The sequence below is a fragment of the Burkholderia sp. ABCPW 11 genome (assembly GCF_001523445.1).
In the GTDB taxonomy this organism is placed as follows: Bacteria; Pseudomonadota; Gammaproteobacteria; order Burkholderiales; family Burkholderiaceae; genus Burkholderia.
In genome coordinates this window covers 1-57,671 of record NZ_LOVM01000025.1, presented here as the reverse complement: position 1 = coordinate 57,671, position 57,671 = coordinate 1, and the positions used below count along the sequence as shown (strand labels likewise).

Here is a 57,671-nt window from a genome sequence, read left to right as displayed (position 1 = left end):
CACGACCGGCGCCTGCCCGTCGAACCGGAACGCGAGATTCGTCGGCGATGTACCTGCCCCGAGGTTCCAGTTCGTCAGCACCTGAATATCGCCGCCGTTGATCGCCGGGCTCGGGTTATCGAGCTCGATCCCCGGCACGATGCGCGTATTCGCGATGTTCCTGCCGGCAAACGGATCGACCAGCGTATCGAGCCCGTGCTGTACAAACCCCATCAGCGTGCCCGGCGCCGCCGTCGACGCATCGCCGTTCTGATATCCGTAGAAGGTCTGGTGATCCGTGTTCGCGCCGCCGCTCGCGGGCGCGAAGTACATGTTGTTCAGCCCGCCGAAACCGATGTCTTTATCGCCGCCTTGAAGCTGCACCTGCGTAACGGTCGACGATACACCCGTCGCCTGGTTCGTCAGCGTGCCGCCGCCCGAGCCGTCCGGTGCGAACGCGAACGTCGCCGGCGTGCCGGACGTCCCTTGTGCCGTGAACGTGCCGGCCAGCAGATGCCCGCTCTTGTCATACCAACCCGCCGGGTCGATGACGCCGTCGAAGTGCTGCGCGCCCGTCGTCGCGTCCGTCGTGCTCCACACCGCATACGCCTCGAGCGTCGTCGCGCGCGAGCCGACGATGCCCTTGCCGTCGTTGAACGTATCCGGCAGGTTGAGCTTCACGCCGTTGTCGGCCAATAGCGGCGCGCGGAAATTCACCGTGCCGCCGGACAACCCGCCGGCCGTCCCGCCCGACACGTCGATCAGCGCGTTCGCGCCGAGCGTGATCGCGCCCGCGTTCGCACGCAGGATGTTCTCGTAACCATAGGTTGCGTTGTACGCGACCGAGTTGCCGTTTGCATCGACGATCGTCGGATCGAACATTGCGGTCGTGCCGATATTCACCTTGCCGCCGCGCTGGTTCGGATCGGAGCCGCGCGCCAGCAGCGAACCTTCGATGTCCACACCGTTGCGGCCGTACAGGTCGATCTCGCCGCCCGCCTTGCCGGACGCGTCGATCGTCCCGAGCACGTTCACGTTGCCGTTCGCCGTATCGGTCGAGCTTCCCGATCCGCCGTCGGCCGTCAGCAGCACCGAGTGCGCGGTCAGCGTGTTGCCCTGCGACAGCGTCAGGTTGCCTGTCTTCGTGTGGACGGTGATCGCCTCGTTCACGCCGCTCGATGCAAGCGTCTTCGACAGCGCATCGAGATCGGCCGCGCCGCCCGTATTGAGCGAGAACGACCCGCCCGCATAGCCGCTGGCCGCGCCGCCCTTGATCGCGCCGTTCAGGTTCACGACCTGTTGCGGCGCCAACAGCGAAAGGCTGCCAGCCGCGCCACCGCCAGTGGCCCCGGAGAAATCGAGCGTCGAGCCGGACTGCACGTCGACGGTACCGGCATCGGCCGTCAGCGCAATCGAACCGGCCGGCGCGTAGCGCGTCACGTCGAAGAACTGCTTCGACACACCTGCCGAACTGACGGTCGATCCGCCGCCGATCGTCAGATTGCCGGTCGTCGCTTCGAGCGTCACGTTGCCGGCCGGCGCGCTGATCGTCGCACCGTTGTCGACGACGGTACCGCCGATGAGGGTCCATGCGCCGCCGACCGCATCGCGCTTCAATGCCGTGCCCGACGCCCCGTTCAGCGTCAGTGCGCCCGTGGTTTTCACGGTGGCGGCCGAGCTCGTATCGGCAAGGTAGACCGGTGCATTGAGCGTCACCGGCAATGCGCCGAAATCGAACGTGCCCGTGCCCTGCCCGACGATGCCGCCCGTCGCGTTCATCACCGCCGAGCCGAAGCCGCTAACCGCCTTCGTGCCCGTGCCGAAGTCGATCTCTTTCGCGTTGACCGTCAGCGTGCCGTTTCCGGCCGTCGTCGTGCCCGGCGCCGCGCCCATCTCGTTCGTGAACGCGACCTGCTGCGCATTTAGCGTGACGTGACCGCCATCGCTCGTGAACGTGCCGGCGCTCAGATCGACGCTGTTGCCGAACGTCGCGTTCACGTCGCCGACGAAGCCGATCGCTCCGTAGCTGCGCAGCGTCACCTGCTGTGCGTTCGCGAACTGCGCGAGGCCGGCCGGATCGACGACGAAGCCCGGCAGAGCCGCCGCCGACGCACCGCTCGCGTTGGTGAACGTAATCGCGGACCCGTCCGCGGTGATCGCCTTGGCCGACAGCACGGCGGACGGATCGACCTTCAGATCGCCGGACGAATCGAGCAGCAGCGCCTGGCCGCCCGTGAGCGTCGCTCCTGCACCGACCGACATCAGGCCCGTGCCCGTGCCGCCGGTGCGCGACAGCGGCGCCATCGCGCCGTTCGACACGCGCAGCAATGCGCCGTCGCCAACGATCGCGATCGGTTGATCCTTGGCGGCCGGGTAATCGCCCTGCGCGGTAATCGATGCACCGGCATCGACGCGCAGGCCGTTCGCCGCGTTCGGATCGGTGCCGCTGCCGTCGGTCTTCGTGACGAGCAGGATCTCGGGGCCCTTCAGCGCCGTGTTGCCGTCGTTGGACACGACGACGCTGTTCGCGATCGGCGTGATCGTGACGCCGCTCGTCGTCGCCGCGCGCGTGCCGCCGATCAGCAGGCTGCCCGCGTTCAGCGAATCGAGCGCGTCGCTGCCGATCTGCAGATAGCCGGGCAGCGCCGCGCTGCCATTACCGGTGATCTGGATCTCCTGCGACGCGAGGTCGACCTGGGCCGGCGCGCCGCCCGCGCCGGCGGCCGCATTCAGCGTCGCGCCCAGCGTCAGCGCCTTCGTCGCCGCCAGCACCAGCTGACCGCCGTCCACCGGCAGCGGCAGCGTCACGTTGCCCTTCGTCGCGGCGAGTTTCGTGAAATAGGCGTTCGCGCCCGTCAGCGTGTATTGCGAGTACTGCTGCCACACGCTGTTCGACTGCACGTTGAACAGCGTCGGCGTCGCGCTTCGGCTGCCCGTCAACGCGTCGGCGAAATAGCCTGCCGTCACGACCGTGCCGTCCTGCAGCACCTGGCTCGCGCCCGGCACGAGATTGCCGGCCGTGTTCGACACCGTGACGCGATACGCGCCCGGCAACGTCGCGTACTTGCCCGGCAGCAGCGTGTAGTAGCCGGGCGCCAGCCCCGGCACGCCCGACAGATACACGGCCTTGCCGACCGGATCGGTCAGGCTCGCCTGCCCGACGCCCATCGTCGCCGTCGCGGTCGTTGCCGTGCCGTTTGCGTTGGTGGAAGGCTGTGTCGTCTGCGCGAGGATCGGGTCATACACCGCGACCGGTGACTGCTTGCCCGGCACGATCGCATAAACGTTGCCGGCTCCGACATTGACCGGCACGGCCGTGCCGCCCTTGCCGCTTGCATAGCTCACGTTGTATTGCGACAGCACGTCGCGCGTGCCGCCGGTGCCCGGCACCCATTCGGCGGCTTGCAGGTCGCCGCCGCCGGACAGGTCGATCGTCGCGCCCTTGTCGAGCGCGACATTGCTGCCGTTCACGCCCACGTATTTCGCGGGTGGCGCGCTGAGGTCGGGCACCGTGTTGCCGGCAAGCGGATTGAACTGCCACTCGACGCCGTCGATCGTCGTGCCGTACGGAATCACCAAGCCGCCGTTCGAGACCGACGTCACGCTCCCGCTCGCCAATTTCACCGAATCCGTCGCGACCAGCAGCAACCCGCCAAACTGGGCCTGCGTCGCCGCATTCGACGGATCGCCCACGCCGAACACGATCGTGCCGGACGGCGCGCGCACCGTGCCGCCCTGCACGATGTTCGTCGCGTCCACGAGTAGCGCGCCGCCCGCCGACAACGGCGTGTCCGATACGCCGTTCGACGCGAAGGTAACCGTCGTCGGCGCCGGTTGGCCCGTAGCCGAATCGGTCGGGCCGACCGCGTCGACAATGAAGGTGCTGCCGGTCGCCGGATACAAGTCCGCCGCCTTGAACGTCAGGTTGCCCGGCGTATAAAGTATCCCCGACCCGGAGGTCGCCTGGGACTGGTCCGCGTTCGTCGAGCTCAGGCGTATATCGCCGCTGCTCGTGAAGTTCGCATGAGCGAAATTGTTGAGCTGAACCTGGTTCTTCAGATCGATGAACGATGCGTTCACGTTCAGCGTCGCATCGGACACGGCCGCGACCGGTTTGAACTGGGGCGACTGTGACAGGATGCGCGGCCCCGACAACGCGAAGTACGGCGCATCGATCTCGACGGTCGTGCCCAACGACGGCTGCGGTTGCGCGAGCAAGCCGTCGACGGCGGCCGAGAGCGTCCCGTCGGCCTTGCGCGCGGGCGTCGACAACAGCGACGACAGTTGCCCCCTGCCGATGGCGGCGACGCGCTCCGTGTTCAATGTCACGGATTCCGGCAACGACAGCGTGACGTTGCCGGCAAACAGGATCGGCGTTGCCTGCGCACCGTTGGGCGGCGTGCCGCTGCCCAATACCAGATTCGCGATGCCGGATCCGTCGAGCCGATCGGCCGCGAACTGAATGACGCCGTTCGACTGCCCGATCGGCAAGCCGGTGGTCGAGTCGATCGCCGACGAGAAACTCTGCCCGGGCATCAGGCCTGCGGGCACGAATGTCCCGTCTTGCCGCACGACGAGCGCGGTGGCGGTCGAGCCGTTACTCCGCGGGTCCGCCTGGCTCGGCAGGATCGTCAGCGTGCCGCCCCGCGCTTGCGCGGCGCCCGGACGCCCGGCCAGCGTCGCATCCGCGAACAGGCCGTTCGCCGCCGACAGCGTGATCGAGCCGGCGTCGCTCCACGCCGGCTGCGACGCGTATGTGCCATTGGGCTGCAGTTGGTCGAATGTCGCCGATGTGCCCGACACGTCGATCTTCGAGCCCGACTGCGCCACCACGTAACCCGTATCGCTCGACATCGTGACGGAGCCGCCCGCCAGCACCTTGCCCGTGTTCGGCACGACCGTCGTCGCGCCGATCTTGACCGGCGCCGCAAGCGGATTGGCCAATGCCGTGCCCGACACGTCGAGCGAAGCCTCCGCGCCGAGCCAGACCGACTGGCTCGCGCTCATGAAACCGGTGCTGAACTGCCCGGCCTGCGCATTCGTGCCGCTCCCGTCCGCGCTCAGCGTGATCGACCCGCCCGGCGCGACGATGGAGCCGAGTACCGTGACCTGCGCCGGCGACCCGATGCCGATGCTCGCACCGGCATCCGCGTGAATCGATGCGCCTTCCGACAGCGTGACCGCACCGGTGACGCCCGGATACGACGGCGTGGTGGCAAGCTGGCCCTGCCGCCACGACGTATCGTTGCCGGCCGTCAAGACGAGATTCGTTGCCTGCCGGTGATAGGCGTCGAGCTGGCCGATCGTGGTCAGGCCGCCCGCCGCCAGATTCGCGCCTGTGGCCGCCTGCTGAAGCGCGACCATGTCCGGAATGCGATTCAATTGCGTGACGGCAACCGACGCGCCGGGCGCAACCGTCGTGTCGTAGAACGCATTCAGCACATACTTGCCGAAGCCCTGCCGTGCAAAGAAGCTTTCCGGGAGATAGACGTCCCACGGCGACGCGGCGGCTTCGGCGCCGCCGATCCGGAATCCGAGCGCCTGCAGCGTCAGCGTGCCGCCGCCCGAAAACCCTTCGCTCAGGATCGTGCCGCCCAGAGCGATCGTGCCGGCCGTCGGCTGTACGCTGGGCAAGGCCGACCCGCTGTCCGACCCGCCGAACTGCTTCAGCGGTGTCGCGGAATACGTCTGCAACGTCACGTTTCCGCCGCGCCCGGCAGGCACGCCGTTCTGCATCAGCAGTTGGCCGTTGGACAGCATTTCGCCGCCGCCCGATACGTCCAGTACGCTACCTGGCTGCAGCAGCACCGAACCCGTGGTGTCGCCGACCAGCGCGCCGCCGATGACGTTCGATCCGAGCAACGCGGAGAGCGTGATGCTGCCGCCGTTGATGAACTGGCTGTTCCCAGGCGTCGTACCCGGTGCCGCCTGCACGTCGTTGTTTACCCACTGCCCCGCGGCACTGATCGCACCCTGCGGGCCGACGGTCACGTTACCGCCGCTCGTGATCGAAATCACCCCTGACGGCACGGACAGGCGGCCGGCCACGTTGACGTCGGTACCGGTCACCGGGCTGTTGATGGTGATGGAGCCGCCTGGCTGCAAGTTCAGTTGCGTGCCTTGCGGCACCACGACACCCTTGCCGCCCGCCTTGTCCTCGGTCACGTTCAGGTTCGCGAAGCCGCCGTTGTTCAACGTCGCGACCGGCACCACGGTGGTCGTGAGCACGTTGCGCGGATCCGTCGCGGGCAACGCCTGCAGTGCCGTCTGGTCGAGCGGCGTGTCGATCGAGAAACCCGGCGCGATGTCGGCGAGTTGCGGCGCCTTGTCCTGCAGCACGACCAGGCCCGCGGTGCCCGACGCAACCTCCTTGTTGTTCGACGTCAGGTACACCAGTGCGGCGCCGTCGAGTTTCGGATCGGCGCCGAGGTTGAACGTCCCGCCGCTCGGCAGGCTGTTGCCCTGCATCTGCTTCGCGCCGCCGAACGCCTGCGCGCTGATGTCGCCGTCCAGCACCGTGGACTGCAGCCCGTAGATATCGAGCGTGCCCGCGTTGCCGCCGACGATGTAGTCGCCCTGATACGTGCCCGCCGTCTGCAGCGGGTTGTACCAGGACTTCGTCACGCCCCAGCGCGGATGAGTTTCGGTGAACTGGCCCGCGACGCCGACGTAGGTGTCGTACGGGCTCGCCTTGTCGATCGGCACGATTGCACCGTTGGCGTCGACCAGCCGCGTCGTGTTGACGATTCCGCCGTCGACGTGCACGTAGCCGCCGTTCAGGTTCATCGACGAACCGGTCGCGGTCATCACCTCGTTGCCCGACAACGTGATCGAACCGCCGTTGGTCAGTAACTGGTCGACGGTACGCGGAATCAGGTTCACATAGCCCGACAGGTTCAGGATCGGGCTGCCGACCCAGGACACGCCGTCGCTGCGCGTGCCCGTCAGCGTGCTGTCGAACATGAGATTCTTGTACCCGAACAGAAACCCGTTGCGCAGCAGCGGCGAATCGGCGAGTTCGTTCTGGCCGATGCGATCGACCGTCACGAGCGTCTGCGCGATCGGCACCTCGACGTTCGCGAGACCCGACACGTCGATCGTCGCGCCGCTGTCGACATAGATCCGGCCCTGCACGGCAGTCTGGCCGGCCGGCGCCTGAGCACCCGATGCCGATGCCGACGGCGTCAGCGCCCCGACCGATACCTTCGAACCGGGCGCCTCGATCAGCGAGCCGCCCTGGAACCACACCGAGCCGGCCGTCATCCCGATGCTGCCCGGCGTGAAGGTCGCGCCGGGTGTCGACGGCGTCGTCTGGCCGTTGCCGTCCGGCATCACGGCCGTCACCGAATCGGGGCCGAAGCTCAGCAGGCCGGCGCGATTCGTGGTGCTGCCGGTGCTTTGCGGGCTCGTCGTCACGATCCCCTGCCCGAGATACCCGGCACCGGTCGGATTGTTGGACTGGTATTCGTCGACCGTGGAAATCGTGATCGTGCCCGGCGAGTTGACGCTCGTCGTCACGCCCACCACGCCGTTCTGCGCGACGCGGCTACCGAGCAGGTTCACGTTGCCGCGCGCGGCCTCGACGATGCCGGTATTGGTCAGCGTGCCGGCCGGCGTGATGTCGGTCGTCTGGCCGTTCGGGCCGAGCAGCGCGATCTTTCCGCTGAGTTCCGGCAGCAGCACCTGCGGATTGATCTGCGGGCCGCCGGCAGGCCGCAGGCTCACCCCCACACCGGCCGCGAGCACCACCTGGCCGTCCGTCGCCTTGATGTGCCCCGCGTTCGTCACGTTCGGCGCCGCGATCATCACGAAGCCGCCATCGCTCACATTGCCGTTCGCGTGCGTGGTAATCGAGGCGCCCTGCTCGATGGTGACGTCGCCCCACGGCTGATACTGGCTGGCCGACGTGAGGTTGACCTGGTTGCCCAGCCCGAGCACTTCGTTCGGCACCGCGCCGTTGCCGTTCACCCCGGCCGAACTGCCCGACTCCGCATACGCGAGCCCGCCCGTCGTCCCGGCCGGCAAACTCAGGAACTGCTTGTTGCTCGCGACGATCCCCGCAGCATCCTGCGCAAGACTGCTGTCCGTCACAACCGGCACCCTGTTCTGCATGGCCTGGTTGTAATTGTTCATGTTCAACACATCGAGCGACGACGCCACCAGCGAATGCACATTCACCTGCGACCCGGCGCCGAACAGCACGCCATTCCGGTTGATCACGTACACCGCCCCCTGCGCGGTGATGTTCCCCAGAATCTGGCTCGGCCGCCCGCTCGGATCGTTGACCCGGTTCAACACCGCCCAGTTGTTCGCCCCGTTCGTCTGCGTGCCGCCCGACTGATCGAAATTCAGCGTCGTCTGTCGCCCGACGTTCATCGTCTCCCACGTCAGCACCGCGTTCTGCCCGGTCTGCTTCACGTCCACGTTCACGTGGCCGTTCGCGTCGGTACTCTGCGTCGGCGCGTTCGCGTTGAACCACAGCACCGGATTGTTCGTGTCGCCCGACGCGCCCGCCGCCACCTGCAGCCCGCCCGGCGCCAGCCCGTTCGGCACGGTCGACGGCAGCTTCGCCGCGGCCGCCGCCGCATTCTGCTGCGCGGCGATCTGCGCGGCGATCGCGTGCGCCGCATAACCGAGGTTGCGGATCGACGGCTGGCTCGCCTGCAGCGCCTGCTGCGGCGACACGCCGAGATTCGGCACGCCCGGCATGCCGCTGGCACCGCCCGCGCCGCCACCCGCCGCGCGCGCGGTGGCCTGCCCGAGGTTCATGATGCCCGCCCCGTGCGCATGCGCCGACACGCCCGCCGCGAGCATCAGCACGACCGCCCGGTACAGCGGGCTCAGTTCCGATTTCAGGACCGACCGCGAGGCCGTTGCGCGAGGTTGCCGTTCCGTACGTGCGCGTGCTGCCATTCTTTCCACCCCGATGCTAGGAATTTGCATGCGGCGCCGGTCGGGCGCCGCACATGTCGTTGCGCCTGAAACAGGCCGCTGGAATCCGAAGACCATACGAAGCGCGAATGGCAGCGACATGGCGACTGTTACGGACCATTCCGGCCGCCGTGAAAAGGTCCGTAGCTTTTGTCATGGAAGGCCGGTCACGCCGGTTGGGCGCGCGTGCGAGCCGCCTCGCCGAGCGCGGCAGCCACCCGCTCGACCACCGCCGGCCAGTCGCCGGGCCTCGCCTGCCGGAACAACCTCGCGGACGGATACCACGGGCAGTCGTCGCGTTCGAGCAGCCAGCGCCAGTCCGGCACGCGCGGCAGCAGCACCCAGACGGGCCGCCCGAGCACGCCGGCCAGATGCGCGACCGACGTGTCGACGCTGATCACCAGATCCAGCGTGTCGACCAGCGCCGCCGTTTCGGAGAAATCCGTAAGCGCGTCCGCGAACGACAGCACGCCGCTTGAGGCGAACGCATCGGCGTCCCGAGCCCGCACCTGCGGCTGCAGGCTCACGAACGTCACGTCGAGCGCACCGCACTCGACGAGCGGTGCGAGCGCGGTGAACGGTATCGAGCGGTTTTCGTCGTTCGCATGGCGCGGATTGCCGGACCACGCCAGTCCGACGCGCAATCGGCCCTGCGGCACAAGTGCATCGAGCCGCTGCACCCACGCAGCGCGCCGTCGCGCATCGGCGCGCAGGTACGGCACGTCGGCCGGCACCGTATCGAGCGTCGTGCGGAACGCGTACGGCAGGCTCATCAGCGGACACTGCAGGTCGAACGCCGGCATCGGCTGCCCTTCGGTGACGACCCGGCTCACGCCGCGCAGCGTGCCGAGCAGTTCGCCGAGCGCAGCAGGCGCCTCGACGATCACGGTCGCGCCAAGGTCATGTGCGAGGCTTGCGTAGCGGCAGAACTGCAGCGTGTCGCCGTACCCTTGCTCGGCATGCAGCAGCAGCGTGCGGCCTGCGAGCGGTTCGTCGCCGGTCCACAGCGGCCGGCCCGCATGACGCCGGTGCAGCATCACGTCGGCCGCCTCCCAGCGCGCCTCGTGCTGCCGCCAGCCCGCGTCGAAATCGCCCGTGAGCAGTTGGCAGAACGCCAGCGAGCGACGAGCGGCCCCGTGATTTGGATCGCGTCGGCATGCGTGCGCATAGTCGGTCAGCGCCGCGGCGTCGTCGCCGATGTGCTGGCGCGCCAGCGCACGCGTGAACAAGGCCTGCGCCGTGTCCGCAGGCGCGCCGGCCGCCGCCGCATGGCTCGCGAGCGCGTCGTCGTAGCGACCGAGCTGCTGCAGCGCGAGTGCGCGGTTGTAATGCAGCTCCGCATGCGGGCCCGTCAGCACCAGCGCGGCATCGTATTCGGCGAGTGCGTCGTCGAACCGGCCGAGCGCACGCAGCGCGGCCGCGCGGTTGCGGCGCGCGTCGATATCGTCGGGATTGCGTGCCAGCGCTTCCGCATATGCTTCGGCGGCTTCCGCATGACGCTCGAGACCGAGCAGCGCGTTGCCGCGCCCGACCCACGCCGCAACGTGGCCGCGATTCAGCGCGAGCAGCCGGTCGCAGCGCTTCAGCAATTCGTCGCGGGCGTGCAGCAGATCCAGCGCGACGCAACTCGCGTACAGCAACTGCTCGTCCTTCGGCAGCCGCGCGAGCCCTTCGTCGAGACACGCGAGCGCGTCGGCCGGGCGGCCGAGTTCGGTCATCACGACACCGCATGCGTAGACGAGTTCGGGCGTCTTGCCGCGCACGACCATCGCGAGCTGATAGCTGTGCAGCGCCTGCTCGCGATGGCCGAGCGCGCGCAGCGCATGCCCGCGCTCGATGTTCGCGGCCGCATCGTTCGGGTCGATCCGCAATGCGCGCTCGATGCTGATCAGCGCATCAGCGGGCCGTTCGAGCCGCCGCAGCGTCTCGCCGCGCTTGCGCCACGCGGTTGCGTGCGCCGGTTCGCGCACGAGCGCCCGATCGTAGGCCGCGAGCGCCGCATCGTATTGCCCGAGCCCGAGCAGCGCATCGCCGCGTGCCGCATGCGACGGTGCATGGTCCGGATCGGTCGCGAGCGCGCGATCGGCGAGCGCGAGCGCGTCGCGATGACGGCCGACACCGGTCAGCGCCGCCGCGTGGTTCGCCAGGTTCCACGGCTGGTTCAATCCGAACTTCATCGAGCGCGCGATCAGCGGCTCCGCCCGTGCGGGATCGCCGAGCTGCAGATGCACGAGGCCGAGCAGGTGCAGCGCCTCGACATGATCCGGCGCCATCGTCAGCACGCCTTCGTAGAGCCGTCCGGCCCCCGCGAAGTCGCGCTGTTCGAGACGCATGCGCGCATTGCGCAACGCGTCGGCGAGCACCGCATGCAGCGGCACGGCCACGGCGCCCGGTATGGCGCCGGCCATCGGCGCTGCCTCGCGGCGCACACTCATCGCTCGCCTCCGTCGACGAGCGCCGGCAACTCGGCCGCGATCCGCTCGACGACGGGCGCCCACTGCCCGCCCTCGGGCTGGCGAAACAGCCGCGCCGACGGATACCACGGGCTGTCGTCACGATCGAGCAGCCAGCGGAAATCGGGCGTATGCGGAATCATCAGCGCGAGCGGCCGGCCGAGTGCGCCGGCAAGGTGCGCGACGGACGTATCGACGCTGACGATGCCGTCCATCAGCGCGGTCAGCGCCGCCGTATCGGCGAAGTCCTGGAGTGCGTCGCCGACGAAGCGCACCGCGCTCGCGTCGAGCACCGGCCGATCGTCGTCGCGGACCACCTTCTGCAGGCTGATCCACTCGTAACGGTCGTCGAACAGCGGCAGCAGATCCGCGAGCGTCATCGAGCGGTTGCGGTCGTTCAGGTGCAGCGGGTTGCCGGACCACACGACGCCGATGCGCGGCCGCGTCGCTGCGCCGAGCCGTTCGCGCCACTGCGCGACACGCACGGGGTCGGCGGCCAGATACGGTATGCCGGCCGGAATCGACGCGAGGTCCGTGCGAAATTCGAGCGGCAGGCTCAGCAGCGGGCAATGCAGGTCGAACGGCGGCAGCGGCTCGCCGCGCGCGACGAGCGTGTCGACGCCGTCGAGCGTCGCGAACAGCGTCTTCAGTTCGACCGGCGCTTCGAGCACGACGCGCGCGCCGAGCGCCTTCACGAGCGGGACGTAGCGACAGAACTGCAGCGTGTCGCCGAGCCCCTGTTCCGGGTACAGCAGGATCGTCTTGCCGTCGAGCGGCATCCCGTGCGTCCAGCGCGGCTGCGCGAAGGTGCGCCGGCTCGCGTCGAGCTGCGTGTCGCGCCAGCGCCATTCGTACTCGGCCCAGCCGGCTTCGAAATCGCCGATCGACAAACACAGGAACGCACGCATGCAATGCGCGAGCACGTAGTCGGGATCGATGTCGATCGCATCCGCATACGCCTGCCGCGCGTCGTCGTGACGCCGCAGCGCGCGCAGCGCATTGCCCTTGTGGAAGTGCGCGAGCTTGTCGCGCGGCGTCGCGTCGATCACGCGCGCGAAATCGTCGAGCGCGGCCGCGTAGCGGTGCGTCTCGAGCGCCACGCGGCCGCGCGTGAACCAGGCCGGCACATAGTTTTCGGCAAGCGCCAGCGCGCGGTCGCACATGTCGCGCGCGTCGTCGTGACGCTCGACGCGCATCAGCGCGCTCGCGTAGTTGCACAGCACGCCGGGGCTACCCGGTTCCACGTCGAGCGCGCGCGCATAGCTGTCGACCGCGTCGCGATAGCGCTCCAGATGACTGGCCGCATTGCCGCGGTTCGCCAGTGCCCGCGCATGGCGCGGATCGATCGCGAGCACGCGGTCGCAGCGCACGAGCGCCTCGTCGTGCCGGCCGAGCTGCTCGAGCGCGATCGAACTGTTGAAGATCGCATCGACGAAGGTCGGGCTCGCCGCGATCGCCGCGTTGAAATCCGCGAGCGCGCGCTCCGGCTCGTGCAGATCCAGATACGCGACGCCGCGCAGAAACAGCACCTCGGCACTGCCGGGCGTCTGCGCGAGTGCGTGGCCGTAACTGTCGACCGCATCGCGGAAGCGGCCGAGTTCGCGCAGCGCGAGGCCGCGCCCGCGCATCGCGTCGAACGAACGCCCGGCCAGCGCGATCGAGCGATCGCAGTCGGCGAGCGCGTCGTCGTGGCGGCCGAGCGCGCGCAGCATGTCGCTGCGCTTCACATAGCCGTCGGCAAAACCGGGCGTCAGCTCGAGCAGCCGATCGTAGACCGCACACGCGTCGTCGTACCGCGCGAGTTGCGCGAGCAGGCCCGCACGCTGAAACAGCACGCGCTGATGGACGGGATTGATCGCGAGCGCTTCGTCGAGCCGCGCGAGCGCGTCGTGTTCGCGCCCGAGCCCGGTCAGCACCGCCGCGTAATTCGCGAGCACGAGCGGCGCCGGCCGGCGCTCGATCGAGCGCCGCATCAGCGGTTCGGCATCGGCGAGCCGCCCTTGCTGGAAGCGCACCGCGCCGAGCAGGTGCAGCGCCTCCGGATGCTCGGGATCGAGCGTCAGCAATTCGGTATACGCGTGTTCCGCATGCTGCAGCGCGCCGTCGTGGTGTGCCTTGCGCGCACGCAAGAGCAGCCGGTCGAGTTGCGCGGCGTCGGGCGGACGGCGATCCGGCGCGACCGGCGCGCTCGCGAGTGTCGTCCCTTCCCCGTTCGGTGTCATCGTGTGGCCCCCACTTGTCGCTGTTCGTGTCGCGTGTCGTGTCTAACGTGTCATCGGCGCGATCGCGGCACGCACCGCGTCGATCGCGCCCGTCCAGTCGCCCGGCGCAGCCTGCCGGAGCAGCCGCGCGGACGGATACCACGGGCTGTCGCCGCGGGTCCGCATCCAGCGCCATTCCGCGGGATCGGGCAGCAGCACCCACACCGCGTGGCCCAGCGCGCCCGCCAGGTGCGCGACCGCGGAATCGACCGCGATCACGAGATCCAGCGCGCCGATCAGCGCGGCCGTGTCCGCGAAGTCGCCGAGTTCGTCGTCGACGCGAAGCACCGGCGCCTGCGCGAGCAGCGCCGCGTCGCGTTCGCGCACGGGTTTTTGCAGGCTGATCCAGTCGACGTCGAGATCGAACAGCGGCGCGAGCCGCGCGAAATCGATCGACCGGTTGTGATCGTTGCGATGCTCCGGATTGCCGGCCCACGCGATCCCGATCCGCGGCCGGCGCCGATCGCCGAGCAGCGCCTCCCACTGGCGCGTGCGCTGCGGGTCGGCATGCAGATAGGCGCCGGCAGACGGAATCGTGGCTTCGTCGGTGCGGAACGCGTGCGGCAGGCTCAACAGCGGCGCCTGGCAGTCGAACGCCGGCAGCGGATCGCCGCGCGCGATCACGTCGACCGCTCCGGGCAGCGAAGCCATCAGCGCGCGCAATTGCGGCTGCACCTCGAACACGACCCGTGCACCGCGTGCGGCCACCAGCGGCACATAGCGGCAGAAATGCAGCGTGTCGCCGAACCCTTGTTCCGCATGAATCAGCACCGTCCGGCCGTCGAGCGGCGTGTCGCCCTGCCACGCCGGCTGCGTGAACGGCCGGTAGTGTCGCGCCAACTGCGCGTCGCGCAGCCGCCATTCGTACTCGGGCCAGCCGCGCGCGAAATCGCCTTCGATCAGATACAGCGACGCGCGCGCGAAATGCGCTTCGGCGTAGTCGGGACGAAGCGCGATCGCGCGGTCGTACGCGGCGAGCGCGTCGTCCGGGCGCGCCGTTTCGAAATACAGGTTGCCGCGGTTGAGCCAGTTCGTCGCGTGATCGGGACGCAGCGCGAGCGCACGGTCGAGCGACGCCATCGCTTCGTCGTAGCGATGCAGGTCCTGCAATACGTTGCTGCGGTTGGTCCAGGCTTCGGCGAACCCCGCGTCGCGCGCAAGCGCGGCGTCGTAGCTGGCCAGCGCTTCGTCGTAGCGTTTCAGGTAACGCAACGCGGTGCCGCGGTTGCACAACGTCTCCACCGAGTGCGGAGCGAGCGCCAGCGCGCGCGCATAGGCCGCCAGCGCATCGTCGTAGCGCTTGAGCTGCAGCAGCGCGTTGCCGCGACTCGCATGGGCGCGGACATGATCCGGATCGAACGCCAGCACGCGCTCGCAACGGGCCAGCGCCTCGTCCGCGCGGCCGAGTCGTTCGAGCGCGACCGCGCTGTTGTAGAGCACGTCGATCCGCGCGGGATCGGCCGCGATCGCTTCGTTGAACGCGTCGAGCGCCTCGCCCGGTCGATCGAGATCGATCAACGTACGGCCGCGCTCGGCCATGATCGCGGCCAGGCCGGGCCGGATCGCGTTTGCGCGTTCGAAGCACTGCAGCGCATCGGCCGGCCGCTGCAGCTCGCGCAACACGAGACCGCGGTTGAACCACGATTCGAACGAACGCGGATCGACCATCAGTGCGCGGTCGTAGGTATCGAGTGCCTCGTCGAAGCGGTGCAGTGCACGCAGCGCGCTGCCGCGATTGCACAACGCATCGAGGACGAGCGGCGACACCGCGAGCGCACGGTCGAACGACGCGAGCGCGTCGCCATAGCGTCGCAATCCGAGCAGCGTGTTGCCGCGGCGCACGAGCGTCTGCACGTCGTCGGGCGTCGTGTGCAGCGCGGCCGCGAAATGCTCGAGCGCCTCGCCCGCACGGCCGCGCTCGCCGGCGATCGCACCGAGATCCGACAGAGCGCGCGTACCGGGGGCGATCGCGATCGACTGGCGCAGCAACGCTTCGGCGGCGTCGGCCGCGCCGCGCTGGAACTGCAGCACGCCGTACAGGTGCAATGCCTGGGGGTTGTCCGGCTCCTTCTCCAGCACGGCGAGATAGTCGCGCGCCGCGTCATCGAACCGTCCGGCGCTGTGCGAGTGTTGTGCGCGGCTCAGGATCGCCGCCGATTGCCGTTGACCGCGCGCATCGAGTCCCGACGCGCCCGCGTATGCATCATGCCGGTGCTCGACCGTCACGTTCGCCCCCTTCCCGTTTGCCGATGCCGCCGCCGTCCCGGTTCGATGGAGCCGGTCGCAGCGGTCATGCTCGTCACGAGACTAACGGACGGGTAATAACAGACGTATGACGAAAGTTACGGACCATTTTGTCCGGGGGACGGATCGCGTTGCGCGCCGCGAGCGACCCGCGCCGCCGTCACTGGCCGATCGGGATCGTCCGCACGTATTCGACTGCCGGCGCGCCCATCGTGACCGCGAAACGCACGCCGCGCGGCAGCGGCATGCCGAGCGACGTGATGTTGCTGACGCCGTGCTGGGCGAGAAACTGCGTATAGCTCTGCTCGATGGCCGTCTGGCTCGTCGTCCATCCGCCCGGCGGAATCCACACGGAAAGCTGCATCGTCCGCGCATCGTTGCTGACCACCACGCGCGCGAACGCATCCATGTGCTTCAGTGCATCCTCCACGTCGGCCAGCGACGCGAGCGGCTGCGACGCGCTGCGCACGAGCTCGCGCCCCTTGAGCTGGTAGCGCACGACCTGCATCTGCGCCGGTCCGCCACCGACGCCGAGATGGCGCACCATCACGAGTTCGTTCGGCCGGATGCGCAGCGGCGGCCCGAACACCTCGTCGGCCGTCACGAGGTTGATCAGGTCGAACTGCAACTGGGAGAAATAACGGCCGAGCAGACGCGTTTGCGCCAGATTCGACGCGATATCGTCGCGCCCGCGAATCGTCGCGTCGAGGCCCCGCCACGACAGCAGCGCGATCACGGCGAGCAGCGCGATCGCGACCAGCATCTCGATCAGCGTGAAGCCGCGGGCACGGGCGCGCCCGGCCCCGCGACGTTCAGCGGCGCGCTTCATTCTGGATCACCGTGACGACTTCGGCGAGCACGTTGCGGCTCGATGCGGACGGATAGACGCTCACCGTCACGCGCCGCACGAGCGGGCTCGGCAGCGCGGCCACCGACTGGCGGCACACGAAACGGTAGCGGCCCTGCGGGCACGCGAACGTGTTCGCGCCGACGGACGGCCAGGCCGATGCGATACGGATCTCGCCGAGCGCGTTGTCGGCGCTCCACAACGCGAGCAGACGCATGCGCGCCGTGTCGGTGTCCGACGCGAGCGCGCCGATCGCGCGCATCACGGCGCCCAGCGCCACGGCCACGATCGCCAGCGCGATCAGCACCTCGATCAGCGTGAATCCCCGTTCCGGCGCCCGCGTCGGGCGCGGTCCGCCGCACGCAGGGTGGTGGTAGTCGGTTCTGTCGTCGCACATGACCTGCATCATTCTCGTCGATGGGTCGGCGTCCGGCGTCCAAGCCGCGGCGCAGGCCGCGTCGCCAGCGCGACGGACGCCATGCCCGGACGTTAAGCGCGACGTATGGCACGCACGTGTCGAATGGTACGGACCATTTGGCGCGGCGGGCGCGGGCGAACAGGCGCGCCCGCCCGCGCGATGCGCGCATCGCGCGGGGCACGAGACGAAAGACGGAAAACGATCGGGAAAGCACCGCCCGCCAGCGAGCGGCCGACGGTGAAGGCGATCCTCGGGCGGGATCGCGCGACGGCGTCAGGCCGTCACGGCGGCGTCATATTCGGCGCGGGCGAGCTGGCCGGCGGCGTATGCCTCGGCTTCGCCGCGAAAGCCTTCCCGGCTGAACGCCACGACTTTCACGCCGACGCCGGTCGCCCGCTTCACCGTCAGCGCCCATTGCCATCCGCCGTCTTGCTCGAAGACGTGCAGCGAGGGTGCGAAGGAAGGGTCGAGTACGGTCACGCGTTTTGCTCCTGCCCCGTTGCGCACTGCATCGGCAGCGCACGGAGGCATATCGAAAAGGTCGCGCCGGCACGCCGACGCGTTTCTGTCATTCGACAGTTTATTCACGGATTGTTGCGACGCACCATCAGAGGTTTCACTCACCTATCGGAACCGGGCGGTTGATCGCATCTACCCGAAAGCCTTGCGGGACGGGCCTCAGCGGCACGCCGAGCCGCCCGGCATCGCGTTCGTGCGGCAACGTGCCGCACGCCGGGCCAATTGCTTGCATCGCCCTTTCGTGGCCCGGGAAACGGGGCGCGATCTATCCGCCCATCATCGACACGCGCCGGAAGGTCAGGTTCACACGTTCGCCCTGCACGGCCGGCGCCTTCGGCACGCGGTGCTGCCATTCGGCCTGCGTGCGTCCGCGCATCACGAGCAGGCTGCCATGCACGAGGCGGTACGCATGCGTGACGCCGGTCGCGCGATGGCGAAGATCGAACACGCGCATCGCGCCGAGGCTCACCGACGCGATCACCGGCGCATCGCCGAGTTCGGGTTCGTTGTCCGCATGCCAGCCGAGGCTGTCCAGCCCGTTGCGATAGCGATTGAGCAGCACGCTGTTGAAGCGCACGCCGCACGTCGCCTCGACCGCGTGCTTCAGCCCGACCACGGCCGGCGTCCATGGCCCGGGGACGTTGCGGATGCCCGAGTACACGTAAACGGCATCCGGTTCGCCCTGCCACGCGGTGAGCCGCGGCAACGGAATGCGCCCGCGCGGCGTGCGAATCGTGTCCTGCCGCCACGCGACCTCGTCGATCAGCGCGGCCAGCGCGCGATCGGCGTCGGGCGGTGCAAGCCAGTCCGGGTACCAGTCCACGTCTGGCACGGGCGTATCGGCGAAGAGATCGGGCGTGGACATGTCGGCAGGAACGAGTGAGGAACGAAGCGAACGACGCATGTCTGCATACTAGCCAACGGCGCCGCGCGCCGCCATGCGCTGTCATTCGCAGCCGAAAGGCCGAAAGGAAGCCGCGGTGCATCGCGATGCGCGTTCGTATCGCGCGACGGCCGCCTCCCTGCCATCGGCTAGCCGCGCGTCAGTCGAATCAGCGCGATCTCGGACGGCACGCCGAAGCGGTTCGGCGGTCCCCAGTAGCCGGTGCCGCGGCTCGTATACAGCCACATGTCGCCGAAGCGGTTCAGCCCGCCGATCACCGGCTGCTGCAGTCGCACGAACGGCGGCCACGGCAGGAACTGGCCGCCATGCGTGTGCCCCGACAGTTGCACGGTAAAGCCCGCGCGGTTCGCCGCTTCCGCGCTGCGCGGCTGGTGCGCGAGCAGGATCTTCGTGCCGACGTCGCGCGGCGCGCCGGCCAGCGCCTGCGCCGGGTCGCTGCGATGGGCGGGATCGAATCCGCCCGCCGTGAAATCGGTGACGCCCGCGAGCACCGCCCGCGCGCCGCCGCGCTCGATCAGCACGTGCTCGTTCAGCAGCACCGTCAGCCCGATACGACGAAACTCGTCGATCCACGCATGCGCACCCGCGTAGTACTCGTGGTTGCCCGTCACGAGGAAGGTGCCGTGCCGCGAACGCATCTCGCCGAGCGGCGCCGTGTGTTCGCGCAGACGCTTGACCGAACCGTCCACCACATCGCCCGTCACGACCACGAGGTCGGCGTCGAGCGCATTGACCGCACGCACGATCCGTTCGATGTAGGGCCGCTTGATCGTCGACCCGACGTGGATGTCGGACAGTTGCACGATCGTCAGCCCGTCGAGCGCGGCCGGGAGCCCCGCGACCGGAATCGACACGCGCTTGACAGCCGCCGTGCGGCGCGCGCCGACGAACCCGATCGCGGTCACGAGCACCGCGGCCGCCAGCACGCCGAGCGCCGTGTCGGGCGCGGCGCCGCTCCACGCGCCGTCATGCCCGAGATGCCGCCACGCGAATACGCCGAGCAGCACGATTTCGCGCAGCAACGTCAGCACCAGCAGCGACGAGAAGAAGCCCATCGCGAGCGCGCCGGCCCAGCCGACCAGCGTCGCCGCCCATCCTTCGTCGAAGCGGCGCGAGAACATGCCGACCGGAATCAACACGACGAAACTCGCCAGCACGAGCGCCGCGATCGTGCGCGCGAGCGGCGACACGAACGCATCGGGAATGATCCGCATCCCGACATACAGATGGAACAGCACGCCGATTGCAATGAACCGGACAAAGAAACTTCGCATGGAACGTTCGCCTTCGTTGCACTACCGCTTCCGCGACGCGCGTCGCACGGGCCGTGATGCCCGGTGCCGCGTGTCGCGCCATACGCACGATGGTACACAGATCCCGGCCGCGACGACGGGTCGCGCCCGGCGGTGCAGCGCCGTACGGCTTCGCGCGATGATCGGCCATACACCGGCGTCGCGGCCATGCATCGACGCCGTTCGTCGCGACGCTCGACCGCGACGCCATCGGCCTGCACGACGCGAGCGCGATCCGCGCCTTCCCGAAACGCGCGGCCGCCGGCATGCAGCGCATGCCGCGTGGGCGCATCCAGGTCAGCCACTTCGAGACGGCCTGCAGGATGATCGTCGAGAACGTCGGCGTACTGCCCGCAGGCACCGCGCGTCGTCATGCGAAGACGATGGCGCTGCACCTCGTCGCGCTCAAAGGCGACCGGGCGAGCGCCGGTTGCAGATCCGCGTCGCCGATCCCGATGTGCTGCCGCGCTTCGCACGCGATCTCGTCGGCCGGCTCGTCGAGGATGCGCGTGGTCAGCCGAACCAACCGGATTCGCACGGTTCGAGCAGCAATCGGCGATTTGCGTGCCGATTCCGCTGCGCCCACACGGCAAATTCCGCTGCGCGATTTTCGTCTGACGATCCTTTACAGTCCGTTAGCAACCCTACGCGAGCGGCTGCTGGCAGAATCGCGGCGGTCCGGCCACCGCTGCCGACCCGCACTGCCGGACCGTCCGGCATGACCGACGGCGCGGCCATGGCCAGCCTCGCTCCATGCCGTGAACGCATGCCGGATCGCTGGCGATCCGTATCGCGCTGATTTATGATCGGCTCCGTATCCCGGAATCGTCGTCGCGGCGACGATCCGCATTGCGCCGCGCCCGGCATCCACCCTCAACGTCGAGCTCGTCACATCATGAGAAAAACAACGCCGCGCGCGCCCCTGCGCGTCGCCGCCGTCCTAGCGCCCGCCCTGCCGCTCGCGGGCTGCGCCTCGCGCGGTGCGCCGTCCTACGTGCTGTTCGGCGCGTACTTCCCGCTGTGGCTCGTCAGTGCGATCGTCGGCATCGTCGGCGCGATCGTCGCGCACCGCGTGTTCGTCGCGACCGGCTGGGCCGCGACGGTGCCCTACCAGCTTGCCGTCTGCACCGCGATCGGGCTCGTGGTCGCCGTGATCGTCTGGCTCACCGGCACGGGGCCGTTCGCATGAAGGCCGCCGGCATCGCCCGCCCCTCCGTCAAAGGTCGCGTGATCGCGCTCGCGATCGTCGCGCTCGGCATCGCGGCGCTCGCGTACGCGTACCACCGCACGACGGCCTACCCGTCCACCGACGACGCGTCGATCGACGCGGACGTCGTGCACGTCGCGTCGCCGGTCGGCGGCCGCATCGTGCAGCTCGCGGTGCATGAAAACCAGCGCGTCGCGAAAGGCGACCTGCTGTACGTGATCGATCCCGTCCCGTCCCGTACCGGCTGAGCGTCGCGCAGGCGCAGGCCGATCTCGAGCTCGCGCGCGCATCGCTCGACACGCGCCGCCGCTCGCTGATCGGCGAGCGCTCGAACGCGTCCGTCGCCGCCGAGCAAGTCAAGCGCGCGACGCAGAACTACGATCTCGCGACCCGCGACGTGAACCGGCTGGCACCGCTCGCCGCGCAGGGCTACGTCAGCGCGCAGCAGTTCGATCAGGCGAAGGTGCGCCAGCGCGACGCGTCCGTGTCGCTCGCGCAGGCGCAGGAGCAGCAGCGCGCGTCCGCGCAGACGATCGGCGACGATGCCGACGCGATCGCGACGCTGCATGCGCGCGAAGCCGCGCTGGCCCGCGCGCAGCATGCGCTCGACGATACGGTCGTGCGCGCGCCGCACGACGGGCTCGTGACGGGCCTGAGCGTGCTCCCCGGCGAGACCCTCGCGCCGAACCAGTCGATCTTCACGCTGATCGACGCGAGCGAATGGTTCGCCGTCGGCAATTTCCGCGAGACGTCGCTCAATCGCATCGCGGTCGGCGACTGCGCGACCGTCTATTCGATGATCGACCGCGACCGCCCGATGACGGGCAAGGTCGTCGGCATCGGCGCCGGCATCGCGGACAGCGACCGCATCAACCTGCCGCGCTCGCTGCCGATCGTGCAGCGCTCGGTGAACTGGGTGCACGTCGCGCAGCGCTTCCCCGTGCGCGTGAAGCTCGACGAACCCGACGGCAAGCTCGTGCGTGTCGGCGCGAGCGCGATCGTCGAGGTCCGGCATGGCTCGGCCTGCCGCTGACGTCCGCTCGCCGGGCCCGCGCGAAGTCCTGCGGCTGCTCGCGCCGTTTCCGGGGCGCGCGGCCATGGCCGTGCGCGTCGCGCTGATCTGTGCGCTCGTGGTGCTCGTGACGAGCGGATACGGCACGCCCGAAGCCGCGATTTCCGCGTATGTCGTGTTCTTCCTGAACCGCGCCGATCGCGTGACGAGCGCCGTGCTCGCGGTCGCGATGCTGTTGCTCGTCACGCTCGTGATCGCGCTCGTGATCGGCGTCGCGATCTTCAGCATCGAGTATTCGGTGCTGCGCGTCGCGTGCATGGCCGTGCTGTCCGTCGGCCTGCTCTATCTGACGTCCGCCAGCAAGCTGCGCCCGGTCGGCGCGATCCTCGCGATGATCGTCGGCTTCGGGCTCGACCAGCTCGGCCTCGCGCCGGTCGGCGAAGCGGCAACGCGCGCGCTGCTCTATGCATGGCTGATGGTCGCGATCCCGGTCGGCGCGGCGATCGTCGTCAACCTGCTGATCGCGCCGTCGCCGCGCACGCTCGCGCATGCGCAGCTCGCGAAGCGGCTGCGGCTCGCCGCGCGGCGGTTGCGCGGCGACGACGACGCGCGCGCCGCGTTCGATGCAAGCCTGCGCGAAGGCGACAAACAGTTGCTCACGTGGCTCAAGCTGTCGAAGCTCGAAGGCTCGTCGTCGAGCGCCGATGTCGTCGCGTTGCGGCAGGCCGTCGCGTCGAGCACCGCGCTACTCGTCGCGGTCGCGCTTGCCGATCGCGAACCGGAGGCGCGACTGCCCGACGCATTCGCGGCGCCGATCGCGGCGACGCTCGACGAGATGGCCGCGATCCTCGAACAGGGCGGCTATCCGGTCGACGTGACGCTCGCGCTGCCGGCCGCCGATGCACTGCCGCCGCTCGCACGCGTCGTCGCGACGGACCTGCACGCCGCGATCGCGCAATTCGCGCAACCGCCCGCCATCGACGCACCGGCCACAGCGACCGACACCGCCGACGAACCGGCGGCAGCCACCGCACCACCCGCCCCGCGCGGCGGCTTCTTCGTGCCCGACGCGCGTACCAATCCCGACCACATCCGCTATGCGCTGAAGACGACGGCAGCCGCCATGTTCTGCTACCTGCTGTACTCGCAGCTCGACTGGTCCGGCATCCATACCTGCTTCATCACCTGCTACATGGTGTCGCTCGGCTCGACGGCCGAAACGGTCGAGAAGCTCACGCTGCGCATCGCCGGCTGCATCGTCGGCGCGCTGATCGGCACCGCCGCGCTCGTGTTCGTCGTCCCGTCGCTATCGTCGATCGGCGAACTGATGGCGCTCGTCTTCGCCGGCGCGTGGCTGTCCGCGTGGGTCGCGTTCGGATCGCCGCGCATCGCGTACGCAGGCTTCCAGGTCGCGTTCGCATTCTTCCTGTGCGTCATCCAGGGCGCGGGCCCCGGCTTCGACCTGACGCTCGCGCGCGATCGCACGATCGGCATCCTGCTCGGCAACGTCGTCGTGTATCTCGTGTTCACACGCATCTGGCCGGTCAGCATCGGCAAACAGATCGACACGGCGCTCGCGGCGCTGCTCGACCAGTGGCGGCGCGTTGCGCAGATCGCGCAGCCGGCCGAACGGCGCGCGCTGGCCGCCGAAGCGTTCGCCCGCCACGGCGCGATCTCGCAGGAGCTCGGCCTGATCCATTACGAACCGTCGTGGGTGCGGCCGGCCGCGACGTGGCTCGCCGCACGGCGGCGCGCGCTCGCGGAACTCGGTGCGATCGAAGGCCCGCTGTTCCTGCTCGCCGAACGCAAACCCGGCGACGCGGCGATCGGCGCGCAACTCGCGCGCGTGACTGCGCCGGGCGACGACAAAACCGCGCCCCGCACGGATGCCCCGCCGCCGCCGGGCGCCGCCCCCACCGACCCCGCGCGCGACGCGCTGCTGAACCTGATCGACACGCGGCTTGCCCATGTCGCCGACGCCGCCCGTCAAGCCACACCGAAGGAGCCTGCCCCTCATGCGTCTACCTGAACCGCCGGCCGCCTCGATCGCCGCCGCCGCGCTCGCGACCGCGGTCGCGCTGGCCGGCTGCGCGACGTCGTCGATCGATCTGGCGCCGGAGGCATCCGACCGCCCGTGGCAGCCGCAAACGTCGGCTGCGGGCGACATCGTGGCCGCGCCGCCGCGCGCTTCCGCGCAAGGTGCACACGACTACACGCTGCCTGCATCGCCGGCGCTCGCGTCGGTGCCGGCTCCGGCCGCGCTCGATGCCGCGCATGCGTACACGCTGCCCGAGCTGATCGATCTCGCGGAATCCGCGAACCCGCTGACCCGCATCGCATGGAACGACGCGCGCAACGCGGCGCTCGCGGTCGGCCTCGCCAAGTCCGCATATCTGCCGCGCCTGTCGGCGACGGCAATGGGCGCGTACCAGGCGAACCACGGCTCGACGTCGACGATCCTCGGCGATTCGTCCAGCAACACCACCGTGCACGGCACGATTTCGGCGCTGTCGCTGCAATGGCTGCTGTTCGATTTCGGCGGCCGCGCGGCGCGCGTCGAAGCGGCCGAACAGGCGTCGATCGCGTCGAACGTCGCGTTCACGGCCGTGCACCAGCAGGTCATCCACGACGTGACGGTCTCCTACTACCGCTACGAAGCCGCACGCTCGCGCGCGCTCAGCGCACGGCAGGGCCTCGCGAACGCGGATGCGATTCTCGCGGCGTCCCGCGCGCGGCTCCAGCACGGCGTCGGGACGGTCGTCGAGCTCGCGCAGGCGACGCAGAACCGCGCGCAGGCGAACCTCGCGCTCGTGCAGGCGAACGGCGCCGAAAGCGACGGCTACCTCGCCCTCGTCTCCGCGCTCGGCATCTCGCCGCTGTCGAAGCCGACGATCGCCGCGCTGCCGAAGCGGCCGCTGCCGCCCGCGCTCGGTTCGTCGGTCGACGCGATCGTGTCGGACGCGATCGCGCGCCGTCCCGATCTGCAGGGTGCGTTCGCGGTCGAAAAGGCCAATCGCGCGAAGATCAAGGCCGCGCAAGCCGCATTCATGCCGAAGATCTTCCTGTCCGCGTCGACGTCGTATGCGAGCGGCGGCACGTCCATCTCCGCGCTGCCCGCGATCGGCGACCAGGCGCCGACCGTCAACCTGAACGGCAGCCGCTACGGCGGCGGCGTATTCCTCGGCGTGACGATCCCGCTGTACGACGGTGGTCTGCGCTCGGCCGTGCTGATGCAGGCGCGCAACGACGCGGAAAGCGCGTCCGCGCGCCTCACGCGGACCAAGGAGGAAGCGGTGCGCCAGGTCGTCGCCGCGCAGAACGCGGTACAGACGAGCCTGGCGTCGCACGACGCCGCGAAGGCGCTCGTCGATGCCGCGCAAACGAGCTACGACGCGGCGCTGACCGCGTACCGGAACGGCGTCGGCTCGGTCACCGACGCGACGATCGCGCAAAGCCAGTTGCTCGCCGCGCGCAACGCGGAGGTCGACAGCTATGCCGGCGCATTATCGGCCGCCGCCGCACTCGCGCTCGCGACGGGCACGATCGGCTCGGCGCAGTAGCGCCGCCAGGCGGTTGACGCGGGCGCGCCCCGCCCACTAGAATGCCGCCCATTCTTCCTTCAGGAACCATCGTGGACAGTTGCAGCACTCCGTTGCGTGCGCCGCTTGCCGCCTGAACGCCTGTCCGCCGCAGTTCTCCTGCCTCGGCTCGCGTTCCGCGAGCCGCACGCCATCCGTTTCACATTGAACGACGCATTCGCGCGGTACAGTACCGCGCGATGACGGCTATCGCCGCGTCGCCTTCGGCCTTGCGTCGCAGCGACGCCAGCCGGCATGCGCTTCTCGCACGGCAGGACAACCATGACTTTCGATTTCGCACTCCGTCTTTTCACCGCGTTCGCCTGCGGCGTCGCCATCGGCCTCGAGCGCCAGATGCGCCAGCGCACGGCCGGCCTGCGCACCATCACGCTCGTCGCGAGCGGCGCGTGCCTGTTCGTCACGCTCGGCGTGCTGACCGGCAACGGCGTCGCGGGCGTCACGCAGATCGCCGCGTACGTCGTGTCGGGCGTCGGCTTTCTCGGCGGCGGCGTGATCATGCGCGACAAGGGTTCGATCCAGGGCATCAACACGGCCGCGACACTGTGGTGCTCGGCTGCCGTCGGCGTGCTGTCCGGCTCCGGTCACTACGCGCCCGCGCTCGCCGGCACGGGCGTCGTGCTGCTCACCAATACGGTGCTGCGCGGCGTCAGCCAGGCCATCAACGCGACGCCCGTCTCGAATGCCGACCTCGTGCGCGAATACCAGATCACCGTGATTTGCCTCGCCGCCGACGAAGTGCACATCCGCACGCTGCTGTCGAACGCGATGTATGCGAAGCCGCTGTCGTTCCAGAGCCTCACGAGCGAGGACGTGCCCGAGCAGCCGGACCGGCTGAAGGTGACCGCGACGCTGAAGCTGCATCCGAAGGATCAGCAGAAGCTCGAGCAGATCGCGAGCCGGATGAGCATGGAGAAAAGCATTTCCAGCGTGAGCTGGACCGCGAAGGAAGCGGAGCCGATGATGGAATGAGCCGCGCGGCGGCCGCCGCATCCGGCGCCGCCGTCGCGTCAGGGCGCTTCGATGAGCCCGGCCGAGATCGCCTTGACGACCGCCTGGACCTTGTTGGTCGCGCCGAGCTTCTCGAGGATGTTGTTCACGTGGAAGTTGACCGTCCGCTCCGAGATGCTGAGGATCTGGCCGATTTCGCACGCAGTCTTGCCCTCGGCCGTCCAGCACAGTACCTCGCGCTCGCGCGCGGTCAGCGTGACGCCCGCCGCGGGCGACAACTTCGGCACCATGAAGCGGCTCATCAGCGAATGCGACAGGTTCGCGAGCCAGTTCGTCTGCAGCGTCAACATGTTGATCTCGGCCGGCGTCAGCCGGTCGGCATGACGCGCGATGCTCAGCAGGCCGAACGCGCCGCGCGCCGCCCAGCTCGACTGCGCGACGCCCACCGACAGCCCGAAATCGCGCGCGTCCTGCCACAGCGGGCAGGGCTCGATGTTGTCGACGTCGGGCCAGACGATCATGTTGGTGCTGAGCGCGCCATCGCGAACCGTCGAGTCGATCTCGATATAGTTCTGCGCCTGATAGTGCGCCATCCAGCCGTCCGGATAGGTATTGAAGATGGCGACCGCCGGCTTCGAAACAGGCAGCGGTACGCGAATGCCGTAACAGCAGTATTCGAATCCCAGCCGCTTGGAATAGGCGGCGATCCGCTGGAAGAGCTGCTGCTCGTCTTCCGCGGCGCTGAATTGTTGGTAGGCATCCTGCCAGCGCAGTTCCATTCTTTCTCCGACAACGTCACGCTGTCATACTTGTCAGGTTCCAGCACCCGTTCGAGGCTGATACATTCCGCGCATGACTTCACCCTTGCTGCATCCTGTCCCCGGCCCGTCCCCGGACGGCTACGTACGCCTGTCAGAAGGCGCACTGGCCGCGCTTGTGCTCCACCATGTCGCGAGCGGCCTTGACCCCTCGCTGCTGGCCGAACTGCGCGACAACGCGATCGATGCCCGCCTCGCCGGTTATACCGAATGGCATCGCGCCGCCGGTGCCGGCGTCGCGTACGTGACGGTCGGCTGGGACTGGTACCTCGAACGCGCGACGGGCACGTTCGTGATCGCGGGCGGCGATGTCCGCAGCAACGTGATGGCCACCGACGCCAAAGGCGCCGACATCGGCATGTTCCGCACGGCAGCCGCGCTCGCCGCACGGCTCGCCGCCATCGACTGGCCTGCCGCGGTCGTGTCTGCCCTGCTCGGGCACAACGACGCCTATCATGCCGGTCCCACGCTCCAGTGACAACCGGCCGCACATTCCTCTGACGATTTTGCGAGACTGGCGCTCTTTATAAGCAAAAGCTGCCCGGTTTTCAATCCCGTCGATCAAGAAACCGTTACCGCCGCGCAAATGGCGTCTTTACGCCGTCACCCTGTAAGAGTTACCAGTTACAGGCTCCTCGTGCCGCGCGCTGTAATGGATGCATACAAAAGCACAGATCCGAGGACATCCATGCAGACCTTCGTTCACGAGGAAGGGCGGTTGCCATACGAACTCGCGGCGGATCTCGGGCGCTATCGGCGCCGCGTGTTCGTCGAACAGCTCGGTTGGGCGCTCCCGTCGGCGAACGAAAGTTTCGAGCGTGACCAGTTCGATCGCGACGATACCGTCTACGTGTTCGCGCGAAACGCCGACGGCGACATGTGCGGATGCGCGCGCCTGCTGCCGACGACGCGCCCGTATCTGCTGAAGTCGCTGTTCGCCGATCTGGTCGCCGAGGACATGCCGCTGCCGCAATCGGCCGCCGTCTGGGAGTTGTCCCGATTCGCGGCGACCGACGCCGAAGGCGGCCCGGGCAATGCCGAATGGGCCGTGCGCCCGATGCTCGCGGCCGTCGTCGAATGCGCGGCGCAGCTCGGCGCGCGACAGCTGATCGGCGTGACGTTCGCGAGCATGGAGCGGTTGTTCCGCCGGATCGGCATACACGCGCACCGTGCAGGCCCGCCGAAGCAGGTGGACGGACGTCTGGTGGTCGCGTGCTGGATCGACATCGATCCGCAAACGTTTGCTGCGCTAGGAATCGAGCCGGGGCAGGCCGCCCGGCAAGCTATCGCCGCCTGAGCCGGAACACGCGTTTCCGTCCGGGCGGCATCGTAACGAAGGAGAACCAACGTGGACCAGTCCCAGGTCTTTCGCGCGATGATGCCCGGATTGACGAGTGCCGGCGGCGCCCGCATCGCGGTCGCCTACCCGTCGTTTCCCAGGCCATTGCCGCTCGTGCGGCTCGATCGCCGCGGGCTCGTGTTTCGTGCCGCCGGCGCCGCGCCGCTCGTATGCGGGCTGCCGCGTCCGGCCACCCTGCTGGTCGCGGACGAGCCGCTGTGCTCGCTGCGCCTCGTGATCCGCGACATCGCCGCGACCGGCGACGGTCGGCACGACCTGACGATGCAGCCGTCCGGCGCCGCCGGCGACGAATTGCTGTGGCACGCGTTGCGCGACCGCGAACCGTACCGGCGAATTCGGCATCCGCTCGCGCCGGTCGATCCGCCCATCGCGATCGACCGCGAACCGCATGCGCCGGCCGGAGAAACCGCTGCGCGCCCGTCGCGCAGCGCGGCTTTCCGCCTGCCGTGCCACAGCGACGCACTGTTCTTCGCGGACTGGCTCGAATATCACTTCGACGAATTGCGTGCGCTGTCGCAACAGCACGGGCCGCAACTGCAACTCAATCAGCTCGAACGACAGGTTGACGATGACGAGGTCGGCGTGCGTTTCGTGTACGACATCGACGGGCATGCGACGCGGCTCGCGTTGACCGACTGCGCGCGCGAGGCGTGTGCATGGATCGAGACGGAGATGCGCAGCAAATACGCGCTGCCCGTCGCGCAAGAGCGGTTCGGCGGGTTCGCGGCGCACGCACGGGCCGCCGGCATGTGAATGAGGCCATGCCGCGCGGCGGCAAGTTGTGCGGATACAACGAGGGCTTGCAAACGTTCGGGTTTTCCCTTAAATTTACGTCTGTCTCCTCCATGTCTCCAAACATGGATTCAGCCCGCTCAAGCAGCGGGCTTTTTTATTGCCTGCGCGGATTGCGGGGCCACATCGTTTTCCGTTCCGGCTAGCCGGCCGGACGCAGCCAGTAGTGATGCACCGCAAATATCAGCGCGACCGCCACAACTATTATTAGCAGCAGGTACAACCAGCCCTTCCTGGTCGACGGCAGGTCCGTCAGGGCACCGACGTCGCCCGTCAGCGCCGCCAATGCGACCACCGCCAGCCCGGCCAGTGCCAACGTCCCCTTTGCCAGCCATCCGAAAGCGGCCTCCAGGCCGACCGCCCATCGCGACTGACGATACGGTCCGGCAACCGGCCGACGAAGATCGGGCTTGTCCATTCGTCACCTCCCTACCGGCATGCGCCTATCCGCGCGTCGTACGGCAGGCGCGGCGGAACACAAGAATTCGAATGCTTTGCAGACGAGTCGCCGCCGCGACGCGGGTGGGCACACGGGATCGAGAAGCGTCATGTTTTTTCTTTCGCGAGATGAGGCTCGACAATTCGATCCGTTTGCTCAGGCCGGATCGATATCGTTCGATACGGCAAGTATCGCCGGAAACACGATCCGCTCGCATCGCCCAATCCGGATCGGCCGACTTATCATTGACCGCGCGCCACTTCCCGCCGAGGCCATCTTGCACACCCATCTGCGCATTGCCCGCCCGGTCGCCAACCTCGCCCGCACCGAGCGCATGTATCGCGACGCCCTCGATCTGTCGGTACTGGCGCGCTTCGAAGATCACGACGGCTTTTCCGGCGTGATGCTCGGACGCGCGGGCCTCGACTATCACTTCGAGTTCACGCACTGCCCCGATCATCCGATCGCGCCGTCGCCGACGCCCGAGGATCTGATCGTGTTCTACCTGCCCGATCGTCCGGAATGGGAGGCCGCGTGCGAACGCGCGACCGCACACGGCTTCATGCCGGTGACATCGTTCAATCCGTACTGGGAAATATCAGGCCAGACTTTCGAGGATGCCGATGGCTATCGGATCGTGTTGCAGAACAGCACGTGGCGCTGACAGGCATACGCGCGTGAGCCGTTACACGTCGGCGCGGCCATCGAGGCGGACATGCCTCCGCATCCGCCGGCCTCCAGCGACGCAGCGTCGGGCATTCGGTTTCGATTCGACGGCATGATCGCCACGCGAGTACGGAACGGATGGACGCCGCACGAATGAGGAGAGAATCGCGACCGTCGCTTATACCGGCGACGATTGGACGAACAGATGACGAGAAACGGGCGGCGACGCACCCGCTCCGATTACTCGTTCTCCTCGAGTAATGCATCGGCCTTACGCAGCGGGCCTGTTTGACGAAAGTTACGCCGGACCAGCAGTCGCAGACCTTGCGCCCCACCTGCCGCATGCGTCGAGCGGCCTGGCCGCTGGCGGCGATTCAAGCGCGTGCGAGGGAGACGGGCTCTCTCTCCTCGCACGGGCACGCGTGCGCACGTGATTGCCCGTGGGTCGCAACGTGCAGACCCTGCCCGGCATCCGCGACGCCCGGACTACTTCCGGATCAAGACAATCTTCGGATTACCGAACAGTTGCCGCCCTTCGTTTCCATGCTCCGTGCCAAGGCCGGATTGTTTATGTCCTCCGAATGGAATGTCCATACCTTGGGTGTGAATTTCATTCACCCATCGTTGGGACGCAGCAATCTGGCGGGTAAACGAGACCGCAGCACGGCGCACCCCGGCTCAAACGCAAAAACCGTCGTCCACAAACATCAATCGGATGTCCCGCTCAGTGCCGAGAATGCCGGCTGGTTTCTTACGCTGGGGCGCTCCTTCATCCTCGCGTACCACGCATGAAGTGCCACGTATTCGGCAGGCACCGCCAGCTTCACGATCGACGCAAAGATCAAACCGCCGATCACCGTGATGTCGGCCATCGAGAAGGCTTCCCCGGCGACAAACGGCTGTCTTTTCAAAACCTCGTCGAAGTAGCGCATGCCCCTCAGGGCTTTGTCGCGTTGACGGAATCCCCACTCGGCATTCTGATAGGTTTCGACGTCCGGCCCCAGCCCCGGCGTGCCGTGGTGGAAATACACGCTGATGGCGTCGAGCAGCTCCAGCTCGGCGCGCTTGCTCATCATGTGGATCAAGCCCTGTTCGAGCGGCGTCCTGCCGGTGAGCGTGGGCGTACCATCGAGCGCGTCCAGGTATTGGGTAATGGCCGTGCACTCGGCAATGAGCGTCCCGTCGTCGAGTTCGAGCACCGGCAGCGTGCCCGAGTAGTTCTTCTGCGCAATGAATTCCGGCCTTTTGTGCTCCCCTTTATAAAGGTCGACCATCGCAAACTCGACACGCGATTGAAGGTTCTTCTCGGCCAAGGCGATGCGCACGCGTGTCGGATAGGGTCCCGTCGGAAAATCGTAGATCTTCATCAAGGGAAGTTTGGGTACATCGAAGTCGAGTATCTCGGAACTCATCGTTAAGCCTCTACAGTGCGTTGCGTCGGAATAGATGGTGTCGGAACATGCGGTGCTACGCCCCTACCTGCCACATGGTAGGTTTACTGTAGAAGGTATAATCGTCTCCGTCAACGCTCATTTTTTGAATTGCGAGGCCGTAGCAGTGAAGAACGAGACAGGCTCAAACTCCAAGGAGAACATCCTGGCGGCCGCCACAAGGGTCGCGCAGGCGCATGGCTACGGCGGGCTGAATTTTCGCGATCTCGCGGACGTCGTCGGCATCAAGGCTGCCAGCGTCTACCACCACTTCCCGAGCAAGGCCGAACTCGGCGCGGCGGTCGCGAGGCGCTACTGGGAGGATTCGGCCGCGACGCTGGAAGCACTGCTGGCCGAATCCTCGGATCCACTCCAGTGTCTCCGCCAGTATCCCGACACGTTCCGCAAGGCGCTCGAGAACGGTAACCGCATGTGCCTCTGCAGTTTCATGGCCGCCGAAAGCGACGACCTGCCCGCGGCGGTGATGAAAGAGGTTCAGACGTTTGCCGATGTCAATGTCGCGTGGCTGAATAAAGTTCTGTCCGCGGCGGCAGTGGGTAGCGCCGAAACGTGCGAACAACGGGCTCGCGCCATCTTCGCCGCCGTTGCCGGCGCTCAGCTCATTGCCAGAAGCCGTTCGGATATCGCGCTATACGACACTTTGATAGAGACTTACCGGGCGGCAGGTCTCCTGCCGGCATAGGAGCGCGCGTGCGCGACGTAATCGCCCGCAAAACCGACGAATGCACGACCGTGCCCTTCGTCGCATGGGACCCGGCCTTCCATTGGTATCGGAACGTTGACAACGACGTTGACCATTGTCCAATCGCGTTAATCGTGTCGCGCGAAATGAGCAGGCAAGCGCTGCGCCGCAATGGACGACGTCGGTGCTCCAGCAATCGGCGAGTATTTCAGGGCCTCGGCCGACAGCAGGAGATGTAGTCGGGGAAAGGCAGCAATGCGGACACCGGTCCGGGGCAATCGGCAGGAGGCATCAAGCGAGACGAGGCTGATCGTCAACGAGCCCCCGGAGGGAGGCCCAAATCACAAAACCTTTTTATTGGTTCAGCGCGATCGTGAGACGAGAGGATCACAGCATGTTCGCACCACGAAAGACGACTTCCGGTCGTCTTCAGGCGTAGCCCGGGAAAGCCGCCAAAGGCCAAGTGCTGACCCGAGGTCAGCTTGCTTGCAGTGCGCGCGCAAATCTCATCGGAAAGTGGCGTAGCTTTATGAAAAAGCTACGCCAGAATGCCAAGCTTCCCGATGTTCGGAAGTATCGATACGATTTGCGACAAACCCGACTTTCGATCAAAACCCATCACCAGAAAGCCTCTCCGGGACAAATCGCTTGCCAGACAACCGTCCCGAAGACTCCCGAATTTCCATCACTCGTTTTCTTCGAAGTAGTGTCCGAACTTCGCCTGCTTCGTGCGGATATAACGCTCGTTTTCCTCGCGCACGGGCACCGCGAGCGCCACGCGCTCGCAGACGGGAATGCCGTGCTTCACGAGCGTATCGAACTTCTTCGGATTGTTGCTCATCAACCGCACCGACGTCACGCCGAGGATGCGCAGGATCGCAGCGGCCGAGTCGTATTCGCGGGCGTCGTCGGGCAGGCCGAGATCGAGGTTCGCCTCGACGGTATCGCGCCCCTGCTCCTGCAGCGCGTAGGCGCGGATCTTGTTGCTCAGGCCGATGCCGCGGCCTTCATGGCCGCGCAGATACAGCAGCACGCCGCGGTCTTCGGCCGCGATGTAACGCAACGCGAGATCGAGTTGCTCGCCGCAATCGCAGCGGTACGAACCGAACACGTCACCGGTCAGGCATTCGGAATGCAGCCGCGTCAGCACGGACTGCTCGCCGGTCACATCGCCCATCACGAGCGCGAGATGTTCGGCATCGCTGCCCGATACGCGAAATGCGTACGACGTAAACGTACCGTAGCGCGTAGGCAGCGACGCCGTGGCGACGAGCGTCACGCACTCGTCGGCCTGGCCATTGCCCGGCGCGGGCGATTGGGGACGCGAAGACATCATGAATTCAATTGAAACGTTCAGGAATGTAGGAGTTGTGTGGATGGTGCGTGACGGGAGTTTACCGCTAATCTGGAAACGTCACGCGACTGCCGCCGCCCGCCCGGCTATACTGGGCTCATCGGGTGACGCGCATCACGCCCCGCCTGCCCTGCATCGACCTGCACACGGAGAAAGCGAATGAGCACGACTGTCGCGCAGATTCTCAAGGCCAAGCCGGATTCGGGCCGTACCATCTACACCGTCACGAAGAGCGATCTCGTCTACGACGCCATCAAGCTGATGGCGGAAAAGGGCATCGGCGCACTGCTCGTCGTGGACGGCGACGACATCGCGGGCATCGTCACCGAGCGCGACTACGCGCGCAAGGTCGTCCTGCAGGACCGCTCGTCGAAAGCCACCCGCGTCGAGGAAATCATGACGGCGAAGGTGCGCTACGTCGAACCGTCGCAATCCACCGACGAGTGCATGGCGCTGATGACCCAGCACCGGATGCGCCACCTGCCCGTGCTCGACGGCGGCAAGCTGGTCGGCCTCATCTCGATCGGCGACCTCGTGAAGAGCGTGATTGCCGATCAGCAGTTCACGATCAGCCAGCTCGAACACTATATCCACGGCACGCCCACCGTTACGTCCGCCTGATCCGCCCCAGCAAAAAAGGCCCAAACGCGTCAGCGTCTGGGCGGAAAGCCGCCGACATGCGGCGACGGAGGTTCTGCTTCTGCGGGCGAACGACGCGCGCGACTGGCGCGCGTCTCGTCAATTCGGCGGTGCGCCCGGGCAGACCCGCGGGATGCTCGATCAGTTACCGAAGTAGACCGAATTCACGGGATTCGGCGCTTCACGCGTCACGCGGCGGCCGGCTTGCGCGGCCCCCGTTGCCACGGCACCGTAACCGCTCGTGTCGGCGTGCGCGAGCATCGGCTGATTCGGCTGAACCCGCTGCTCGGCCGCCTGGATGTCGCTCGGATATTGCGAATCGCTCGCCAGCGGCTTGTAGCCGTTCTGCTCGAGTTGTACGAGTTCGGCCTTGACCTGAGCGCGGGTCAACCCCTGCTCGGACTGCGCGAACGATGCAATCGGAGCGGCAAGGACGGATGCGGCGATGGCTGCGTAGATGATCGACTTCATGATTTACCTCCGGAATATGTTCTCTTTTGGCGTCGCCTCGGCAGGACTGTCTGAAGCGATTGAATTCAGTGTAGTGCGCGCGCTTCCAAGGGGAAACCCTTAGTTTGAACATACAGCGTTGCATTTCTGGAAAAAATCGCCCACTGTTTCCGAACAGGGTCGTTGCAACTTGCTTCATCTACACAACAATCGCTGACGAAAGGCCGACAGCCGGATCACATGTCCGGAAGGTTGTGTTGTAGAATCGTAAGGTTTCCTTCGCCAGTCGATATTCCATTCACCATGTACGCGCTCACGCCCCTTTTGGTTTCGCCGTCCGGCTTGGCCGGCGTGCGCGTGCGCGCCGGCCAGCCGGCGCATTCCCTCGTTCGACGCACGGCCCAGGCACCGCTCGCCCCTGCCCGGCGCCTGATCTGACCGCTCGGTCTCCACCCGGAGCCAGGTTAGACAGGCTCCGGGCGATCCTCATAGGCACGCCACGCCTGCCCTCTGCCGATCATTTGGAGAACCACCATGAAACAACGCCTTTACCAGTTGACCGAACTCGACGTCGCTCGCCTCGAAAAGCATGCCGAGCACAATCCGCGCTTTCAGGCGATGCTCGACACGCTGCTGGAGCGCGCCGATATCGTCCAGCCCGACGCCATCAAGGCGAACGTCGTCACGATGAACTCGCAAATCACGCTGCTCGACGAAGCAACCCAGGAACAGGCCACCTGGACGATCGTTTATCCGGACGCCGCCAACCTCGAACTCGGCCGTCTGAACGTCTTCTCGCCCGTCGGCATGGCGCTGCTGGGCACGCAACGCGGCCAGATGGTCAAGGTGATGCAGCCGAGCGGCGCCGAAAAGCTGATGAAGGTTGCCGCGATCGTGTTCCAGCCGGAAGCCAACGGCGAATACACGCGTTGAGCCATCGGCGACCAGCGCCGCGCCACACGGGCGCAGCACAAAAAAGGCGAGGCACCGGCCTCGCTTTTTTGTATCCGGACGATCGGGGTTGCCGCCACCGCGTTCCGCAGACGAAAAAAAAGGCGCCCGAAGGCGCCTTTTTCGATGCTGCGAAGCGGGTTACCCCGCCCGTCACGCTTAGAAGCGGTGACGCAGACCAACCGTTGCTGCGGTTTGGTTGATCGACGAGCTCGGCAGGTTGTTGGCGAAGCTGTCGCCGTTGTAGATCGACGCGCCGATGCCGTTCTTCGCTGCACGCTGGTACACAGCTTGTGCGTAGACGTCCGTGCGCTTCGACAGTGCGTAGTCAGCTTGCAGACCGAACTGGTTCCAGTGCGTGCTGCCGTTGTTGATCTTCGCGTTCGTGTACGTGTAAGCAGCACCCAGGCCGAGAGCCGGCGTCAGGTTGTACTTTGCGTTGACTTCGTAGTTGTCGGTGCGCAGCGTGCCTGCAGCAACTGCGTTGTTGTCGAGACGCGCTTGCGTCCATGCAGCGCCGACTTGCGCCGGGCCGAATGCGTAACCAGCAGCAGCACCGTACGTACGGACGCGGCCTTGGCTAGCGATGCCACCGATTGCCGACGACGTCGCGCCGTTTGCGTTCGTACCGTCACCCAGGTTCGCTTGCGAGTATGCTGCACCCAGCTTCAGGCCTTGGAACTGGTACGACAGACCGCCGCTGTATGCACGGTTGTTGCCGAAGTTCGTGCTGTTCGAGAACGAGTACGTGCCGCCGAATTGCAGACCAGCGTAGTTAGCGCTCGTGTACTTGATCGTGTTGTTCTGCGCGACGTCGCCGTTCGTGCTCAGACGGTCGAGGTTCAGCGGGTGCGCGAAGTACGTGCCGCCCCACGAGCCCGTTGCCGTCAGCGGCGCCAGGTAGTCTTGCGTTGCGTCATACTGCTTACCCAGCGTGACCGTGCCGTACTGGCTCGACAGGCCAACGAAAGCCTGGCGGTTGAACATGCCGCCGTTGCCGTTTGCGAAGCGGCCGTTACCGATGTTGAAGCCGCTTTCCAACGTGAAGATTGCCTTCAGGCCGCCACCGAGGTCTTCCGAACCACGCAGGCCGAAACGGCTCTGGTCAATGCCCGAACCCATCGCCCAACGCGACTTGCCAGCTTGGCCGAGTGCCGGCTGGACGTTGCTCGTGTAGGTGATGCCTGCGTCCAGCACGCCGTACAGCGTGACGCTGCTTTGCGCGTGAGCGACGGTAGCGAACGATGCTGCAGCTGCTGCAACGATCAGAGTCTTGTTCATTCGTGGAGCTCCCTTCTAAAAAGAGGCAGGTCTCGCGACCTTGTTCATAAACGGTCTTCAACCGCCCGGGAGCGCCATCGGTCCTGCTGGCGGCGCCCGGATAGTTGCCCGTTTGGGAACCGTGAGTTTAGGGGTGTACCCTAGGGGAGCGATCCGCAAATAAAGAAATAAGCTTTTCCAGAACTAGAAATAATGAAAGTGGGGCCGCGTCATAAGTATTTGTTTTAACGTTTGTTTTTGACCTCTTGACGCCGGCTTTTTGGACGCTTTCATCGCACCATTCTTTCATGTCATCGGCTTGACGGTTGCATAGAAACAACAAACGGTTTCGGTTCGGCCCACCAAAAACGGTAATTATTACCTTATCAAATCTCAAATATTGGCCTTTCCGCATCTAAAACGTCCCCTCGGCACCCTAAACAGGGGCCGATACCTCTGCCACGGCGAGATTCCGTCAGCCGTTGGAAAGGAAACGGCGGCTCGACCCCGCCGTGACACGCGGTAACAGCCTTAACCGGCCCCGTAACGCGGCGGGCAGACCGGCAGGCTAATGTAAGGCAGCCTCGCATACAGAACAGGAGCCGCCATGAATCGACGCTCGTTGCTGCGCGCCATCGGATTGACCGCCGCCTTCGTCGGCACCGGCTGGTTGCGCGCCGCCTCGGCCCAGCCTTCCCCGCCCGTGTATCGGCCCGCCGGCCCGAATCGCGTACCCGGCGGGCCGCCCTATGCAGACCGGCCGGGCTTCGCGCCGCCGGCGGCACGCCACGACCGTCGCCCGCCCCCGCCACGGCCGCATGGCTATATATGGACGGACGGCTATTGGCGCTGGCAGCGCGGCCGCTATATATGGGTTCCCGGTCGCTGGGTCGCGCGACGCCCCGGGCGCCGCTGGGTACCCGGCTACTGGCGCCGCCAAGGGTCGGTGTGGGTCTACGTCGACGGCTCGTGGCGGTGAGCAGCGGCTCGGCCCCAGCCGAAGGGCCGGAGCCGAGTCGCGCGCGAGAACCGACGCGGTCCACGCCACGCAATCGTGCGTTACGGCAGCCGCACTGCAGTCGACATATCGTCGGGTCGCCATTCCGGCGGCATCATTCCGATAACGAAGTCATACGATGGCGATGCGAATGCGTCCGGGGACGCTTCAACCCATCGAGATCGTCTACCGCACACCGCCGGTCAACGAACCGATGCGCGCACCGCGCCCAGCGCCCGCCGCCGTCCAGCTCGCGCGCCGGCCGTCCCGACCCGCGCAACCCGCGGGTCGCTCGCCCATCCCGTCCACGTATCGCCAGACAAGGAAAACGCTACATGTCATCGTCCCGCTCCCCCGTTCGCGCCGGTGCCGCATTCGTTTTGCTGGCCGCATCGACAGCTGCGCTGGCCGCCGGCCCCGCCGCACGCGACCTGGCCACCGAGGAAGCCAATCGCCGGCTCGTGCTGACGTTCTACGATCGCTTCTTCAACCGGCACGAAGCAGTCGAGGCCGCTGCCGTCGTCGCGGACGACTACAAACAGCACAACCCGTACGTGCCGGACGGCAAGCAACCGTTCGTGTCGTACTTCGTCGGAGCGTTCCAGAAGAACCCGGCATCGCGCGCGCGCATCGTCCGCAGCGCGGCCGACGGCGATCTCGTCTACCTGCACGTGCATGCGACCGAGCATCCGGGCGATCGCGGCGAAGCGGTGGTCGACATCTTCCGCGTGAAGAACGGCAAGATCGTCGAACACTGGGACGTGATTCAGCCGGTACCCGAAACGTCCGCGAACCAGAACACGATGTTCTGATGCACGACGCCGGACGCGACCGGCCGCCCCCTACGCCGGCCGAATCGACGCTGCTTCGCGATCTTCGACGGCAATCGGTTCGCCCGTTCGGTAGCGACGCTCGCGCAGTCCCGTGCGATCGAGACGTGCGTCTGCATTCGCAGCGACGCACGTACGTCGCGCCAGGCCCGGGCGATCGGTGCGCGAACCGGCGCCGTCACGCGACGCCGAGCGCCAGCACCTGCTCGGTGGTCAGCACGTCGCCGAACGTATCCGACAATGCGGCCAGCGTCGCACGATGGAGGTCGCGGTGCGGCACCGTGCCGCCGTCCGCGACGTCGAGATCGCGCGTCGCGCAGGCATCGTCGACGACGATCACCGCATAGCCGAGCGGCACCGCATCGCGTGCCGCGCCGGCCACGCACGCATGCGTCATCAGGCCGGTGACGATCAGCGTGTCGATGCCGGCCGCCTTCAGCCGCGCATCGAGGTCCGTCGTCGGGAAGACGCTCACCGACGTTTTCTTCACGACCGCGTGAGCGGGCGCCGGCTGCAGGTCCGCATGAAAGCGGAAGCCGTGGCTGCCGTCGGCGAAGATCGGGCTGTCGGCCGACCCGACGTGCTGAACGTGGAACACTGGAATGCCCGCGCGGTCGGCGAACGCGATCACGCGCCGCGCATTGCCCAGCGCACGCGGCCCGTCCGGAATCGGCAGACGGCCGCTGAAGTATTCGTTCTGGAAATCGATCACCAGCAGCGCGGTGCGGGCGGCGGCGATCGACGTCGGCGCGCTCGCGCCGGCCAGGGTACGGATGGTCGGATGTTGCATGGAATGCCCTCTTGGTTGACACATTGGCGGAACGGCGCGCCGGGCCTTGCGGCGTCGCCGGACGCGGCCCGGAACCTTCCCCGGCCGCGACGCGCCAGTGTCGGGCCGCGCGGCGCGGCGCGACAGCGGCGCGCGGGACAACGTCCGACAGAATCGGGCCAACGTGCGCGAGCGCCGCCTACGACAGCACGGCCGGTCGCGCGCCCGGCCGCGTACGGCCGTAAGCGACCATCATCGCGAAGCTGAGCAGGAAACCCGCGCCGCCGATCAGCAGCAGGCCGATTTCGCCGAATACGGGCAGCAGGTTCGTCAGCGCCCCCGTCACGACCCACGCGACCGCCATCACCGAGCCCGCGACGCCGAGCGCCCAGCCCTGCCGATCGTCGCTGACGGCATCGGAAAACGCGGTATACATCGTCGTGTACGCAACCATGTCGAAACAGCCGACGACCATCGCGAGCGCCCACAGCACCGGTTCGTGCGGAAACAACGCGGACAGGATCTGGCCGAGGCCGGCCACCAGCAGGCCCGTCTTCGCGATCTCGATCACGCGCCACACGCGCAGCATCAGCCGCACGACGCACAACAGGCCGAACACGAAGCAGATGCCGATCACGCCGCTGAACAGCCCGAGCCGCGCGCTCGTATAGCCGAATTTCGCCTGCAACAGCAGCATGATGGTCTGCAGGTAGAGCCCGTAGCCGACCTGCATCAGGAAGAACACCACCGACAGGAACGCGACGTTGCGCTGGCGCGCGGCCTCCCGGATGATCCGCAACGGCAGCAGCGGATCGATGCGCGTATCGCCGCGCGGCGCGGCGCAATCGCGATACGACGCCCAGGTCCAGCACGCGCAGATCAGCGACAGCGCCGCGACCAGCACGAACGGCGTGCCGTAGTCGAACAGCGGCGAGATCGTCCGGTCGGACGCGACGCCGCCGAGCACCGGGCCGACGATCACGCCCGCGCTGAACGCAAGCGACATGATGCTCATGTCGTACGCCTTCGTATCGGGCGTGCCGAGATCGGCGACGGCCGCCTGCGCGATGCCCTGGCAACCGGCCATCAGGCCGGTGAGCCCGCGGCCGGCGAGCAGCAGCGCGACGCTGCCCAGCCACGCACCGCCCGCCATCGTCGCGTAGCCGACCGCGAGGCCCAGCACGCACAGCAGCAGGATCCGACGGCGGCCGTAGCGATCGGACAGCTCACCCATCAGCGACGAGCCGAAGAACATGCACAGCGGGTAGATCCCGTAGCCGAGACCGAGATAGAAATTGCGCGCGTGTGCACTGGCGTCGGCCGGCAGGATGCCCGCGTGCGGATCGCTGAAGATGGCGGACATCATCGGATAAACGAGCCCGAACCCCATCGCGTCGAGCGCGATGGCGAGCAGGCAGGGGCCGAGCAGTTTGTAGTCGAACCGGGACATGGCGACCTTCCGGACAGAGTGGATGATCGCCCAAGCGTAATGACCGGGCGGCGGCCGCGGTAGGCCGCCGCCGGCGATGCTAAGCATCGGTTCGCGCGATACCCCGCATGCGACTCGCCCCGATGGCTCGTCGTCCCGGCCGTGCGGCCGCGACTTGGCGCACGGCGGCCCGCCCCGAAGCAGCCGGCTGCGCGACCACGCACCGCGCGCCGTCGTGCATGAACATACTGAAGAGGAATCCGAACGATCCCGCGAACGGCACGTACCCCGCGAGGGGCGACGGGCGACCCGCTCGCACGCGTCGGCCACGTGACGCCCAACGTCGTGACGCCGTGGGCGACATCTTCTCGCCGACCAACCTCGTATCGGGCAGCGTCGGCTGCTCGCTGCTGCCCGGCCATGCGCGCGAGCTGTTCGCGCACCGGATCGCGCTCGTGCCGCTCGCGGGAGCAACGACCCGTCAGACCTTCGGCCTGCGCTTCCCGCATCGCCGCGAGCGAGACCCGAACCCTGCTCGCGCTACTTCCCCGACCGAGCGAGCGGACCTTGCAGGCCCTGCCCCGCGCCCGACGGCCAGCCGCCCGCGAGCGCCTTGTACAGCGCGACCGCCGATGCCGCGCTGCGCATCCGTCCGTCGGCCGCCGCGTCCTGCGCCTGCAGCAGCGTCCGCTGCGCGTCGAGCACTTCGTAGTAGTCGATCGCGCCTGCCGAGAAACGCGCCTGCGCAAGCTGCGCGGCGCGTGCGCTGTCGTCGGCCGCGCGCACGAGGTGCGCGGTCTCGTCACGCGTGCGGGCGACACGCAGCAGCGCGTTCTCGGTTTCCTCCAGCGCGCCGAGTACGGTCTGCCGATACTGCGCAAGCTGGCCGGCCGCTTCCGCGTCGCTCGCCGCGATCCGTGCACGCACGCGGCCGACGTCGAGGAACGACCAGTCGATGCCGAGCGCGATCAGGTTCGTGTCGCTGCCCGCGCGGAAGAACCCGTAGCTGCTCGTCGCGCTGCCGAGCAACCCGGACAGCGTGAAGCGCGGGAACAGGTCGGCGGTCGCGACGCCGACGCGGGCTGTCGCCGCATGCAGCCGCGCCTCGGCGGCCGCGACATCGGGGCGGCGGCGCAGCAGGTCGCCCGGCGTGCCGGGATCGATGTCGGCCGCGAGCGCCGGCAGCGGGACCGGCGTGCCCGTCGGCGCGGCCGCCTTCGGCAAGTCGAACCGGCCGATCAGCGCATCCGGCGTCTGCCCGGTCAACACCGCGAGCCGATGCTCGTCGACGCCGATCGCGGCTTCGTACACGGCGATCCGCGATGTCGTCGATTCGTACTGCGCGCGTGCGCGCGCCGCATCGAGGTCGGAGCCTCGCCCCGCGCCGACGCGCGCATTGATCAGGGCGAGCGTCTGCTTCTGGTTGTCGGCATTCTCGCGAGCGATCCGCAACCGCTCCTGCGAGCCGCGCAGATCGACGTACGTACTCGCGACCTCCGCCGCGATCGCGACGCGCACCGCGCGCACGTCCGCGGCGCTCGCCGCCGTTTCCGCGCGCTGCGACTCGATCGAGCGGCGTACGCGGCCGAACAGGTCGAGTTCCCACGCGGCATTGATGCCGACGCTCGACGTCGGCGTGTCGCGCTGGCTGCGCGGCGCGCCGAACGCCTGGTCCTTGCTCATCAATTGATGGCCGATCCGGCCGCTCGCGGTGATCGTCGGATAGCGGTCGAACGTTGCCTGAGACAGCAGCGCATTCGACGCGTCGTAACGCGACACCGCGACCTGCAGGTCCTGGTTCGCCGCGAGCGCCGCATCGATCAACTGCGTCAGCACCGGATCGCCGAACCCGCGCCAGAACGTGGCATCGGCGTCGGCCGACGCGTCGGGCGGCATATCGGACCCTGTCTGGACCGTCGCCGCGTCGCGCTGCGTCGCAGGACGGTCGTCGCGCGCGAACCGCGCGGCCGCGATCGTATCGGGCCGTTCGAAATCGGGGCCGACCGCGCAGGCAGCGAGCGTCACCGACATCGCCAGCGCGGAAAGACGGAAAGCGGCGCTCATCGGTTTTCTCCTTCGAGGGTGCCGTGCTGTTCGCGCCAGACGGCCGGCGTGCCGCCCGCGAGCTTGCGGATCGCCACGTAGAACACGGGGGTCAGGAACAGCCCGAACAGCGTGACGCCCAGCATCCCGGCGAACACGGTGACGCCGGTGGCCGCCCGCACCTCGCTGCCCGCGCCGCTGCCGATCAGCAGCGGCACCGAGCCCGCGATGAACGCGACCGACGTCATCACGATCGGACGCAGCCGCAGCCTGCACGCTTCGAGCGCCGCTTCGACCGCGCCCTTGCCCTGGATCTCGAGCTCGCGCGCGAATTCGACGATCAGGATTGCGTTCTTGCACGCCAGCCCCATCAGCACGACCAGGCCGACCTGCACGAACACGTTGTTGTCGCCGCCGGACAGCCACACGCCGAACAGCGCCGCGCACATGCACACGGGCACGATCAGGATCACCGCGAGCGGCAGCGTCCAGCTCTCGTACAGCGACGCGAGCACCAGGAACACCAGCATCACGGCCAGCGGGAATACGACGATCGCCGCGTTGCGCTGCGTGACCTGCTGGTAGCTGAGGTCGGTCCATTCCAGCGCGATGCCCGGCGGCAGCACGTCCTTCGCGATCTGCTGCAGCTTCGCGATCGCCTGCGACGACGACATGGTCTTCGGATCGGCGTCGCCGATCAGGTCGGCGGCCGGATAACCGTTGTAGCGGACGACCGGGTCGGGACCGTACGCGGGCCCGACCGTCACCATCGAGCCGATCGGCACCATCTCGCCCTTCGCGTTGCGCGTGCGCAGGTTCGCGATGTCGGCGGCCGTCTGCCGGTGGCCGGCATCCGCTTGCGCCATCACGCGATACACGCGGCCGAACACGTTGAAATCGTTCACGTACATCGAACCGAGATAGACCTGCAACGTATTGAACAGATCGGTCAGCGCGACGCCCTGCGCCTTCGCCTTGAGCCGGTCGACCTTCACCTCGAGCTGCGGGATGTTCGCCTGGTACGAGCTGACGGGATAGCTCATCCCCGGCGTCTTCGCGACCGCGGCCTGAAACGCGCCGAGCGCCTTCTGCAATTCGCCGTAGCCGAGCCCGCCGCGATCCTCCAGATACAGCGAGTAGCCGGAGCCGTTGCCGAGCCCCTGGATCGGCGGCGGCATCAGCGCATAGGTGATGCCGCCGCCGATCGCCGCGAAACGCGCGTTCAGGTCCGCGTTGATTTGCGCGGCGCTGCGACGACGCTGGTCGAACGGCTTCAGGATCACGTACGAGTTCGTGATGTTCGGCGTGTTCACGCCCTGCAACGCGTTCAGCCCGGCGAACGCCGGCACCATCTCGACGCCGTCGGTGCCGAGCGCGATCTTCGTCATCTGCTCGGTCACCGCGCTGGTGCGCGCGAGCGACGCGCCTTCCGGCAGCTTCGCGCCCGCGAACAGGTACAGCTTGTCCTGCACCGGGATGAAGCCGCCCGGCACCGCGTCGAACAGCAGCGCGGTCGCCGCGAGCAGCGCCGCATAGACCGCGAACACCGCGCCGCGCCGCTTCAGCGTGCGGCCGACGACGCCGTGGTAACGGTCGGAGCTGCGCTCGAAGAACCGGTTGAACGGACGGAACAGCCAGCCGAATGCGCGATCGAGCGCACGCGTCAGCGCATCCTTCGGCGCGCCGTGCGGACGCAGCAGCTTCGCGGCGAGCGCGGGCGACAGCGTCAACGAGTTGATCGCGGAGATCACCGTCGAGATCGCGATCGTCACCGCGAACTGCTTGTAGAACTGGCCGGTCACGCCCGACATGAAAGCCATCGGCACGAACACCGCGCACAGCACGAGTGCGATCGCGACGATCGGCCCCGACACCTCGCGCATCGCCTGGTGTGCGGCGTCGCGCGGGCTCAGCCCCCGGGCGATGTTGCGCTCGACGTTCTCGACGACGACGATCGCATCGTCGACGACGATCCCGATCGCGAGCACGAGCCCGAACAGCGTCAGCGTGTTGATCGAATAGCCGAGCAGGTAGAGCCATGCGAACGTGCCGACCACCGACACCGGCACCGCGACGAGCGGAATGATCGACGCGCGCCACGTTTGCAGGAACAGGATCACGACGAGCACGACCAGCACGACGGCCTCGATCAGCGTGTGCTGCACCGCGCGGATCGATTCGCGCACGAATACCGTCGGGTCCCACACGGGGCGGTATGCGACGCCGGGCGGGAAGCGCTTCGACAGTTCGTCGAGCTTCGCATACACGGCCTTCGCGACGTCGAGCGCGTTCGCGCCCGGCGACAGGAAGATGCCGACCACGGCCGAATGCCTGTCGTTGAAATACGAACGCAGCGTGTAGTCGCCCGCGCCGAGCTCGATGCGGGCGACGTCGGACAGCTTCACGACCTGGCCGTCGTCGCCGTTGCGCAGCACGATGTCGCCGAATTCCTGCACGGTGCGCAGGCGGCCGCGCACGTTGATCGACACGAGGAAGTCGTTTTTCTTCGGCGACGGCTCCGCGCCGAGCTGACCTGCCGACACCTGCACGTTCTGCTCGCGCACGGCCGCGATCACGTCGCTCGCGGTCAAGCCGCGCGACGCGAGCCGGTTCGGGTCGAGCCACAGCCGCATCGCGTAATCGCCGGAGCCGTACACGCCGACGTCGCCGATGCCGGTGAGCCGCGACAGTTCGTCCTTCACGTGCAGCGTCAGGTAGTTGCGCAGGTACAGCGAATCGCGGCTGTTGTCCGGCGAATAGAGGCTCACGTACATCAGCGGCGTCGGCGACTGCTTCTGCGTGGTCACGCCGTACTGGCGCACCTCGTCGGGCAGGCGCGACAGCGCCTGGCTCACGCGGTTCTGCACGCGCACGGCGGCCGTGTCGGGGTCGACGCCTTGCAGGAACGTGACGACGACCTGCAGGCTGCCGTCCGAACCGGCGACCGACTTCATGTACATGATGCCTTCGACGCCGTTGATCGCCTCTTCCAGCGGCTCGGCCACCGACTCGGCGATTTCCTTCGGGTTCGCGCCCGGGTACGTTGCACGCACGACGACGCTCGGCGGCACGACTTCCGGATATTCGCCGGCCGGCAGCATCGGGATCGAGATCAGGCCGATCGCGAAGATGACGATCGACAGCACGACCGCGAAGATCGGCCGGTCGATGAAGAATCGGGAGAAATCCATCGTATCGCTCCCGTCATTGCGCGGCAGGCGTGCCGGCATTGGCGACCGCCTGCGTCGCGCTGCCCGCATCGGCGCGCGCGGGCAGCGCCTTCGGCTTCACCTGCGCGCCCGGATAGTAGATGCGCTGCACGCCGTCGACGACCACGCGGTCGCCCGCCTGCAGCCCCTTCTCGACGATCCGCTCGCCGTCGAGTTCGCGGCCGATCGTCACGTCGCGGCGCAGCGCCTTGTCGCCCGCGCCGATCACGTACACGTACTTGCGGTCCTGGTCGGTCAGCACGGCCTTGTCGTCGACCAGCAATGCGCTCTGGTCGCGGCCGCTGACGAGCTGCACGCGCGCATACAGGCCCGGCGTAAACGCATGGTCCGCATTCGGCAGCCGCACGCGTGCGCGGATCGTGCCGGTCTGCGGATCGAGCCGGTTGTCGAGGAAATCGACGGTGCCCGCATGCGGGAAGCCCGTCTCGTTCGCGAGGCCGATGCGCACCGGATCGGCGCCGATCGCGCGATGTTTCGGGTCGGCGCGCCGCGCGTTGTAGCGCAGGTAGCTCTGCTCGTCGCAATCGAAATACACGTAGACCGGATCCTGCGACACGACGGTCGTCAGCAGCGTGTCGTCCGCACGCGCGAGATTGCCGACGGTCGCGACCGCGCGGCCGACGCGGCCGGCGATCGGCGCGCGCACTTCGGTGAAACCGAGATTGAGCTTCGCGTCGGCAACGGCCGCATCGGCCGCCTGCAGATCGGCGCGTGCCTGTTCGGCAGTCGCGCGCGCGTTGTCGAGTTCTTCCTGCGACGTCGCATGCGCATCGATCAGCGTCTGCACGCGCTTGAGCTGCACGTTCGCGAGGCTCGCAGCCGCACGGGCGCGCTGCTGCTGCGCATTCGCACGGTCGAGCGCGATCCGGTACGGGCGCGGATCGATCTCGAACAGCAGCGCGCCCTGCGCGACCACGTCGCCTTCCTTGTACGCGACACGCTGCAGATAGCCGCTCACGCGCGGCCGCAGCTCGACCGCGTCGACCGCTTCGACGCGTCCGTTGAATTCGTCCGCGAGGCGGACGGTGCGCGGCGCGACGGTGGCGACGCCGACTTCGGGAAGAGGATGGGCCGACGATGCGCCTTTGCCGTCGTGACAACCCGACAACGCCAGCAACAGGGCGCAGGCAGCGCCCAAAGGCGACGTCCTGCGTAGGGAAAAGGAGAACATGATGCCTCGCGACGGGTTAAACTGCCGCGTAGCATAAAAGTTCAAGTTAACTTCAAGTCAAGCTTTTCCGGAGGGTGTCATGGGTATCCAGGAAACCCCGCAATGGCCGCTGATGTCGATCCGCGAAGTGGCCGCGCGCAGCGGCGTGCCGGCGTCGACGCTGCGCTTCTACGAGATGCGCGGGTTGATCAAGTCGCACCACAACGGCTCGAGTCATCGCCACTATTCGCGCGCGGTGCTGCGGCTGATCGCGTTCATCGTGTTCGCGCAGAAGATCGGCTATTCGCTCGACGAAATCGCCGAACAGCTCGTCAGCCTGCCCGAGGACACCGCGCCGAGCAACAAGGACTGGCAGCGGCTGTCGCGCGGCTGGAAGCAGCGCGTCGCAAGCCGGATCGAGGAGCTGCAGCGGCTCTACATCAATCTCGACGAATGCATCGGCTGCGGCTGCCTGTCGCTGAAACGCTGCAAGCTGACCAACCCGGATGACCGCGCGGGCCGCAACGGGCCCGGCGCGCGACGCTGGCTCGGCGACAAGCCGCCGACCGACTCCGAATGACGCGCAGGCCGCGCGCGTCCTGCATCACCCGACGCGCCAGCCGCCGTTCACCGCGATCGTCGCGCCCGTGACGAACGACGCGCGCGGCCCGGCGAGCCAGGCGACCGCATCGGCGATGTCGTCCGGCTGCCCGGCGCGGCCGACCGGCGTCTGCTCGCGGATCGTCGCCGCGATGGCCGGCGCGACCCCGCTGCCGCCGAACAAACGCGTGTCGGCGATATAGCCGGGCGCGACCGTATTGACCGTCGCCCCGCGCGGCCCGAGTTCGCGCGCCAGCGCGACGGTGAAGCCTTCGACGCCGGCCTTCGCGGCCGCATACGCGAGGCCGCCCGGCAACAGGCTGCCGGCACGCGCCGCGATCGAGCCGATGTTGACGATTCGCGCGGCATGGTCGGCCAGGTGCGGCAGCACGGCCATCGTCGTCAGAAACAGGCTTTTCAGGTTCGCATGGAGCACCGCGTCCCATACGGCCTCCGCTTCCCCCGCTTCGGTATCCGCGCCGACGCGCCCGGTCAGCCCCGCGTTGTTGACCAGCACGTCGATGCGCGGCCATCGCGCGACGATCGCCGCGACGGCCGCTTGCGCGTCGCGCCGCACGCCCAGGTCGCCGGCCTGCCCGATCGCCGCGCCGCCCAGACGCTCGACGGCCGCCTTCAGCCGCGCCACGTCGCGCCCGACGATCGCGACACGATACCCGTCCTCCACCAGCCGGCGCGCGATCGCGAAGCCGATCCCGCTCGATCCGCCCGTGACGATCGCCGTGCGTTGTCGTTCGTTGCCCGTCATGACCTGCCCTCCTTTCCTCGGTGTTGACGATTGGTGACGTTTGCAGTGTGGGCAACGGACGGCGATAGGTAAAATACGAATTCGATGACACATTGATACGCAAAAGGTATCGCCATGATCGATCTGCGCCAGTTCCGGCAATTCATCGCGGTCGCCGAAACGCTCAGCTTCCGGCGCGCTGCCGAGCGGCTGCACATGGCCCAGCCGCCGCTCAGCGCGGCGATCCGCAAGCTCGAGGACGAACTGGGCGTCGCCTTGCTCGACCGCGACACGCGCGGCTCGCGGCTCACGCCTGCCGGCGAAGCATTCCTGCTCGAAGCGCGGCGCGCGCTCGAACAGGCCGAGCGCGCGGTGGCCGCGGCGCGCCGCGCGGGCGCCGGCCTCGGCGGCACGCTGCGGCTGCGCTTCGTCGACAGCACGGTCAATGCGCTGTTGCCGCTGATCCTGCGCGCGTTCCAGGAACGGCATCCGGGCGTCGATTTCCAGCTCGAGGAAGGCACGACGGCCGAGCAGGTGCTCGCGCTGCATCACGATCGCACGGACGTCGGCCTCGTCGTGCTGCCGGTGGCCGATGCCGGCGACGTGCGTATCGAACCGCTGCTGCGCGACCGGATGGTGGCCGCGCTGCCCGACGGCCACCGGCTCGCGCGCCGCCGCCGCATCGCGCTGGCCGAGCTGGCGGACGAACCGTGGGTCATGTTTGCCGCGCACCACGGGCCCGGCATGCATGCGCTGATCGTGACGGCATGCGCGCAGGCCGGCTTCGCGCCGCGCGTGGTCCAGCAACCGCGCCAGATGCAGACGACGGCCGGGCTCGTCGCGGGCGGCATCGGCATCGCGCTGATGCCGCGCCTGTTCGTGCCGATGCAGCCGCAAGGCATTACGTTCTGCGAACTGAAGGATGCGGGCAGCCCGCTCGCGTACGAACTGGCGCTCGCATACCGTACGCCGTCGCCGCTCGTCGATGCGCTGCGCGAGAGCGCGCGCGAGGCGGTGCGCGAACTGGGGCTGGTCGCCGCGACGTGACCGCGCGCATCGCGCGCGGCGCTCAGTCGCCGAGGAAGTTGAGCGCGACGCCGAGCACGGCCTGCCGGAATGCCTCCGGCCGCGTCGGCAGCGACGTGAACTCCAGCATCATGTGACGATACGACACCGTCATGCCCACGGCGCTCGCGATCATGAAGAACAGCACGTTCGGATCGACCGGACGGATCGCGCCGGCCTCGACCGCATCCGCCAAGAGCGGCAACATCGCGTCGTGATACGGGCGCACGATTCGCTCCTGCAGCCGATCGAGCCGCCCGCCCTCCTCGGTCGCCGCCGTCGAGAAGAACATGCCGATATCCGGCTCCGCGAACTCGTGATCGACGCACAGCTCGAGCGCGCGCCGCACGCGGTCGCGGTGCGGCAGCGACGACGTGCGCAGCGCGCGCAGCGCGTCGAACATCGGTTCGGCCAACTCGACGATCTGCTCGACGACCGCCAGCCACAACGTTTCCTTCGTGCCGAAGTGATGGGCGATCAGCGCCGCGTCGATGCCCAGCTCGCGCGCGACTTCGCGCACGCTCGTCGCGTCGTAGCCGCGCTTCGCGAACGTGCGGCGCGCGGCCCGCAATATCACGTCCGGGCCGACGGACGCATCCGCCAGCGGCCGTCCGCGCGTACGCCGCTTCGACGGCGCGCGCTCAGTGACTTCTGCCACGTTTTTCCTGCTCCTTGAACGATTCGAATGCCCGTGCCCGGTACCCGGTTTCACGTACCGGAAGCGGGCGGCCTGCCCCGCTGCGTTGACACGCCGAGCCGGGAAGCGCTAGGATCATACATTATTCATCACGTGATGATTTATCAATGACAACCCCTACACGCATCGTCATCGTCGGCGGCGGGATCGCCGGACTGCAGCTCGCGACCCGTCTGGGCGAGCGCCTCGGCCGGTCCGGGCGGGCGCAGATTACGGTCGTCGACCGCAGTCCCACGCATATCTGGAAGCCGATGCTGCACACGATCGCGGCCGGTACGCGCGACGTCCAGCAGCAACAGGTGATCTTCCTCGCCCACGCCCGCGATCACGGCTACGCGTACCAGCCCGGCGAACTGAAGGGGCTCGATCGCGCGCGCCGCCGCGTGCAGCTCGGCGAGATCCGCTCCCAGGACGGCGACGTGGTGATCGACGCACGCGAACTCGAATACGACGTGCTGATCCTCGCGCTCGGCAGCCAGGCCAACGATTTCGGCGTGCCGGGCGTGCGCGAGCACTGCTACTTCATCGACAGCCAGCAGCAAGCGGAGACCTTCAACGAAGCGTTGCGGATGCGCGTGTTCCGCAGCATCGCGCGCGACGAGCCATTTCGCGTCGCGATTGTCGGCGCGGGCGCGACGGGCGTTGAACTCGCGGCCGAGTTGAGCCGTCTGCTGGAAGTGGCGCAGGCGTACGGTGACGAAACGGTGCGCGAGCGGCTGCAGCTCACGCTGCTCGAAAGCGGCCCGCGCATCCTCAACGCGTTTCCGGCGCGGATTTCCGCGTCGGCCCAGCGGCGGCTCGAACAGATCGGCTTTCACGTGCTGACGTCGACGCGCGTCACGTCGGCCGACGCGAACGGCTTCCATTACGGCGACGGTTCGTTCGCCGAAGCGGACCTGATGGTCTGGGCGGCCGGCGTGAAGGCGCCCGATTTCATGCAGGCGCTGGGCGGGCTCGACACGAACCGCGCGAACCAGATCGTGATCGGCCCCACGCTGCAGGCGACCGGCGACGAGCACGTGTTCGCGATCGGCGATTGCGGAAGCCTGCTGCCCGACGGCCACGAACGGCCGCTGCCGCCGACCGCCCAGGTCGCGACGCAGCAAGCCGAGCATCTCGCGAAGCACCTTCCCGCGTGGCTCGACGGCACGCCGATTCCGCCGTTCGCGTTCCGCGATTTCGGCGCGCTGGTGTCGATCAGCGATTACGACGCGTTCGGCACGCTCGGGCAGTTCGGGTTCTTCCGCGGCGGCTTCATCCAGGGGCGCTTCGCGCAGTTCAGCCACCTGATGCTCTACCGGCGGCACCAGCAGGCGCTGCACGGTTTCCCCAAGGCCACCTTGCTGTGGATCGCCGAACGGATCAACGGCTGGGTGCAGCCGCGCATCCGCCTGTCGTGATGCCGCGCGTCGCGGCACCGCGTAACGTTTCGAGGAACAGAGACATGAACAACCGTGCAGCGCCCTGGCTCATGACCGTCGCCGCAATCGGCCGCTTCGACATGCCGTCCGTCTCGTGGGGCGGCCCGCGGCGGCGCAGCGTCACGCGCGACCGGCTGCCGTCGTGGGACGCGACGAGCAAGCCGACCATCAGCGTGCTCGAACGGCCCACGGCCGACACCGTGATGATCTCGTGGTGCGACGCGTGCACCGGGCACTACGGCTACCAGAAGTGGCGCCTGTTCACGACGCGCAAGCGCGGCGTGTGCGCGCTGTCGGGGCGATCGATCGAGATCGGCGACAGCGTCTATGCGCCGCAACTGCTCGGCTCGACGCCGGGCAACGCCGCCGCGATGGTGCTCGCGGCCTGCATCGACGACGCCCTGGCGGCCTGATCGTCAGGTCGACGTGGTCTGACCGGCGCCATAGGCCGGCGCATCGTTCTGCCGTTCGAGCTGGGCGTCGAGATGCGCGGCATGCGCGTTCGCTTCGGACTCCGACATCAGCTCGCCTTCCCACTTCGCGACCACCGCGCTGGCGATCGAGTTGCCCACCGCGTTCGTAGCCGAGCGGCCCATGTCGAGGAACGTGTCGACGCCGAGAATCAGCAGCAGCCCGGCTTCCGGGATGTTGAACTGGTGCAGCGTCGCCGCGATCACGACGAGCGATGCGCGCGGCACGCCGGCCATCCCCTTCGACGTCAGCATCAGGATCAGCAGCATCGTGACCTGCGTGCCGAACGACAGGTGGATGTCGTACGCCTGCGCGATGAACAGCGACGCGAACGTGCAGTACATCATCGACCCGTCGAGGTTGAACGAATAGCCCATCGGCATCACGAAGCTCGAGATCTTGCGGCGCACGCCGAAACGGTCGAGCGCGTCGAGGATCTTCGGATACGCGGCTTCGGAGCTGGCCGTCGCGAACGACAGCATGAACGCTTCCTTGATCAGCACGAGCAGCTTGAACACACGGCGGCCGAGGAACAGCAGCCCGGCCGCGACGAGCGTGGCCCACAGCAGCACGAGGCTCACGTAGAAGTCGCCCATGAACACCGCGAACTTCAGCAGGATCGACAATCCGTTGACCGCGACGGTCGACGCCATCGCCGCCATCACCGCGAGCGGCGCGAGCTTCATCACGTAGCCGGTGATCTTCAGCATCACGTGCGCAAGCTGGTCGATCGCGGCGACGAGGATCTTGCCGCGCTCGCCGAGTGCGGCGAGCGCGACGCCGAAGAACATCGAGAACACGACGATCTGCAGGATCTCGTTGTTCGCCATCGCCTCGGCGATCGACTTCGGCACCATGTGCCCGACGAAATCCTTCAGCGTGAACTTCGACGTCGCGAGATGCGCGGACGCGCCGATGTCCGGCAGCGGCAGGCCGAGGTTCTCGCCGGGCCGCAGCAGGTTCGCCATCAGCAGGCCCAGCAGCAGCGAGACCAGCGACGCGGTGACGAACCAGCCGAGCGCCTTCACGAACACGCGCCCGACCGACGACGCGTCGCCCATGTGCGCGATGCCGACCACCAGCGTCGAGAACACCAGCGGGCCGATCACCATCTTGATCAGCCGCAGGAACACGTCGGATACGAGCGAGATGTAGCCGGCGATTTCGGCGGCCGACTGCTTGTCCGGAAGCTGCGTGTAGATCAGGTAGCCGATCAGGATGCCGGCTGCCATCGCGAGCAGGATCCAGCCTGCCGCAGACATTCGTTTGTTCATGATGGAATTCGCCGCACGGCGATGGAGTTGACGGAAGAAAGAGGCGCGTGCCGTGCCATGGGGCGCGCGGAGCGCGCCGCTCGGGCCGACACGGTGATCCGCGGACAGACGCGCCGCCGCCGCACCGGCATTCGCAGCAACGCGAACGCCGGCGGCAGCGATCCGGCATGCAGCGATCGGATCAATAGCCGATTGCGGAGCCCGCCGGACGGCGCGGGTCGTTGTAGCCGTAGATGAAGCCCACACGCACGTTGCCGGACACGGACGAATCGTTCCCGGAACTCTGGCGGCTCGCGGCTTCGGTGCCCGGCAGGCCGACCATGATCAGCTCGGCGGCGCCCCACGGCGTCTGCTCGACCATCTTGTAGCCCATGTTGCGAAGGATCGCGAGCGTGTCGGGCGACAGGCCGTAGGTTTCGTAATAGACCGCGTCGGGCAGCCACTGATGATGGATGCGCGGCGCGGCGACCGCGTCCTGCGGCGTCATCCCGTAGTCGATCACGTTCAGCACGGTCTGCAGCGTGATCGTGATGATGCGCGAGCCGCCCGGCGAACCGACCACCATGAATACCTTGCCGTCCTTCTTCACGATGGTCGGCGCCATCGACGACAGCGGACGCTTGCCCGGCGCGATCGAGTTGCGCGTGCCCTGCACGAGGCCGAACAGGTTCTGCGCGCCGACCTTCACGGTGAAGTCGTCCATCTCGTCGTTCAGGAAGAAGCCCGTGCCCGGCGCGATGACCACGGCGCCGAAGCGGCCGTTGACCGTATAGGTCGTCGACACCGCATTGCCGTCGTGGTCGACGATCGAGTAATGCGTCGTTTCCGGTTTCTCGTGCACGCCGACGCCGGGCTGCACGTCGACCGACGGCGTCGCCGTGTCGGCATGGATGCTCTTGCGGATCTGCGCCGCGTACTCCTTGCTCGTCAGCTTCGCAACCGGGTTGTCGATGAAGTCCGGATCGCCGAGCAGCGTGTTGCGGTCTTCGTACGCATGGCGCATCGCTTCGGTCATATAGTGGACCGCCGCGGCCGAGTGGTAGCCGAGCTTGCGCAGGTCATACCCTTCGAGGATGTTCAGCGTCTCGCACATCGTCACGCCGCCCGAACTCGGCGGCGGCGCCGACACGAACTCGTAGCCGCGATACGTGCACGTCAGCGGCGCCATGTCCTGCGCGCGATAGGACGCGAAATCGGCCGCCGTGATCACGCCGCCGCCGCGCCTGGCCGCCGTTTCCACGATCTTCGGAATCTCGCCGTGATAGAACGCGTCCGGCCCCTGCTCCGCGATGCGCTCGAGCGTTCGCGCCAGATCCTTCTGCACCAGACGATCGCCCGGCTGCAACGCCGTGCCGTCCGGGCGCAGGAAGATGCGCGCGGCTTCCGGGTCCTTCCTGAAGCGCTCGACCGTCGTGTCGAGGATGTCGGTATCGCCGCGCGTCAGCACGAAGCCGTCGCGCGCGAGCCGGATCGCCGGCGCCATCACCTGCTTGCGCGTCAGCTTCCCGTACTTGCGCTGCGCGAGATCGAGCCCGGCCACCGTGCCCGGCACGCCGACCGCGCGATAGCCGTACAGACTCTGGTCCGGAATGACGTTGCCGGCCGCATCGAGATACATGTTCGCGGACGCCGCGGCCGGCGCGGTCTCGCGGAAATTGATGAAGCGGTCGCGACCGTCGGCCAGGTGGAGGGTCATGAAGCCGCCGCCGCCGATGTTGCCGCAGCACGGGTTGGTCACGGCCTGCGCATAGCCGACGGCCACCGCCGCGTCCACCGCGTTGCCGCCTGCCTTCAGGATGTCGACGCCGATCTGCGACGCGAAGTGCTGCGACGACACGACCATGCCGTTCTTCGCTTCGACCGCCGGGTCCGACGCGGCGAACGCGCACACGCTCATCGCGGACAACAGGGTGAGTACTACGAGCCGCCTCATGACGAAATCCTCCAGACGAATAAACCGGCGCATGCCGGGATGCGCGGCCGCACCACCGCGTATCGACGCCGCCTGTTCGACGTGTAATAAACGGTACATTTCCGCAAGGCCGCGATCATAGCACCCGCTTTTTTGCGTCAAAAACTAGGGTAATTACTGAATTCAAAGCGGATATGCGGGACTATCTTTGTCGAGACATGTTCGATTTATTACATGTATGAACATATTCGTGGATCGAGCGATACGTCCCTCTAATTTCGAACCGTGCGCGGCCTGCCGCACGTCGATCGGCTAACATGCGTGCAGTTACCGGCAGACGCACGTCTGCCGTTCGATCGTTCAATTCAGATAGAGAGCCGGAGTGCCGATGGGGACGAGCATCAGGGCGTTGCTGCTATCCCAGATGGATAGCTTCACGCCGTCGGAACAGAAGGTCGCGCAGGCGTTGCTGGATCGCTATCCCAGTCTCGGGCTGGGCCCCATCGCGCAGTTCGCGAAGCAGGCGGAAGTCAGCGACCCGACCGTGTTCCGCTTCGTCGTCCGGATCGGCTTTCCGAACTATTCGTCGTTCCAGCAGGCGCTGCACGACGAGATCGACACCGCGATGAATTCGCCGCTCGCGCGCATGGATGCGTTTCATTCGGAAACGGGCATGCGCGACAGCCACGCGGCGATTTTCCAGCGGCTGTCCGAATCGCTCGCGACCACGATCGAAGGGCTCGACGCGGCCGCGTTCGACGCAGCGGTGGCGGTGCTGGCCGATCCGGACGTACGCATCTTCTGCGGCGGCGGGCGCTATACGGCGCCGCTCGCGTCGCTGTTCTCGTTCACGCTGGCCTATGCACGGCCGCACGTGCAGTACGTCGAGCCGAACGTGAATCTCGCGTCCGTCGCGCTGGCCGACATGGGGCGCACCGACCTGCTCGTGATCTTCGACTTTCGCCGCTACCAGAAGGACAGCATCCGCTTCGCGCAGGCCGCGCACCGGCTCGGCGCGCGGATCCTGCTGATCACCGACGAATGGCGCTCGCCGATCGGCGAATTCGCGGAGATCGTGCTGCGGATCCAGGGGCGCCCTTTCGCGATGCTGCAGACCAACGTGCCGGCGCTGGCGCTCGCCGAAGCGCTGGTGATCGGCGTGACGAACCGGCTGCCGGAACTGGCCCGGCAGCGGATGGAGAAGATCGAACAGCTCAACGCGGGCGGGATCGAGTGGGATACCAGCCAGCGCGATTTGCCCGAATGACACGTGGCCGCCATTCGGGCGCGGCGCTCAACTCTCGACGTCCTCCAGACTGAACACTTCCGTCTTGTCGTTGTACGAGAAGACCTCCCCGTACCGCCCCCAGTCGATCACCGCGTCGAGCGTTTCCTCGGCCGCTTCGTCGGACAGGAAATCCTCCAGCTCCTGCTCGAAGCGCACGCGCGGCGCGCGGTGGCCCGGACGCTCGTTCAGCACCTTCCTGATCCGGGCAGCAAGCGGCACGTGCTTCAGCAGGTGATCCGCGAACATCAGCTTGCGCTCCTGCGTGCCGAATTCC

45 protein-coding genes and 1 pseudogene (1 of these 46 running past the window's edge) are annotated in these 57,671 nt (G+C 67.6%); 20 read left to right on the top strand and 26 right to left on the bottom strand.

Going from position 1 to position 57,671, the window contains the following annotated elements:
- From WS61_RS09310 to WS61_RS09270, 9 genes are all read right to left on the bottom strand, one after another.
- Window positions 1-8,892, bottom strand: partial view of a filamentous haemagglutinin family protein gene (locus WS61_RS09310; RefSeq protein ID WP_095211653.1) — the 5' portion only. It extends 3,891 nt beyond the left edge of the window; only the first 8,892 of its 12,783 coding nucleotides appear in the window; it begins with the start codon at window positions 8,890-8,892; its stop codon lies beyond the left edge, outside the window.
- A 185-nt stretch (window positions 8,893-9,077) separates the two neighbouring features.
- Window positions 9,078-11,318, bottom strand: a complete 2,241-nt coding sequence (locus tag WS61_RS09305; protein WP_059500349.1) for a tetratricopeptide repeat protein — start codon at window positions 11,316-11,318, stop codon at window positions 9,078-9,080.
- Window positions 11,319-11,341: 23 nt separating this feature from the next.
- On the bottom strand, window positions 11,342-13,585 hold the full coding sequence (locus WS61_RS09300; protein WP_059500206.1) for a tetratricopeptide repeat protein: 2,244 nt from the start codon (window positions 13,583-13,585) through the stop codon (window positions 11,342-11,344).
- Window positions 13,586-13,627: 42 nt separating this feature from the next.
- Window positions 13,628-15,850, bottom strand: coding sequence for a tetratricopeptide repeat protein (locus tag WS61_RS09295; RefSeq protein ID WP_059500205.1), 2,223 nt, complete (start codon window positions 15,848-15,850; stop codon window positions 13,628-13,630).
- A 178-nt stretch (window positions 15,851-16,028) separates the two neighbouring features.
- Window positions 16,029-16,697 (bottom strand): type II secretion system protein J, encoded by a 669-nt coding sequence (locus WS61_RS09290; protein WP_059500204.1) that lies wholly within the window; start codon window positions 16,695-16,697, stop codon window positions 16,029-16,031.
- Complete coding sequence (gspI, locus tag WS61_RS09285) at window positions 16,681-17,112, bottom strand: type II secretion system minor pseudopilin GspI (RefSeq protein WP_059500348.1); 432 nt, start codon at window positions 17,110-17,112, stop codon at window positions 16,681-16,683. The genes WS61_RS09290 and gspI overlap by 17 nt, the downstream gene beginning before the upstream one ends.
- A 294-nt stretch (window positions 17,113-17,406) precedes the next feature.
- Window positions 17,407-17,613: a hypothetical protein gene (locus WS61_RS09280; protein WP_034204546.1), complete on the bottom strand. Its 207-nt coding sequence runs from the start codon at window positions 17,611-17,613 to the stop codon at window positions 17,407-17,409.
- Window positions 17,614-17,917: 304 nt separating this feature from the next.
- Complete coding sequence (locus WS61_RS09275; protein ID WP_179949669.1) at window positions 17,918-18,517, bottom strand: alpha-ketoglutarate-dependent dioxygenase AlkB; 600 nt, start codon at window positions 18,515-18,517, stop codon at window positions 17,918-17,920.
- Window positions 18,518-18,684: 167 nt separating this feature from the next.
- Entirely contained in the window at window positions 18,685-19,830 is a 1,146-nt protein-coding gene (locus tag WS61_RS09270; RefSeq protein ID WP_059500202.1) for a metallophosphoesterase, read from the bottom strand.
- A 341-nt stretch (window positions 19,831-20,171) separates the two neighbouring features.
- Between WS61_RS09270 and WS61_RS35600 the strand changes: the two genes are divergently transcribed.
- The 6 genes and pseudogenes from WS61_RS35600 to WS61_RS09245 all read left to right on the top strand — a co-directional run bounded on the left by WS61_RS35600 (window position 20,172) and on the right by WS61_RS09245 (window position 26,635).
- Complete coding sequence (locus tag WS61_RS35600) at window positions 20,172-20,570, top strand: hypothetical protein (protein WP_257127222.1); 399 nt, start codon at window positions 20,172-20,174, stop codon at window positions 20,568-20,570.
- A gap of 173 nt (window positions 20,571-20,743) precedes the next feature.
- Window positions 20,744-21,037, top strand: coding sequence for a hypothetical protein (locus WS61_RS09265; protein WP_012339766.1), 294 nt, complete (start codon window positions 20,744-20,746; stop codon window positions 21,035-21,037).
- A pseudogene (mdtN, locus tag WS61_RS09260) lies at window positions 21,034-22,088 on the top strand (multidrug transporter subunit MdtN). The gene WS61_RS09265 and the pseudogene mdtN overlap by 4 nt, the downstream one beginning before the upstream one ends.
- A complete protein-coding gene (locus tag WS61_RS09255) occupies window positions 22,069-24,096 on the top strand; it encodes an FUSC family protein (protein ID WP_059500201.1) in 2,028 nt (675 codons plus the stop codon). Before mdtN ends, WS61_RS09255 begins: the two are co-directional and overlap by 20 nt.
- Window positions 24,083-25,627 carry a TolC family protein gene (locus WS61_RS09250; protein ID WP_059500200.1) on the top strand — a complete coding sequence of 515 codons (1,545 nt, stop codon included), beginning with the start codon at window positions 24,083-24,085 and terminating at the stop codon, window positions 25,625-25,627. Before WS61_RS09255 ends, WS61_RS09250 begins: the two co-directional genes overlap by 14 nt.
- A gap of 300 nt (window positions 25,628-25,927) precedes the next feature.
- On the top strand, window positions 25,928-26,635 hold the full coding sequence (locus WS61_RS09245) for an MgtC/SapB family protein (protein ID WP_059500199.1): 708 nt from the start codon (window positions 25,928-25,930) through the stop codon (window positions 26,633-26,635).
- Between the two features lie 38 nt (window positions 26,636-26,673).
- Here the strand turns inward: WS61_RS09245 and WS61_RS09240 are convergent, their stop codons facing one another.
- Window positions 26,674-27,393, bottom strand: a complete 720-nt coding sequence (locus WS61_RS09240; protein ID WP_059500198.1) for an autoinducer binding domain-containing protein — start codon at window positions 27,391-27,393, stop codon at window positions 26,674-26,676.
- A gap of 73 nt (window positions 27,394-27,466) precedes the next feature.
- Between WS61_RS09240 and WS61_RS09235 the strand changes: the two genes are divergently transcribed.
- From WS61_RS09235 to WS61_RS09225, 3 genes are all read left to right on the top strand, one after another.
- A complete protein-coding gene (locus WS61_RS09235) occupies window positions 27,467-27,910 on the top strand; it encodes a DUF4902 domain-containing protein (protein ID WP_059500197.1) in 444 nt (147 codons plus the stop codon).
- 210 nt (window positions 27,911-28,120) lie between these two features.
- Window positions 28,121-28,729, top strand: coding sequence for an acyl-homoserine-lactone synthase (locus WS61_RS09230; protein WP_059500196.1), 609 nt, complete (start codon window positions 28,121-28,123; stop codon window positions 28,727-28,729).
- A 51-nt stretch (window positions 28,730-28,780) separates the two neighbouring features.
- Window positions 28,781-29,545, top strand: a complete 765-nt coding sequence (locus WS61_RS09225; RefSeq protein WP_179949668.1) for a hypothetical protein — start codon at window positions 28,781-28,783, stop codon at window positions 29,543-29,545.
- Window positions 29,546-29,726: 181 nt separating this feature from the next.
- On the opposite strand, the gene WS61_RS09220 is transcribed toward WS61_RS09225, so the two are convergent.
- Window positions 29,727-30,002, bottom strand: coding sequence for a hypothetical protein (locus WS61_RS09220; protein WP_059500194.1), 276 nt, complete (start codon window positions 30,000-30,002; stop codon window positions 29,727-29,729).
- Between the two features lie 298 nt (window positions 30,003-30,300).
- On the opposite strand from WS61_RS09220, the gene WS61_RS09215 reads away from it, so the two are divergent.
- A complete protein-coding gene (locus tag WS61_RS09215; RefSeq protein ID WP_059500193.1) occupies window positions 30,301-30,687 on the top strand; it encodes a VOC family protein in 387 nt (128 codons plus the stop codon).
- Window positions 30,688-31,175: 488 nt separating this feature from the next.
- Here WS61_RS09215 and WS61_RS32990 read toward each other — a convergent pair whose 3' ends face one another.
- A complete protein-coding gene (locus tag WS61_RS32990) occupies window positions 31,176-31,361 on the bottom strand; it encodes an aldehyde dehydrogenase family protein (protein ID WP_095211652.1) in 186 nt (61 codons plus the stop codon).
- A 35-nt stretch (window positions 31,362-31,396) separates the two neighbouring features.
- Window positions 31,397-32,101: a glutathione S-transferase gene (locus WS61_RS09210; protein ID WP_059500192.1), complete on the bottom strand. Its 705-nt coding sequence runs from the start codon at window positions 32,099-32,101 to the stop codon at window positions 31,397-31,399.
- 145 nt (window positions 32,102-32,246) lie between these two features.
- Between WS61_RS09210 and WS61_RS09205 the strand changes: the two genes are divergently transcribed.
- Complete coding sequence (locus WS61_RS09205) at window positions 32,247-32,822, top strand: TetR/AcrR family transcriptional regulator (RefSeq protein ID WP_059500191.1); 576 nt, start codon at window positions 32,247-32,249, stop codon at window positions 32,820-32,822.
- A gap of 685 nt (window positions 32,823-33,507) precedes the next feature.
- Here the strand turns inward: WS61_RS09205 and ribA are convergent.
- Complete coding sequence (gene ribA, locus WS61_RS09200; protein WP_059500190.1) at window positions 33,508-34,158, bottom strand: GTP cyclohydrolase II; 651 nt, start codon at window positions 34,156-34,158, stop codon at window positions 33,508-33,510.
- A gap of 177 nt (window positions 34,159-34,335) precedes the next feature.
- Between ribA and WS61_RS09195 the strand changes: the two genes are divergently transcribed.
- Complete coding sequence (locus WS61_RS09195) at window positions 34,336-34,797, top strand: CBS domain-containing protein (protein WP_059500189.1); 462 nt, start codon at window positions 34,336-34,338, stop codon at window positions 34,795-34,797.
- Between the two features lie 159 nt (window positions 34,798-34,956).
- Here WS61_RS09195 and WS61_RS09190 read toward each other — a convergent pair whose 3' ends face one another.
- Complete coding sequence (locus WS61_RS09190; RefSeq protein ID WP_059500188.1) at window positions 34,957-35,286, bottom strand: DUF4148 domain-containing protein; 330 nt, start codon at window positions 35,284-35,286, stop codon at window positions 34,957-34,959.
- Between the two features lie 513 nt (window positions 35,287-35,799).
- Between WS61_RS09190 and WS61_RS09185 the strand changes: the two genes are divergently transcribed.
- Window positions 35,800-36,198 (top strand): GreA/GreB family elongation factor, encoded by a 399-nt coding sequence (locus tag WS61_RS09185; protein WP_059500187.1) that lies wholly within the window; start codon window positions 35,800-35,802, stop codon window positions 36,196-36,198.
- Between the two features lie 177 nt (window positions 36,199-36,375).
- Here the strand turns inward: WS61_RS09185 and WS61_RS09180 are convergent, their stop codons facing one another.
- A complete protein-coding gene (locus tag WS61_RS09180; RefSeq protein WP_059500186.1) occupies window positions 36,376-37,497 on the bottom strand; it encodes a porin in 1,122 nt (373 codons plus the stop codon).
- A gap of 586 nt (window positions 37,498-38,083) precedes the next feature.
- On the opposite strand from WS61_RS09180, the gene WS61_RS32985 reads away from it, so the two are divergent.
- On the top strand, window positions 38,084-38,455 hold the full coding sequence (locus WS61_RS32985) for a YXWGXW repeat-containing protein (RefSeq protein WP_082741733.1): 372 nt from the start codon (window positions 38,084-38,086) through the stop codon (window positions 38,453-38,455).
- Window positions 38,456-38,808: 353 nt separating this feature from the next.
- A complete protein-coding gene (locus WS61_RS09175; protein ID WP_059500185.1) occupies window positions 38,809-39,285 on the top strand; it encodes a nuclear transport factor 2 family protein in 477 nt (158 codons plus the stop codon).
- A gap of 196 nt (window positions 39,286-39,481) precedes the next feature.
- Here WS61_RS09175 and WS61_RS09170 read toward each other — a convergent pair whose 3' ends face one another.
- From WS61_RS09170 to WS61_RS09150, 5 genes are all read right to left on the bottom strand, one after another.
- Window positions 39,482-40,093 (bottom strand): cysteine hydrolase family protein, encoded by a 612-nt coding sequence (locus tag WS61_RS09170; protein ID WP_059500184.1) that lies wholly within the window; start codon window positions 40,091-40,093, stop codon window positions 39,482-39,484.
- Between the two features lie 178 nt (window positions 40,094-40,271).
- Complete coding sequence (locus WS61_RS09165; protein WP_059500183.1) at window positions 40,272-41,522, bottom strand: MFS transporter; 1,251 nt, start codon at window positions 41,520-41,522, stop codon at window positions 40,272-40,274.
- Window positions 41,523-42,041: 519 nt separating this feature from the next.
- Window positions 42,042-43,565 (bottom strand): efflux transporter outer membrane subunit, encoded by a 1,524-nt coding sequence (locus tag WS61_RS09160; RefSeq protein WP_059500182.1) that lies wholly within the window; start codon window positions 43,563-43,565, stop codon window positions 42,042-42,044.
- On the bottom strand, window positions 43,562-46,735 hold the full coding sequence (locus WS61_RS09155; RefSeq protein ID WP_059500347.1) for an efflux RND transporter permease subunit: 3,174 nt from the start codon (window positions 46,733-46,735) through the stop codon (window positions 43,562-43,564). Before WS61_RS09155 ends, WS61_RS09160 begins: the two co-directional genes overlap by 4 nt.
- A gap of 13 nt (window positions 46,736-46,748) precedes the next feature.
- Window positions 46,749-47,945, bottom strand: coding sequence for an efflux RND transporter periplasmic adaptor subunit (locus WS61_RS09150; RefSeq protein WP_059500181.1), 1,197 nt, complete (start codon window positions 47,943-47,945; stop codon window positions 46,749-46,751).
- Window positions 47,946-48,024: 79 nt separating this feature from the next.
- On the opposite strand from WS61_RS09150, the gene soxR reads away from it, so the two are divergent.
- Window positions 48,025-48,504, top strand: a complete 480-nt coding sequence (gene soxR / locus WS61_RS09145) for a redox-sensitive transcriptional activator SoxR (protein WP_059500180.1) — start codon at window positions 48,025-48,027, stop codon at window positions 48,502-48,504.
- Between the two features lie 24 nt (window positions 48,505-48,528).
- Here the strand turns inward: soxR and WS61_RS09140 are convergent, their stop codons facing one another.
- Entirely contained in the window at window positions 48,529-49,290 is a 762-nt protein-coding gene (locus tag WS61_RS09140) for an SDR family NAD(P)-dependent oxidoreductase (RefSeq protein ID WP_059500179.1), read from the bottom strand.
- Window positions 49,291-49,404: 114 nt separating this feature from the next.
- On the opposite strand from WS61_RS09140, the gene WS61_RS09135 reads away from it, so the two are divergent.
- Window positions 49,405-50,316, top strand: a complete 912-nt coding sequence (locus tag WS61_RS09135) for a LysR family transcriptional regulator (RefSeq protein WP_059500178.1) — start codon at window positions 49,405-49,407, stop codon at window positions 50,314-50,316.
- A 22-nt stretch (window positions 50,317-50,338) separates the two neighbouring features.
- On the opposite strand, the gene WS61_RS09130 is transcribed toward WS61_RS09135, so the two are convergent.
- Window positions 50,339-50,992 (bottom strand): TetR/AcrR family transcriptional regulator, encoded by a 654-nt coding sequence (locus WS61_RS09130; RefSeq protein ID WP_059500177.1) that lies wholly within the window; start codon window positions 50,990-50,992, stop codon window positions 50,339-50,341.
- Window positions 50,993-51,138: 146 nt separating this feature from the next.
- On the opposite strand from WS61_RS09130, the gene WS61_RS09125 reads away from it, so the two are divergent.
- Both WS61_RS09125 and WS61_RS09120 read left to right on the top strand, forming a co-directional pair.
- A complete protein-coding gene (locus WS61_RS09125; RefSeq protein WP_059500176.1) occupies window positions 51,139-52,431 on the top strand; it encodes an NAD(P)/FAD-dependent oxidoreductase in 1,293 nt (430 codons plus the stop codon).
- Between the two features lie 44 nt (window positions 52,432-52,475).
- The gene (locus tag WS61_RS09120) at window positions 52,476-52,865 is read left to right on the top strand and encodes a DUF3331 domain-containing protein (RefSeq protein WP_034204517.1); all 390 of its coding nucleotides are present in this window, start codon (window positions 52,476-52,478) and stop codon (window positions 52,863-52,865) included.
- A gap of 3 nt (window positions 52,866-52,868) precedes the next feature.
- Here WS61_RS09120 and WS61_RS09115 read toward each other — a convergent pair whose 3' ends face one another.
- Both WS61_RS09115 and ggt read right to left on the bottom strand, forming a co-directional pair.
- Window positions 52,869-54,197, bottom strand: a complete 1,329-nt coding sequence (locus WS61_RS09115; protein WP_059500175.1) for a dicarboxylate/amino acid:cation symporter — start codon at window positions 54,195-54,197, stop codon at window positions 52,869-52,871.
- Between the two features lie 181 nt (window positions 54,198-54,378).
- Complete coding sequence (gene ggt / locus WS61_RS09110; protein WP_059500174.1) at window positions 54,379-56,130, bottom strand: gamma-glutamyltransferase; 1,752 nt, start codon at window positions 56,128-56,130, stop codon at window positions 54,379-54,381.
- Between the two features lie 367 nt (window positions 56,131-56,497).
- On the opposite strand from ggt, the gene WS61_RS09105 reads away from it, so the two are divergent.
- Entirely contained in the window at window positions 56,498-57,376 is an 879-nt protein-coding gene (locus tag WS61_RS09105) for a MurR/RpiR family transcriptional regulator (RefSeq protein WP_059500173.1), read from the top strand.
- 27 nt (window positions 57,377-57,403) lie between these two features.
- Here the strand turns inward: WS61_RS09105 and WS61_RS09100 are convergent.
- Window positions 57,404-57,671, bottom strand: a 268-nt coding sequence (locus WS61_RS09100; protein ID WP_179949343.1) for an AAA-associated domain-containing protein, incomplete at its 5' end; no start/stop codon positions are given.

What these genes read in the sequence shown, in the direction of transcription:
- ribA (WP_059500190.1), bottom strand. Translation starts at nt 34,158, where the DNA reads ATGATGTCTTCGCGTCCCCAATCGCCCGCGCCGGGCAATGGCCAGGCC.
- WS61_RS09305 (WP_059500349.1), bottom strand. Translation starts at nt 11,318, where the DNA reads ATGGCCGGCGCCATACCGGGCGCCGTGGCCGTGCCGCTGCATGCGGTG.
- WS61_RS09150 (WP_059500181.1), bottom strand. Translation starts at nt 47,945, where the DNA reads ATGTTCTCCTTTTCCCTACGCAGGACGTCGCCTTTGGGCGCTGCCTGC.
- WS61_RS09140 (WP_059500179.1), bottom strand. Translation starts at nt 49,290, where the DNA reads ATGACGGGCAACGAACGACAACGCACGGCGATCGTCACGGGCGGATCG.
- WS61_RS09270 (WP_059500202.1), bottom strand. Translation starts at nt 19,830, where the DNA reads ATGCGAAGTTTCTTTGTCCGGTTCATTGCAATCGGCGTGCTGTTCCAT.
- WS61_RS32985 (WP_082741733.1), top strand. Translation starts at nt 38,084, where the DNA reads ATGAATCGACGCTCGTTGCTGCGCGCCATCGGATTGACCGCCGCCTTC.
- WS61_RS09250 (WP_059500200.1), top strand. Translation starts at nt 24,083, where the DNA reads ATGCGTCTACCTGAACCGCCGGCCGCCTCGATCGCCGCCGCCGCGCTC.
- WS61_RS09180 (WP_059500186.1), bottom strand. Translation starts at nt 37,497, where the DNA reads ATGAACAAGACTCTGATCGTTGCAGCAGCTGCAGCATCGTTCGCTACC.
- WS61_RS35600 (WP_257127222.1), top strand. Translation starts at nt 20,172, where the DNA reads ATGATCGTCGAGAACGTCGGCGTACTGCCCGCAGGCACCGCGCGTCGT.
- WS61_RS09275 (WP_179949669.1), bottom strand. Translation starts at nt 18,517, where the DNA reads ATGTCCACGCCCGATCTCTTCGCCGATACGCCCGTGCCAGACGTGGAC.
- WS61_RS09240 (WP_059500198.1), bottom strand. Translation starts at nt 27,393, where the DNA reads ATGGAACTGCGCTGGCAGGATGCCTACCAACAATTCAGCGCCGCGGAA.
- WS61_RS09300 (WP_059500206.1), bottom strand. Translation starts at nt 13,585, where the DNA reads ATGACACCGAACGGGGAAGGGACGACACTCGCGAGCGCGCCGGTCGCG.
- WS61_RS09195 (WP_059500189.1), top strand. Translation starts at nt 34,336, where the DNA reads ATGAGCACGACTGTCGCGCAGATTCTCAAGGCCAAGCCGGATTCGGGC.
- WS61_RS09235 (WP_059500197.1), top strand. Translation starts at nt 27,467, where the DNA reads ATGACTTCACCCTTGCTGCATCCTGTCCCCGGCCCGTCCCCGGACGGC.
- WS61_RS09115 (WP_059500175.1), bottom strand. Translation starts at nt 54,197, where the DNA reads ATGAACAAACGAATGTCTGCGGCAGGCTGGATCCTGCTCGCGATGGCA.
- gspI (WP_059500348.1), bottom strand. Translation starts at nt 17,112, where the DNA reads ATGTGCGACGACAGAACCGACTACCACCACCCTGCGTGCGGCGGACCG.
- WS61_RS09155 (WP_059500347.1), bottom strand. Translation starts at nt 46,735, where the DNA reads ATGGATTTCTCCCGATTCTTCATCGACCGGCCGATCTTCGCGGTCGTG.
- WS61_RS09255 (WP_059500201.1), top strand. Translation starts at nt 22,069, where the DNA reads ATGGCTCGGCCTGCCGCTGACGTCCGCTCGCCGGGCCCGCGCGAAGTC.
- WS61_RS09160 (WP_059500182.1), bottom strand. Translation starts at nt 43,565, where the DNA reads ATGAGCGCCGCTTTCCGTCTTTCCGCGCTGGCGATGTCGGTGACGCTC.
- WS61_RS09245 (WP_059500199.1), top strand. Translation starts at nt 25,928, where the DNA reads ATGACTTTCGATTTCGCACTCCGTCTTTTCACCGCGTTCGCCTGCGGC.
- WS61_RS09290 (WP_059500204.1), bottom strand. Translation starts at nt 16,697, where the DNA reads ATGAAGCGCGCCGCTGAACGTCGCGGGGCCGGGCGCGCCCGTGCCCGC.
- WS61_RS09170 (WP_059500184.1), bottom strand. Translation starts at nt 40,093, where the DNA reads ATGCAACATCCGACCATCCGTACCCTGGCCGGCGCGAGCGCGCCGACG.
- WS61_RS09175 (WP_059500185.1), top strand. Translation starts at nt 38,809, where the DNA reads ATGTCATCGTCCCGCTCCCCCGTTCGCGCCGGTGCCGCATTCGTTTTG.
- ggt (WP_059500174.1), bottom strand. Translation starts at nt 56,130, where the DNA reads ATGAGGCGGCTCGTAGTACTCACCCTGTTGTCCGCGATGAGCGTGTGC.
- WS61_RS09105 (WP_059500173.1), top strand. Translation starts at nt 56,498, where the DNA reads ATGGGGACGAGCATCAGGGCGTTGCTGCTATCCCAGATGGATAGCTTC.
- soxR (WP_059500180.1), top strand. Translation starts at nt 48,025, where the DNA reads ATGGGTATCCAGGAAACCCCGCAATGGCCGCTGATGTCGATCCGCGAA.
- WS61_RS09190 (WP_059500188.1), bottom strand. Translation starts at nt 35,286, where the DNA reads ATGAAGTCGATCATCTACGCAGCCATCGCCGCATCCGTCCTTGCCGCT.
- WS61_RS09165 (WP_059500183.1), bottom strand. Translation starts at nt 41,522, where the DNA reads ATGTCCCGGTTCGACTACAAACTGCTCGGCCCCTGCCTGCTCGCCATC.
- WS61_RS09230 (WP_059500196.1), top strand. Translation starts at nt 28,121, where the DNA reads ATGCAGACCTTCGTTCACGAGGAAGGGCGGTTGCCATACGAACTCGCG.
- WS61_RS09220 (WP_059500194.1), bottom strand. Translation starts at nt 30,002, where the DNA reads ATGGACAAGCCCGATCTTCGTCGGCCGGTTGCCGGACCGTATCGTCAG.
- WS61_RS09210 (WP_059500192.1), bottom strand. Translation starts at nt 32,101, where the DNA reads ATGAGTTCCGAGATACTCGACTTCGATGTACCCAAACTTCCCTTGATG.
- WS61_RS09135 (WP_059500178.1), top strand. Translation starts at nt 49,405, where the DNA reads ATGATCGATCTGCGCCAGTTCCGGCAATTCATCGCGGTCGCCGAAACG.
- WS61_RS09125 (WP_059500176.1), top strand. Translation starts at nt 51,139, where the DNA reads ATGACAACCCCTACACGCATCGTCATCGTCGGCGGCGGGATCGCCGGA.
- WS61_RS09120 (WP_034204517.1), top strand. Translation starts at nt 52,476, where the DNA reads ATGAACAACCGTGCAGCGCCCTGGCTCATGACCGTCGCCGCAATCGGC.
- WS61_RS09265 (WP_012339766.1), top strand. Translation starts at nt 20,744, where the DNA reads ATGAGAAAAACAACGCCGCGCGCGCCCCTGCGCGTCGCCGCCGTCCTA.
- WS61_RS09185 (WP_059500187.1), top strand. Translation starts at nt 35,800, where the DNA reads ATGAAACAACGCCTTTACCAGTTGACCGAACTCGACGTCGCTCGCCTC.